This window comes from Clostridium sp. DFI.5.61 (assembly GCF_024462915.1).
In the GTDB taxonomy this organism is placed as follows: domain Bacteria; phylum Bacillota; class Clostridia; order Oscillospirales; family Oscillospiraceae; genus Lawsonibacter; species Lawsonibacter asaccharolyticus.
The window spans coordinates 1-55924 of the sequence record NZ_JANGBZ010000005.1 but is presented as its reverse complement, the minus strand read 5'-3'; the positions used below and the strand labels follow the sequence as shown (position 1 = coordinate 55924).

Here is a 55924-nt window from a genome sequence, read left to right as displayed (position 1 = left end):
CGTCCGGGCCTGGAACCGGGCCAATATCCCCAATTACAAGGAGATCTATCTGAGGGTGAAGCCGGAGACCCTGCTGGCCCGGAACCAGAAGGGGCTCTACACCGGGGGGCACAATGTGGTGGGGGTGGACCTGCCCTTTGACGAGCCCCAGACCCCCGATCTGATCATTCAGAACGACGGAGAACGCACCCCTCTGGAGGCGGTGGAGGAGATCGAGCGGGTCCTGTATCCCAACATCGTCGAAAACCCCATCGATAACCGGGACTACTGGAACCGCTATTATCAGGACGGCCTCTGTCCCATGGACCCCTCCCCCTTTGCCCGGTATGCCGCCACTCTGGTGGAACCGGGACGGACCCTGGTGGACCTGGGCTGCGGCAACGGGCGGGACGCCCTCTACTTTGCCTCCCTGGGCCTCTCTGTCATCGCCATTGACCTGTCAGACACGGCCATTCAGACGCTGCGGGAGCGGGGCGGAGACAACCCGCGCTTCCTCTGCGGGGACTTTATCAACGCCCCCATCCACCGGCCTGCCAGCTATGACTATGCGTACAGCCGCTTTACCATCCACGCCATCAACCAGCAGCAGGAGCGGATGCTGCTGCTGGCCATGCACCGCGCGATCAAGCCCGGCGGAAAGTTTTTCATCGAGGTGCGGGGCGTCCATGATCCGCTGTACGGCAGGGGACAGCCCCAGGAGAAAAACGCGTTCTTCTACAACAATCATTACCGACGCTTCATCGTCATGGAGGAGCTGACCGCCTCTCTGCAGGAGGCGGGGTTCCGCGTGGAGTACGCACAGGAGCGGACCGGCTTCGCCCCCTACGGAAATGATGACCCGCCGGTGATACGGATCGTTGCTATCCGCAAGGAGATGAAAGCATGACCGTCCTGGCAGACCTCCACACCCACTCCACCGCGTCTGATGGGCAGTATGCGCCGGCGGCGCTGGTGGAAAAGGCTGCCGCCGCCGGCATCCAGGTGCTGGCGGTCACCGACCACGACACCATTGACGGCGCCGAGGAGGCGGTCCGGGCGGGCACGGCCCTGGGCCTTACAGTGTTGCGCGGCGTGGAGCTGGGGGCGGCCGAGGACCGGCACATGCACATACTCGGCCTGCACCTCGGCCCGGAGTGCCCCGCCCTGACAGCGCTCTGCCGCAAGCTGCGCGCCAGCCGGGACGAGCGGAAGTTCCGCATCGTGGACTTTCTCCGGGAAAAGGGTATGGATGTGTCCCTGGAGGAAGTGGAGGCGCTGGCAGGCGGCGGGGTCGTCGCCCGGCCTCACTTCGCCCAGGTGATGCTCCGGCGCGGGTATGTCACCTCCCTCCGGGAAGCATTCGACCGCTATCTGGATTCCGATGAATATCAGCGCATCGAACACTGGAAGGCCGGCGCCGCGGAGTGCATCGCCGCCGTCCACAGCGCCGGCGGCAGGGCCGTGCTGGCACACCCTTACCAGCTGGGCTATGCGGACGATCGATTGGAGGAGACCCTCCGCACCCTGCGGGAGAAGGGGCTCGACGGTTTGGAGTGCTTCTATCCCCGTCATACCCCGGGACAGACTGCCGCCTATCTGCGTCTTGCGGAAAAATATGGGCTCCATATCACAGCAGGCAGCGATTTCCACGGGGAAGCCGTCCGTCCGGACACCAGACTGACGCCCATTTCCCTCGAACTGGGGTGGCTGATTTAACAGCGGGGGAGGTAGACTTGACAAACACATCGCTTCCATCAGCGCAGGTAATATGAGACCGGGTTTGGCAAGAGCGCCAAACCCGGTCGTTTTTCAGCCATCCCAGCTTCCAGTATGTTCAAAATTCCTCTTTTTCCTTGAGAAAGACATAGTGATCGTGCCCGGAATGGGCGGCGTCATACCGGTAACCCAGATCCTGAAAGTCTTTCAGCTCCTCGCTCCGGCGGACGCCACGCTCTGCCATCCATCGGACCATCTGCCCCCGGGCCATCTTGCACAGCGTGCCCTTTTCCACCACCCGGCCGTCCTTACGCAGCTCGCCGAAGGTGCAGGTGAGCACCTCCACAGAGGGGGGCAGGTGGGGGAGCACCGCCCGGCTGTACTCCTGGGAGGCCAGGTCCACCACCAAGCCGGCCTCTCCGGCCAGCGCTCGGGCCAGCCTGTCTCCCCAGAAGGCGTACAGATCAGGGCAGCCGTTCACCGACAGACGGGCCTGCATCTCCAGGCGGTAGGGCGTCACGCCGTCGAAGGGGCGGAGCATGCCATAAAAGCCGGAGAGGATGCGCAGATGTTCCTGAAGATAGGTGAACTGGCCGGTCTCAAAGACACCGGGGGCCATGTACTGATACTGGATGCCCTGATAGGAGAGCAGGGCGGGGGTGAGGCCCTTCCCCAGCTCCATGCGGGCCAGCCGCTCCACATTCAGATCAGTGATGGCATCGCTGCACCGCCACAGCTGCTTCAGCTCCTGCCGGGACAGGGAACGCAGAGCGGAGAGCAGGCGCTCCGTCTCTGGGAGAAAGGCGGGCAGAGCCTGGGGAGAGAGCGTGTCGGTGTCGGTCCGCATCTTTTTGGCGGGGGAGATGAGGATCTTCATGTGCTCTCATCCTCCCACTGCCTCAGAACCGCCAGCTGTTCCGGGGTATGGAACCAGTGCTCCATCCCCTCCGCCGCAGTCAGGGAGCAGCGGAAGCGGCGGGCAAAGCGGTCCACTGTGTCCCGGGGCACCAGATGGTCCTTTTGGGCCCAGAGGATGCGGGTGGGGGTCTCCCAGCGGGAGACAGGGTGGGCGCGGACGTACTGGAGATAGGGCCAGGACAGGGTCTCACCGAACTCAGTGGAAATCTCTCCCTCGGCCTCCAGGCGTGACTCGGTCACCCCGGCCCAGGACATCATCTCCTGGATCAGGCGCTCCATGTCCAGCACCGGGGAGACGAAGAGGGCTCGGTCCAGGGGGCGGTCCTGAAAGGCCAGCAGGGAGAACCAGGCCCCCAGGCTGACGGCCCGGAGGGCCAGGCGGTTCCACTTCTGTCCGGACAGGGAGAGCAGGTCTCTCAACTCGGGGACAGCGTGCCAGGGGGTGAAGAGCTCCGGCCCGCCGGACCGTGCCCCGTGGCCGGGCAGGTCGATGGCCAGTACCTGCCAGCCCTTGGGGCAGACCACCTGGGCGAAGGACTCGGCCTCCTCCTTGCGGCCGCCCTTGCCGTGGAGGCAGAGCCAGACCTGAGGGGACGGGGAGCCGTAGAGGACAGCGGGGACGGAGGCGTGGTTCAGAGTCAGAGTCATGGTATCCATAAGGTTCCTCCCGCTCCCTGGGGAGCGATCTGTCGTAGGATGGCTGGGGAGGCGTCAGGGCTGGATGGCCACCTTGATGACGCCCTCCCGCCGGGACTCGAAGAGCTGGTAGGCCGCGTCGATGTCCTTGAGAGGGTAGGTGTGGGTGATGAGGGAAGTGGTGTCCAGCTTCCCGGCGGCGATCAGGTCCAGGGTCTGGGCACAGTTGCAACCATCCACCCCGCCGGTCTTGAAGGTGAGATTCTTGCCGTACATGTCGGGCAGAGGGAGCAGCTGCGGCCGGTCGTAAAGGGCCACCACCGTCACCACCGCATTGGGCCTGGCGCACTCCCAGGCCAGACGGAAGGTGTCCTCGCTGCCCGCTACCTCCAGCACTACATCCGCCCCTCTATGGGCGCTGTGGGCCAGGACCGCCTCCCGGAGCCCCTCCGGCTCCAGTGCCAGCACCTGAGGATAGTGGGCACGGACGAAAGCCAGGCGCTGGGGGTCCCGCTCACAGACGATGACCCGCCTGGGGTTTTCCAGCAGGACGCACTGGAGAGTGCACAGGCCGGTGGGGCCGGCGCCCAGGACGAGCACCGTGTCCTCCGGTGAGATCTGGGAGATCTGAGCGGCCCAGTATCCGGTGGCCAGGATGTCCCCCACGAACAGGGCCTGCCGGTCCGTTACGGCGTGAGGGATCTTGGTCAGCCCCTGGTCGGCATAGGGGACCCGGACATACTCCGCCTGCCCGCCGTCGATGCGGCAGCCAAGGGCCCAGCCGCCGCTGGGATCGGTGCAGTTGTTGACCCAGCCGTGTCGGCAGAAAAAGCAGGAGCCGCAGAAGGTCTCCACATTGACGGCCACCCGGTCTCCGGGGCGGAGGGTACGGACGTCCGGGCCTGTCTCCTCCACCACGCCTACCATCTCGTGTCCCACCGTGACGCTGGGTACCGCCCGGGGAACAGAGCCGTGCTTGATGTGCAGATCGCTGGTGCAGATGCTGGCCAGCGTGACCCGGACGACCGCGTCCCCGGGGTCCAGCAGGACCGGCTTTGGCTTGTCCAGCAGGGCGAATTTCCCCCGCTCCAGATAGGTGTAGGCGAGCATGGATCAGACCTCCTGTGTTTTGAGATGGATGAAGGCGGCGCCGGATCGGAGAGAAGGTGCCGGTGCCCATGTCACACAGCGCGCCGGAACCCAGGGCGCGCCCTAACAGCGCCGCCCGGCCTGCCCATTATACCTCAGGAAGAGAAAAACAGCAACTCGGGAAGTTAGGGGGAGCGGCAGGGGACATGTGATGATAAAACCTGAGAGGAACTAAGGCCGTCAGGCAGTTTGGTCAAATGTCCTGATAGTTTGTTCCCTGAAAAAGCTGCAGTAATCTGCAGACTCCCCAAGGAATTTCATCCTGATAGGACAGAGAGGCTTCTGACTGCTCCTGCGCTAGTTTTATGATGGTGCTGTCTGTTGCTTCGAGTTCATTTCCGTTTGGATCTAAAAGCTCTCCCAATAACAGCACTCCGTGCGGCCCGCAGAGTTCCTCTTTAAATTTCAAGGCGTCAATAGCCTTATTTTCTTGTTCTGGAGTCACTGTATAAAACATCAGCTTCTTTTCGATCTGCTCCAGTTGTTCTTTTGCTGTTTTAAAAATCGGGAACAAATCGAAGCACTCTTCCAGTTTGGTAAAAGCGGCGCGCTGGGGAGCGGTAAAGCGGGAGTTGTCGAGCAACCGTTGACGATGTGCATATATCTGCGCGGGCATGCCTAAACGCACGGATATACCGTCAAAAACATCGTCTACATGTTGGAAATTTCGAAGGGCATATGTAATTTTATACTCATCGTAAGTATCGAAGGCAAGCGTGGTCAGCTTTTGATAAGCGGAAAAATAGTTGGATCCCTCGCCATAAGCTCTGACTATATAGGTTCTCCAATGATCAAGACACTCGTTGAAAGAGTACAAGAAATTTGCCACAGCATCCTTTGCGTTACGTTCTAACTTTGCGGCGTTTTTTTCAGGGGCTTCCAGGATTTCCGCTAATGCAGAAAATCGATCTTCTACCCTCTGAAAACGGTCAATATTCTTCTGATAGGGGCCCAGCTCCTGTGCTAATGAGTGATACCACTTGCGCTCATCGCTTGTGGCCGGACGCAGATGCTGAAGAGTGCTATCATCGACATAGAAAAAATACTCTATATCCATATCTATATTCTCCTCTCTCAAATTTTAAAATCAAGAATCTCATAGAGTTACTTTTGGTATATCATTTATTAAAAATCCTGTCACTCAATTTTGCGTTCGAGTGTAGTTATAGGATTTCCAGTTATGAATATTCCTACTATTCCACATGCACACAGGCATAGCAAAAGACCGCCGATAAACGTCGACGGTCTTTCCAATTTGGTCGGAGTGTAATTATAGGATTTCAGAAAACGCAGATATATCAACGGTTTGCTGGCAGTCGGAAAGAGGTATTTATTCTAAAAATCTAAAATGACAAGAACAACGCCGCCCAAACAGGACAACGGGCGGCATTGTGCATGTTACTTTTGAAATATTAGACCCGTTGAGTACCTTTATGACGAGGGTTTATGAAACAAGGCGCCTTTCAATCTCATGAATGAAATCATTGAAACTCGGCGATTCGTTCGATTTCAAATCCATATGTATTCCTATATTTTGCGCCCATTCAGCTTTCAACTTTCCGATTTCAATAAAGGAGGCATGCTCTCTGGATAACTTCGAAGTTCCACCCGGATAGACAGCATCAGCGAGTACTTCCCAAGTTCCACATATGCTATCCTGAACATAAGTATTTAATACATGCATTTTTGCATGAGGATATGCGGACAAAAGTGCATGCCTATCGCCCAGCAGCCATGCTTCAATTTCTTCAACCGCAAGGCAAAACACATGATCTATCTTTATCATGTTCTGCATTGCGACAGCTTCTAATTCAGATCGAAATTGTTGCACATCGTGATCATCGCTATCTAAGACAACAATGATTACAGAAGGAAAACTTTGAAGGCTTCTGTCAAAGCCGCGCAAGTATGTTGCTAAATCGTTGAGTAACTTTCCTGTTTTTGTTTCTTTTATCGTATTTTTTCTTGTGAATCCACCGATCCCTCGAAAACCTTTGCAATCATACGTTGCATTTGGGTAAGGCTCCACGATTTTTTGCATCAAAATTCGAATAAGCGCAGCACCTGACTGATCTTCAACAAGATACTGAAAATGCATATGCATTCCTCCTCAGCCAAAGTACTTATCATTCCACAAGTCGCCAATATATGCGCCTTCTTGAACCAAGTCACTCACAAAATCATATTCAGATGAGCGCTTTATAGTCGAAAAGCCGTCTGCCCCTTTATCTAAGACCCAGACTTGTTCTGGCGAAAGTGCATTAACAAAAAATGGACTATGCGTCGTAACAAATAGCTGCTTATTGTATCCTGTTCCTACATTTTTTGACATTTCAATAGCCAAATCAGCCAAGTATTGATGGTACAGGCCATTTTCAGGTTCCTCGATAAAAACTAATTGGCGGGGATTCTTTTCATGCAAGAGCATATAATAAGCAAACAATTTCAAGGTACCATCTGACATTCGCTGGGAAAAAAAGGGCTCATTAAATCCATTTTGCCAAAATTCTAGTACCATTTGTCCGTTTTTAAGTTTTACAGGTTCGATTTTCTTTATATTAGGAATTTTTGTTTGAATGCTCGTGAGAATTCTCTTAAAATCACCAGGATTCTCACGATACATAAACTGCGCCACGTTATTCAGGTTGCTCCCTGTACGATTTAAATACGGAGCAGGGGCCGCTGTCTGAATTTGTCTTGCAGTATCGGGAGTAAAATAACACAGATACCAGCTCTTTAAGAATGTCAGGAACTTTTCTATTCTTGAATATTGCTTCATTGCGCCAAGCGTTACAATTCCCAGCTTACGGATATCACTTAATTCGACATCTACTTTACTTCCGGTTACGACTCCTTCGTCGTCTTGCCCCCCTTCAGCGCCTTCAAATGCATACCCTTTTCCATCGATGAGGTACAAGAACGATAAAGGCCGACCACTTTTGTTTCCCGGTCTACGTTGACGCAACCTTTCGTCCTTTACATAAGGCCTATCATATTTGTCTTTTCCGATTGTCAACTCATATGTTATTGGACGAGAATTACTATTCTCTTTATAATAGATTTCAAAGTGTATAGGGCCATTGCTTCCTTGCGAAACAAGCTTGTCATATCCGCCCCGATTACTAGCATCACAAGCACTCTCAACATCGGTTGTAAGTGCATCAGCAATAAAACCGAAGGCATCAGCTAATGTGCTTTTTCCATTTCCACTAGGGCCAATAATCGCAACCATATTGCCGAGCGGTACACCTGTCTGTCCCGAATACAATTGTCCCATTTTAATATCTTTAAGCGACCCGTAGTTTTTTATGGCGATTCCAAGAATTTTTCCCATAGCACTTACCTCGCAAATATATTTTACAGTTGTTATGTCGCGACAGACTACAAAGTATACTACTATTATTAACAGAATAATAGCATATTAAGTGAGAGTTTTCAAATATAACATTCCCAATGTCTAAATAAAAAATGGGTGAGTCCTATAAGGACTCACCCATGGTCGGAGTGCCGGGATTCGAACCCGGGGCCTCTTGGACCCGAACCAAGCGCGATACCAAACTTCGCCACACCCCGATGCAGTTAGCTTATCTATTATATTTTCTTTTCTAAGATCTGTCAAGAGGAATATAGCATCTTTTCTCGGAATAGATTGGGGGTATCCATCAAACAGGACAGGGAGGGGCATCTATGTACAGCCAGTCCACACAGGCGGCGCGTCGGAGGAGACCGGCCGCGCAGGGGAGGCGCACAGGGAAACAGGAGGAGAGCGGCAGGAGGGAGCGTGTCCGGCTGGTCCAGCTGCTGGCGTGTCTGGCACTGTTCCTCACCGTGTTCATCGGAAAGGGAGTCTTTCCCCAGCGGCTGGACCAGCTGGGGGAGGATATCCTGGCGCTGATCGGCTCCAACACTGATTTCCGGGCGGCATTTTCCGACCTGGGTGAGTCGCTGGCGGAGCAGGACTCCGTGCTGGGAGACATCGGGGAGTTCTGCATCCAGGTGTTCGGGTCCGGGCAGGACTCCGGCGGAGAGGCATCTCCCGCCCTGGCTGGCGGGGTGGAGGAGGAGAGCCGCTTCCTTAACAGCCGGCCGGACATGGCGGAGCTCACCGCCCACTATCTGCGGCTGGACCGGGTGCCCGACAGCTGGCTGCCGGGGGAGCAGGCGGAGGGAGAGGCAGCCCAGCAGACACCGCAGGCCCAGACGGCAGCGCCTGCGGTGGGAACGGTGCTGCTGAAAGCCAATTATAACGGCCCGGAGCTGCCGGCCAACTATACTATGGACCAGATCTCCCTGGGGGACCTGGAGACCGTGACCCCGGTGTTCGGCCCCCTCTGGTCCACCTACGGCTACCGGGACCACCCCATTGACGGAGAATACAGATTTCACAACGGAGTGGATATCGGCGCCTATCAGGGGGACCCCATTCTGGCATTCGCCGCAGGCACGGTGGAGTATGTGGGGGAGAACGACGACCACGGACTGTATTTCCAAATCGACCACGGCAACGGCATCAAATCATTTTACGCACATTGCAGCAGGATCTGTGTGACCACGGGACAGACCGTGTCCGCGGGGGAGAAGGTGGCAGAGGTGGGGTCCACAGGGAACTCCACTGGTCCCCACCTGCACCTGGAGCTGAAATACGCGGGGACCCATCTGGACCCGGCATACTATATCGACTACAAGCAGGCCGTCTGAGTGGGGCGGGGGAGGATCACGGTCACGCCCGGATTCCTGTTCCTGATGGCCTGGTGCAACTATGCGGACCAGCAGGGGCTCCTGCTCCCGGCCCTGGCAGGGTGCGCGCTCCACGAGCTTGGCCACCTGGCGGCCATCTGGGGGCTGGGCGGATCGGTGCGGCGCCTGCGGCTGACGGCTGTGGGGGCGGAGATCCAGATGGAGCGGCCCATGTCCTATCCGGGGGAGCTGGCAGCGGCGCTGGCGGGCCCGGCGGCCAACCTGGCGGCGGCCTGGCTGTGCTGCCGGGCAGAGGGCGGGGCCCTCTTCGCCGGGCTGAATCTGGCGCTGGGCTGCTTCAATCTGCTTCCAGTGGGCAGGCTGGACGGGGGACGGGCGCTGCACTGTCTGCTGTCTATGTCCATCGGGCCGGCTGCGGAGGAGGCGGAGGCGGTCCTGGACCGGGTCCTCATCGCCTTTTTGCTGGCGCTGGGCGTGCTCCTGATTGGCTGGGGAGGCAGTTTTACCCTCCTCCTGGTGGCGCTCTGGCTGCTGGCAAAAGAAAAAGAGGGGAAAAAGGGAAGAAATAGGTCTTGTCAAGGGCTTCAGAAACGGGTAAAATGGTTCCTGCACTCGAAATGAGAGTTACCTGGAGGGACATCATGAACCGGACACTGGAGCGTATTCTGCCAAAAGTACAAAAGCCCGCCCGTTACACCGGCGGAGAATATAATGCGGTGGTGAAGGATCGGGCCCAGGTGGACACCCGGTATGCCCTCTGCTTTCCAGACACCTATGAGATCGGTATGTCCAACCTGGGGATGCGTATCCTGTATGGGGCCATGAACCAGGTGGAGGGCCTGTGGTGCGAGCGGGCTTTTGCTCCCTGGGGAGACATGGAGGAGGAGATGCGCCGGGAGGGCATCCAGCTGTACGGCCTGGAGAGCGGCGATCCTCTGTGCGACTTTGACATTATCGGATTCTCGCTGGGCTACGAGATGGCCTACACCAATGTGCTGAACATGCTGGATCTGGCGGGCCTGCCTCTGCGCTCGGAGGAGCGGCGGGACCTGGCCCCGCTGGTGGTGGCGGGGGGGACCTGCGCCTATAACCCGGAACCCCTGGCCCCCTTTGTGGACTTCTTCGTGCTGGGGGAGGGGGAGGAGGTCACCCTGGAGTACATCGCCCTCTACCGCCGGGCCCGGGACGAGGACTGGACCAAGGAGGAGCTGCTCCGGGAGGCGGCCCGCATCCCGGGCATCTATGTGCCCTCCTTCTACGAGCCGGTCTACCGCCCCGACGGAACGCTGGAGGAGATGCGCATCCGGGAGGGCTCCGGCGCGCCGGAGCTGGTGCGCAAGCGGGTGGTGGAGGACATGAACAAGTCCTATTTCCCGGTGAAGACCATCATCCCCTCTACAGAGATCGTCCACGACCGGGTGATGCTGGAACTGTTCCGGGGCTGTATCCGGGGCTGCCGGTTCTGTCAGGCCGGATACGTGTACCGCCCGGTGCGCAGCCGGGACCCCAAACAGCTCGCAGAGTATGGAAAGGCGGCCTGTGAGGACTCCGGCTATCAGGAGATGACCCTGTCTTCTTTGTCCTCCACCGACTATCCCTGCCTGCTGGAGCTGTGCGATGACCTGCTGGACTACTGCGCCCCCCGGGACATCGGGCTCTCACTGCCCTCCCTGCGGGCGGACACCTTCTCCATGAATCTGATGGAGCGGCTCCAGCGGGTGAGGAAGGGAGGCCTCACCTTCGCGCCGGAGGCGGGGACCCAGCGGCTGCGGGACGCCATCAACAAGAACCTGCGGGAGGAGGACCTGCTCCAATCCTGCCGCACCGCTTTCGCCGGCGGGTGGAGCGGCGTGAAGCTCTACTTCATGCTGGGCCTGCCCACCGAGACTGATGAGGATGTGCTGGGGATCGCGGATCTGGCCCGCAAGGTCTATTTCGCCTGGAGGGAGTACACTCCCAACCCCAAGCGGGGGGTGCGGATTACGGTGTCCACCTCCTGGTTCGTGCCCAAGCCCCACACGGCCTTCCAGTGGGAGGCCCAGATCCCCGTGGAGGAGTACCAGCGGCGGGTGGGCCTGCTGCGGGACGCCCTGAAGCGGGACAAGTCCATCACCTACAACTGGCACGACCCCCAGACCAGTTATCTGGAGGCTATCTTCTCCCGGGGGGACCGCCGCCTGGCCGACGTGTTGGAGTGGGCCTGGCAGCATGGGGCCAAGTTCGACTCCTGGAGCGAGTATTTCGACTACCAGCGGTGGATGGATGCCCTGGAGGCCTGCGGGCTGGATGGGGACTTCTACGCCCACCGGGAGCGGCCGCGCAGCGAGGTGTTTCCCTGGTGCCGCATCGACCCCATGGTGACCCCCGCTTTCCTGTGGCATGAGCGGGAGCTGTGCTACCAGTCCCAGACAACCCCGGACTGCCGCACCCGTTGTTCCGGCTGCGGGGCCAACCGTCTGCTGAAAGGAGGGGTGTGCAATGGCTGACCGCCTGCTCTTCTCCAAGACTGGGAGAGCCAAGTACATCTCCCATCTGGACCTGATGCGCACCTTCCAGCGGGCCTTTTTCCGCTCCGGCATCCAGATCAGGCACACGGAGGGCTTCAATCCCCACCCCTTCGTCTCCATCGCGCTGCCTCTGTCAGTGGGCTACTCCAGCCAGTGCGAGATCCAGGAGTTCGGGCTGGTGGGGGGCGCATCCTATGAGGAGGTGCCGGCGCGGCTCACTGCCGCCATGCCGGAGGGCATCGTGATCCATAGCTGCTATCCGGCCCAGCGGCCGGTGAAGGAGCTGTCTCGGGTCAACTACATCATCAATATGGAGTACGAGGAGGGGCGGCCTTTGGAGGCAGAGACCGCCCTGAGCCGCCTGCTGGGGCAGGAGAGCCTGGTGGTGCGGAAGAAGTCGAAGAAGGCCAAGACCGGCTTCACCGAGGTGGACCTGATCCCTCTGATCTACAGCTGGAACCTGGAGGTGCAGCGGGACACCATGACCCTGGATGCGGTGCTGGCGGCCCAGAACCCGGGACTGAATCCAGAACTGATCCGGGCGGCTTTTTGCGAGACTTACCCAGATCTCCAGCCGGATTTCGTCACCTTCCACCGCCGCGCGGTGCTGGACGGGGAGGGAAAGGAATTCCGCTGACCGGCGTGTAAAACCAGGTTTGAGAAAATTTGCAAAAAAGGCTTGTCAACCGAAGGGGAAACAGGTATAATGACAAAGACGCCTTTTGGCAGCACTACCGAATTTTTGGAGGGAATCTACCTTGGATAGTGGGATGTACAGCATTGTTTTGTTAGTCCTGATGTTTGCGCTGCTCTACTTCTTTATGATCCGCCCGGAGAACAAGCGGAAGAAGCAGGCGCAGGCCATGCGGGACTCTCTGACCGTTGGGGACGAGATCACCACCATCGGCGGCATCATCGGCACCATCTGTGCTGTGAAGGAGAACACCATCGTTATCGAGACCGGTGCCGACCGTGTGCGGATCGAATTCACCAAGTGGGCCGTGTCCACCAAGGGGGCCCAGACTTCCGAGACCACGAAGTAAAGGACTCCGTGCCGTGCTTCCGGGCTGCTGTGCCCTGGGGCAGAAATGACAGGCATGACAAGCACCCTTCCCGCATAAGATTCCATACCTGGAACTTGCGGGGAGGGTGTTTTTTGTGAAAACGAAAGGAAAGCGGGAAGAGGCGGAGAGCCCCTGGCTGGGGACCATGTGCGGGATGCTGAAGGGGGGCGCACTGGCGTTTCTGACGGCGGTGGCCATCCTGTTCCTGTGTGCGCTGGCGGTGTCCAACCGCTGGCTGGGGCAGGGGATGATGGACAGCGCAGTGATGGCGGCCTGTGCCCTGGGGGCTCTCGCCGGCGGCCTGCTGGCCGTCCGTCAGGGCCGGGGCAGGAGCCTGCTGATGGGCTTCGGGGCAGGTCTGATCCTGTTCCTGCTGCTGCTCACTGCCGGTTTCCTGTTCTATGAGTCAGCGGATCTGCGCAACGGCGGGCTGGGACTGCTGCTCTCCTGTGGCTGCGGCGGCGCCCTGGCGGGCGTACTGGGGGGAAAACCAAAGAAAAAACGCAGAAGATGATTGAAATCCCGGCCTGTGTATGGTATAATCCTACCATACATATTGGCGGGGCTATGCTCCGCCCTATGACAGCATATTAGGGAGGAAGATTCCGATGAAGCACATCCAGACTCTGAACGGAGCCACTTTGAAGAACAGCGCAGCCCACGGCGGCTGCGGCGAGTGCCAGACCTCTTGCCAGTCCGCCTGCAAGACTTCCTGCACGGTCGCCAATCAGAAGTGCGAGAACGACAACAAGTAAGGACAACATCCTGACCGGAAAGGGGCGGGCGTCAGCCTGCCCTTTTTTCGCGGCTGGAATCGGCCGCCAATCTTTGCAAATTCGGAGGAATATCATTATGGTACACACATTTTCCGCGCTGGGCCGGAACTTGGCGGTGGATGTGAACAGCGGGGCGGTCCATGTGCTGGACAAGCTGTGCTGTGACCTGCTTTCTCTGGTGGAGGGCCCCATGGGAGATGCCTGTCCCCAGGATCTGAAGGACCGCCTCTCTCAGTACGACGCCAGGGAACTGGACGAGGCCTGGACGGAGCTGCTGGAGCTCCAGCGGGCGGGGCTGCTCTTCTCAGATGACGACTACATCGACCCGGCTGCCGCCATGGCCCTGCCCAAGGCGGCGGTGGTGAAGGCACTGTGTCTGCATGTCTCCCACGACTGCAACCTGCGCTGCCGCTACTGCTTTGCCTCTACTGGCGACTTCGGTACCGGACACCGCATGACCATGGACTTTGATACCGCCAAGCGGGCCATCGACTGGGTGGTGGAGAAGTCGGGCAAGCGGCGGAACATTGAGGTGGACTTTTTCGGCGGGGAACCGCTGATGGCGCTGGACACCGTCAAGCGGACGGTAGAGTACGCCCGCTCCCTGGAGGAAAAGCACGACAAGTGTTTCCGCTTTACGATCACAACCAACGGTGTCCTGCTGGACCAGGACACCATCGACTACATCAACCGGGAGATGTCTAACGTGGTGCTCTCCCTGGACGGCCGGCGGGAGGTCAACGACCACATGCGCCCCACTGTCAACGGGAAGGGGAGCTATGACGTGATCGTCCCCAAGTTCCAGCAGCTGGTCTCTCAGCGGGGGACCAAGGACTACTATGTGCGGGGCACCTTCACCCGGGAGAACCTGGACTTTGCCGACGACGTGGAGCACCTGGCTTCCCTGGGCTTCCGCCATGTTTCGGTGGAACCGGCCAGCGGACCGCTGGACGACCCCTTCGCCATCAAGGAGGGAGACCTGCCCGCAGTGGAGGCAGAATACGAGAAGCTGGCCCGGCAGCTGCAGGGGAGGAAGGACGTGAACTTCTTCCACTTCAATGTGGATCTGGCTCAGGGGCCCTGCGTCATCAAGCGGCTGCGGGGCTGCGGGGCGGGCTGTGAGTATGTGGCCATCACTCCTGATGGGGACATCTATCCCTGTCACCAGTTTGTGGGCAGGGAGGAGTACCGGATGGGCAATGTCCGCTCCGGGGACTTCGATATGGACATCTCCGGGAAGTTCGCGGAGCTGAACATCTACACCCGGGAGGACTGCCGGAACTGTTGGGCCCGCTTCTATTGCAGCGGCGGCTGCTCCGCCTCCAACCTGCTTGTCAACGGCGACATAAAAAAGCCCAATGCGGTAGCCTGCGAAATGGAGCGTAAGCGGCTGGAGTGCGCCATCGCCCTGCGTGCCATTGCGGCCGGGATGGGAGAGACGGAGAATACAGAATGTAATAATACGGACTGTAGTCTGCGCGGCTCCTGCGCGGAATAGCAGAAAACACAACATCTGCGGTGCCTGACGGTACAAAATCACTATATTTAGAAAGAAGGCGGGCCAGCAGACACTGGCCCGCCTTCTTTGGTCAACAAAGTTTACATAATCATGTTGACATAAAGTATTGACGGAAATGACGAATTTTCACAAATCCTTCAAAACCCCTTGCGGAAACGGGCGCCGAGCGGTATATTAAGGATAAATTCAGATTCGGTAGGGGGATCCAAGGGTTCCCCGCTTCTATTTTTTTATCCCGCCTCATAGGCTGACACTGAGGTGAGCGCCATGGGGAGACAGGGAAAGATCATGCTGGATGTGCCGTCTGGGACGTTGGCCGCGATGGCGGTGCTGGGTATGGCGTTCCTGCTGGGGGGCGGCGCGGGCTGCCTGCTGGGCGGCATGGTGAATGGTGCGGGCGGCAGCGCCCTGTCCGACTATCTCCAGACCTATCTGACGCTGGCCCAGGACGGGACTGAGGGAGCCCCGGGCTTTTGGGCGGTGCTGTGGGAGCAGATGCGTTTTCCCCTGGCGGCCCTGCTGATGGGATTCACGGCGTTGGGGGTGATCGGACTGCCAGTGCTGTTTGCCGTGCGGGGCTTTTTATTTTCTTTTTCCGTGGCCTGCTTCTGCCGCTTGTTCGGCGGGGCGGGGCTGATCCCGGCGCTGTTCTTGTTCGGGCTGCCGGCGCTGCTGTGGGCGCCAGCCCTCTTCGTGCTGGGGGCCCAGGGGATGCTGGGGGCCTACGGCCTTCTGCGGCGGGTGACGGGGGACAGCCGCTATCCCCTCAGCTATGACACCGCCTATGGGGTCCGCTGCGCGCTGTGCGGCGGGGCAGTCATGCTGTGTGTGATCTTGGAGCTGAGCATCGTTCCGGTGCTGGTGGGGGCTTCGGCCCGCTTTGTGCTGTGACTTGCGGGAGGGCCCGCAATCTGGAATCAGGGAGTTTTGTGTGTGTCGAATCTGTTGGAGGACTATGAGAGCTATCTGACAACTGAAAAGAAGGCCTCGGCCAACACGGTGAGCTCCTATCTGCGGGACGTGCATCAGTTTGCCCAGGAGATGGAGGAACGGGACGTCCCGCTCGACGAGGTGCTGCCCCGGGACGTGGAGGACTATATCCGGGGCCTGACCCGGCGGGGCAAATCCGCTGCCACGGTGACCCGGTCCGTGGCATCCATCAAGTCCTTCTACAACTGCCTGCTGTCAAGGGGACTGGTGGAGAGCAACCCAGCCCGAAACGTGACTGCGGCGAAGGTGGAGCGCAAGCTGCCCCAGATCCTCACCAGCCGGGAGGTGGAGCTCTTTCTGGAGCAGCCAGACTGCAGCGACCTGAAGGGGTACCGGGACCGGGCCATGCTGGAGCTGCTCTACGCCACGGGTATCCGGGTGTCGGAGCTGATCGAGCTGGACGTGGACGACCTGAACCTCTACGCCGGGGTGCTTCACTGTGCCAGCAAAGGGAAGGAGCGGGTCATCCCCCTTTACCCCGCCGCCATCCGGGCGCTGGAGGAGTATCTGCGCAACGTCCGCCCGCAGCTCATCAACGAGCCGGACGAGACGGCGCTGTTCGTCAACATGAGCGGGGACCGGATGAGCCGCCAGGGCTTCTGGAAACTGATCAAATACTACCAGGAGAAGGCCGGCATCCAGAAAGACATCACGCCCCACACCCTGCGCCACTCCTTCGCCGCCCACCTGCTGGAGAACGGGGCGGACCTGCGCTCCATCCAGGAGATGATGGGGCACGCGGACATCTCCTCCACTCAGATCTACTCCCGGATGCTGAACCACAAGCTGAAGGACGTCTAACAGAAGGCCCACCCCAGAGCATGAGCCAGGCCGGATGCAGTTCGTCCTGGTTTTTGCTTGACAGGGCGGCTCCGCTGTGCTACACTGCATGGGAATCTAGAAGAAATGGAGGCGGGAAAATGCACAATGCCGCTTGCTGAACCGCATGATGGAAGAGAGAGGGGCCTGAAAAGCCCCGGTTCTGTCATGCCTGAGCAAGAGGGTGTTGTCTTCCCGCTCCGGCTGTTCGTATGGAGCTGCCCCAGGGGGGCGGCTGTGGATCGTCTGCCAAAGCCGTGAGAAGGTGCGCCTTCTTGCGGCTTTTTTCATATGCCCCGCCGGCGGCGGGGCGGAAAGGGAGGCAGAACAGTGTCTTTGATCCGAATCGAACATTTGTATTTTACCTATGACGGCGGCAGCGAGCCGGTCTTTGAGGACCTGGACCTACAGCTGGACACAGACTGGAAGCTGGGGCTGGTGGGCCGAAATGGCAGGGGGAAGACCACCCTGCTGCGCCTTCTGGAGGGCGGGCTGGAGCACCGGGGGCAGATCCGCACGGGCCTGGCCTGCCGCCGGTTCCCCTGCGCCGTCCGGGAGACGGAGGTCCCGGTGTCCCAGGTGCTGCGGGATATCTCACCGGAGGCGGAGGAGTGGCAGCTGGTCCGGGAGCTGTCCCTGCTGGGGCTGGATGAGGAGGTGCTGGAGCGCACCTTCTCCACCCTGAGCGGAGGGGAGCAGACCCGGGTGCTCCTGTCCGCCCTGTTTCTGGACGAGGGGAGCTGGCCCATGCTGGACGAGCCCACCGACCACCTGGACGAGGAGGGGCGGGAGCTGCTTGCCCAATATCTCAGCCACAGCCGCCGGGGCTTCCTGCTTGTCTCCCACGACCGGGCGTTTCTGGACCGGTGCGTGGACCATGTGCTGGCCCTGAACCGGACGGGGCCGGAGCTGGTGAAGGGAAATTTCTCCGTGTGGTACCAGGAGAAGCAGGACCGGGACCGGCGGGAGCAGGCCCAGAACCAGCAGCTGAAGGGGGAGATCCGTCGACTGGAGCAGGCGGCCCGCCGGACCTCTGCCTGGTCCGACCAGGTGGAAAAGACCAAATACGCCAGCAAAAATTCCGGACTGCGCCCCGACCGGGGCTATGTGGGCCACAAGTCGGCCAAGATGATGAAGAGGGCCAAGAGCCTGGAGAGCCGGCAGGAGTCTGCCATCCGGGAGAAGGCGGCTCTGCTCCACGACGTGGAGCGGGCCGAGCCCCTGAAGCTGGCCCCCCGGGCGTTCCACAGTGCCCGCCTGCTGGAGCTGGACCGCGTCTCCATCGACTACGGAGACGGGCCTGTGTGCGGCGAGGTCAGCTTCTCCCTGAGCCAGGGGGAGCGGCTGTGCCTGGAGGGGAGGAATGGGAGCGGCAAGACCAGCCTGCTCCGGCTGATCCTGGGGGAGGAAGTGCCCCACACGGGGACCGTGCGGCGGGCCTCTGGCCTGGAGATCTCCTATGTCTCCCAAGAGGTGGACCATCTGCAGGGAGCCCTTCGGGACTTCCCGGCGGAGGAGGGGATAGACGCCACCCAGTTTATGACCATCCTGCGCAAACTGGACTTCCCCAGGGCGGCCTTTGAGGGAGAAATGGGTGCGTACAGCGCGGGCCAGAAGAAGAAGGTCCTGCTGGCGGCCAGCCTGTGCCGCAGCGCCCACCTGTATGTCTGGGATGAGCCGCTGAATTTTGTGGACCTGTTCTCCCGTATCCAGATGGAGGAGCTGCTGCTGGAGTACCGGCCCACCCTGCTGTTCGTGGAGCACGACGAGGCGTTCCGGGAGCGGGTGGCCACCCGGCGGGTGTCCCTGCCTGAGCGCGGGCTGGAAAAAACAGACAAAGATATGAGATAAGATTTGCAGTTTTTCCATCCCCTGCACGTATAGAGGCAGGAGAAGACTTGGCAGCCACGGGAGAGGGGGGAGTCAGGGCAAAAGGCAGGAATGAGTGTGGAAAGACTGTTGCCTCAGATGCTGATGTCCACAGCCGCCATCCTGGTTGGGATCCTGCTGGTCCTCATGGGGCTGCTGCGCATAGGGAGGTCAATCAAGTTCCACCATCACCATCGGATTTTCCTCCAGCGTTGTCGTGACCATCGACAGAGGCCAGCTGGAGGAATTCTTCCGCCGATCCGGCTGGGCCCGGTGGCCGATATCTGCATAACAGAGGGGCTCCCCGGCAGTGCCGGGGAGCCCTGACGATGTGGGAAAGTGGGCGGTCCAGAGCGCAGTTAGCGGGAGGCCCGGGGGCAGGCGGTGCCGGTGCCTGACTCCGCAGAGGCTGGAGCGGCCGCCTGGACATAGACGGCGTCGTCCCTGGGGTCCAGCACGGCCAGTGCAGACAGGGCCTCATCGTCGGCCCTGGTGAGGGACAGGACCAGACGGTTGTTCTCCTCGTCCAGGGCGCAGGAGGACAGCACCGCCTTCACTGAGGGCTGGGCACAGATCTGCTCCTGGAGCTTGGTGAGGGAGGCGAGGGAGTAGCGGGCCCTGGCAAAGGACACCCCGCCCCCGGCCCAGTCCCGGACCTGACTGCGCAGGGCCTGTGTGTCGCAGCCCTGGACCAGCAGGACCACCACATCTCCCGCGCTGTCCAGATAGCCGCCGCCGTACCAGTCCGGGTAGGTGCCGTTGCCGTATTCCCGTTGGATCTCCCGAGTCAGGCGCTCCAGGAGCAGGGCGCCCTCTCCTGCGTCGGCATCGGAAGAGGTCTCTCCCTCCGCACTGGGCAGCTGCTGGGCAGGGAAGCCGCCGTCCTGGGCGGAGGCGGGAAGCCGGCTGAGGTCGTACGGCTCCCCCTCCTCTGCGGGGAGGGTGTCCGGTCCAAGTCCGCTCTCGCTGATGATGAGGCCGGGGCGGGGGGCTGCCTCCTGGGTACTGGCGTCCTGTTCCTGCCCCGCCGCTTCCTCCACCGTCACATAGCTGTGGAGGGGCGGAAAGAGGAGGGCGTGTCCCAGCGGCAGGGCGGCCGCCAGAAGGAGGCAGGCGGCCAGCACCCAGTACCGGCACCGGTGGACGGGGCGGCGGACAGGCCGGGAGAGCCCCTCCTCCAGCGCGGCCCGGGCCGCCGGGCTGGGGATGAGCTGTTCCTTCATCTGAGAAAAGATGGGGTCATTCATGAAAATAGTCTCCTTTCAGCAGCTCCCGCAGGTGCTCCCGCCCCCGGGACAGGCGCATCCGCACCGCGCCTGGGCGGAGGGAGAGGAGCCGCGCGATCTCCTGGGTGGACAGTTCTTCAAAGTAGAACAGGTAGAGGGGGACCCTCAGCCCGTCTGGCAGAGAGGAGAGGGCGGACCAGAGCCCGGTCTGTTCCGGGGTCTGGAACTGCACCGGCGCATCCGCACGCTCCGAGAGGGGGACCACACGCCTCCGCCAGGGGGAGGCGGTCACCCGGCGGCTGAAATTGAGAGTAGTGCGCAGGAGCCAGGCCCTGCGGTGCTCCTCCTCCCGGAAATGTTTGCCGCACTGGAAATAGGCCAGAAATACCTCCTGAAACACGTCGTCCGCATCCGCCCGGCTGCCGGTCCGAGCCAGTGCGAAGCCGTACACCATTTTTTCGTACCGCTCCAGGATGGAGGCGAATCCCTCCTCCGGGCTCAGCGGTTGCTCTGCCATATCACGACCTCCCTTCGCATAATACTCCATTTTGCAGGGGGAAATGTCACGGTGGAAGCAGACTTTTTTCTCCAGAGCCCCCATCCCATTTTCCGTTGTACCATACACCCGCCGGGAAAGCAAGGGAGTGCCTCTTCCCATGCCTCCCGACAGCCGCCCAGTGTGCCGCGGTATCGAAAGAGAGAGGGAAAGTGAAAACAGTCTTTCCATTTGGAGAAAAACATGATACACTTACTTCGTATGTATGGAAGCGGGAGGGGCCCATGATCGTTTTAGGCATCGACCCGGGCGTGGCCACCATCGGATTCGGGGTGGTGCGTGCGGAGCGTCAGAAAAACACGCTGGTCCAATACGGCGTCATCACCACCCCGCCGGGCATCCCCCTGTCCAGCCGCCTGCTCCAGATCTCTGACGACATGGAAGAGCTCATTCGCACCTTCCACCCGGACGAGATGGCGGTGGAGGAGCTGTTCTTCACCAAAAACATCACCACCGGCATCGCGGTGGCCCACGGCCGGGGGGTCATCCTCCTCTCGGCGGAGCGGCTGGGGGTCCCCGTCTTTGAGTACACCCCCATGCAGGTGAAGCAGGCTGTGGCGGGCTACGGCGGGGCGGACAAGCGGCAGGTCATGCTGATGACCCAGCGCCTGCTGAACATGAAGCAGGTTCCCCGGCCCGACGACGCCGCCGATGCCCTGGCCCTGGCCATCTGCCACGGCCGTGCCGCCACCAGCCTCCTGAACACCGAACGGGTCTTTGACCCCATGAAATACGACACACGATGAAAGAACAGCGGATCAGGAGATAGGACCAGGGGGACTTGACTCCCGGAAAGGATGGGACCCATGCCTGTCATCGTAAAGCAGCCCGCCCCAGACCTGCCCTACAGCCTCCACGACGCCTATATTCTGGAGGTGCGGCTGGAGGGGGATACCCTGCGGCTGGTCACCCAGTACGGCTATGTGGAGACAACAGAGCCCTTCGACCAGGTGCAGGGGGATGTGGAGATCACTGGGGTAGACTGGGACAGCTCCCACGCCTATGTAATGGAGTACCGCGGCGTCCTCTGCGGAAACCGAGGGCCCTTTACCGGCCGGAAAATGGCGGTGGAGGATTTTTTGAAGACATACCCTCAGGGGACGCTGGACATTATGGACGAGACCTACGGGTACCGCCAGGTGAAGCTGGACGGCTTTCTCAACCTGACCGGCCGCTGCCTGGAGTTTCGGCTGGAGCTCTATTATAGCGGAGAATTCCGATACCTACTCAAGGAGCCGGCGCCTGGAGCGGCTGTCTGAACTGTGTCCGGCGGAGCTGGATACCGCATCCATATCTCATAACTCCTATCTGATCTAATGTGAGGTCCTATCTTATGTTTTATTATCTCAGTGGAACCGTGACCCATATCGAGCCCTATCTGGCTGTCATCGACTGCGGCGGAGTGGGCTATGCCTGCCGCACCACCAGCTATACCCTGTCCGCCCTGAAGAAGGGGGATAAGGGAAAACTCTTTACACATCTCAACGTGCGGGAGGATGCCATGGAGCTCTACGGCTTCGCCACCCAGGAGGAGCTGAACCTGTTCCAGCAGCTCATTTCTGTCTCCGGCGTGGGCCCCAAGGCCGCCCTGTCCATCCTGTCGGCCAGCACCCCGGCCAACCTTGCTCTGTCTATCATTACCGGGGATGAGAAGGCCCTCACCTGCGCCCAGGGCATCGGCAAGAAGATCGCCCAGCGGGTCATCCTGGAGCTGAAAGACAAGCTGGCCAAGGGCCAGACCATCAACGGGGCGGGGGAGACCTATGGAGGCACCGGGGTCACCGTCATCCCGGAGAACAAGCTGTCTGAGGCCTCCGCCGCCTTGGCGGTGCTGGGTTACTCCCAGGGGGAGATCAACCTGGCGCTCAAGGGGATCGACTTGGACGCCCTTACCCTGGAAGAGGTCATTAAGCAGGCGCTGAAGAAGATGATGAAGGGGTAAAGTTCCGACTGGAGGTGCAGGGAAATGGCCAAGTTTGAATGTGTGTTTCCAAGCGGCTATTCCTTTAACGATATCCTGCAGTATTTCCATACCCATCTCACCAAAAACCACGGGGAATGCACGGGGAGCAGCGACTATTCCTCTGAACGTGCCCGGGTTGCCGTCCGGGTGTATGAGCGATACAGTCTGATGGGGGACAACTATCTAAGCCTGACGCTCACCCTGGTCAATGACGGCGGGGATACCTTCGCATCCGCTATCTCCGCCGCCGGGCGTGGGGGCGGTCTGGGGATCTCCATTCACTGGGGTGAGGACAAATTTTTGGAGATTTTTTCCGACGGCGCAAACATGTTCCAGGGGATGAGGGTCCTGGAGAAAGGCTGAAGGGTGCCGGGACGCGGCGGCCAAATATGAAAAACACTTCCGCGGCGATTTTAGACAGGTTTTGACCCTGATCGACCGGGCAGTGATGGACGGCGGCTCCTCTGCCGCGCTGGAGACCGCAGTGGCATGAGCTGCGGCGAGGCCCGCCCCGTGGGCGGCCGGGACAGGAGGGGACGATGAAGAAGCTGGAGCGGAACATACCGGGGGTCTACGACTTTGATGAGGTGCTGGACTATCTGCACCGGGGGATCATGGACATGCGGACCAATGTGGTGTGGAACCTGATCCAAATGCAGGATACGGTGACCCTGGCGGGCCAGTGGGACGGCCGGCGGGATGGCGTCCGCTGCGCCTTCCGGGTGTATGAGAAATATATTTATACTCATTCAAGAGGTTACCGCCTTACCCTGACCATGATGCTGGCGGGCCGGGACGGCAGGCTGTTTTTGTCCGTTGTCCCGGGCGCGTCCCACCAGTATGCTGATATAGCCGGAGTGGATGAGACGATGGACTGGATCAGGACACTGGCGGACCAGCTCACCGGCTGAGTCCGCCGAAGGAGGGGACACGATGGCAACGCTGGAGCGTGAGTTTTCCGCCCGCTGGGGCGTGGACGAGGTCTTCCGTTATTTCCGGGACGGGATCCTGGCGGGGAGCCAGTCTGTTACCGACGGGGGAGGGAGTGTCTATGAGACAGAGGGGGCGCGCTTTATTGTCCGGGTGTTTGAGCGGTTCAGCCTGACAGACCGGGATCTGGTCTCGCTGAGCCTGCTGCTGGCCGACCTGGGGGACGGCAGGATTCGGCTCACAGGGATCACCGCCGGCTGCGGCAGGCTGGAGAAGCTATGGACCTATGGCGAGGAGGCCTTTTTGAAGAAGCTGACGAAGCTGGCAGACGGGTTCGATGCCGCCCACCCACAACAGTAGGGGAGAGGGCGCCCTCTGCTGGCGGCCGCTGGCACCTTGCTAGAGGTCATCAGCGCCGAGCCGCCTAAGATCTTTTTCGACGGCTTCGGCATGGAGCTCCCGGAGGGGGCCTATCGGGAATATCCCAAATGCGACCTGCTGTACGACCTGCCCTGACCGGTGGGGCGCGTGCGGCCGGGATCGGACCAATGAACAGGAAGTGGACCTATGGCCATTGATTTTTCCAACACAGAATTTGAAGCGGAGGGGCTGGAGGAGCCCCTGGTGACCACCTCCCTCACCCGGGAGGACGAGGGAGAGTACTCCCTGCGGCCCAAGACCCTGCGGGAGTACATCGGCCAGGAGAAGGCCAAGGGCAACCTGGAGGTGTTCATTCAGGCGGCCAAGATGCGCCATGAGCCCCTGGACCATGTGCTGCTCCACGGCCCCCCTGGACTGGGCAAGACTACCCTCAGCGGCATCATCGCCAATGAGATGGGGGTGAACGTGCGCATCACCTCCGGCCCAGCCATCGAGAAGGCGGGGGACCTGGCCGCCCTGCTTACCAACCTGAACGAGAACGACATCCTGTTCGTGGACGAGATCCACCGCCTGAACCGGGCGGTGGAGGAGGTGCTCTACCCTGCCATGGAGGACTACGCCATCGACATCATCATCGGCAAGGGGCCCTCAGCCAACTCCATCCGCCTGGACCTGCCCAGGTTCACCCTCATCGGGGCCACTACCCGGGCCGGACAGCTGTCCGCCCCCCTGCGGGACCGATTCGGTGTGACGCTGCGGCTGGAGCTTTACAGTCCGGAGGAGCTGGCCCTGATCGTCACCCGTTCCGCCGGCATCCTGGAGGTGCCCATCGAGCCGGAGGGAGCCATGGAGATCGCACGCCGCTCCCGGGGGACGCCCCGCATCGCCAACCGGATGCTCCGCCGGGTGCGGGACTTCGCCCAGGTGCGGGCTGGGGGCGTCATCACCCGGAACGTGGCAGACCAGGCCCTTACCGCCCTGGAGATCGACCATCTGGGGCTGGACGCCATCGATCACCGGATGCTTCGCAGCATTATGGAAAACTACCGGGGCGGCCCGGTGGGGCTGGAGACCCTGGCCGCCACCATCAACGAGGAGGCGGTCACCCTGGAGGACGTGTATGAGCCCTACCTGATGCAGCTGGGCTTCCTCACCAGGACCCCCCGGGGCCGCTGCGTCACTCCCAAGGCCTATCAGCACCTGGGGCTGCCGATGCCCGGGGGCGCGGGCGGCGGCGGACTGGACCAGCTGAGCTTCTAAATCGGAAAGGGGAGAGGACCATGGGCTTTTGGCTTTTCTGCACCGCCTCGTCCCTGCTGATCCCGCTGGTGATGCTGCTTTTTGGCCGGCGTTTTTTGACAAGGCCGCCCAAGAGCATCAACTCCCTCTACGGTTACCGCACCGCACGATCTATGAAAAATCAGCAGACCTGGGACTTTGCCCACCGGGTGTGCGGGAAGCTCTGGTCTCGGGCGGGGGCTGTCATGCTTCCTCTGAGCCTGCTGGCTATGCTGCCTGCCCTGGGGCGGGGCACAGAGGAGACCGGGATGTGGTGTATTCCGGTGACAGGGGTGCAGCTGGCAGTGCTTGTGGGCAGCATGTTCCCTGTGGAGCGGGCATTGAAGGAAAACTTTGATCAATTCGGAAGAAAGAGGTAATCATATATGGGTAAACTATTCGGAACTGACGGCATCCGGGGCGTGGTCAACGCCGGTCTGGACGCGGACCTGGCCTATAAGGTGGGCCTGGCGGCGGCGGAGGTGCTGGCCAAGGGCAAGCAGCCGGGGGAGAAGCCCCTGGTCACCATCGGCAAGGATACCCGCATCTCCGGCGACCTGCTGAAGGGCTCCCTCATCGCGGGGCTGTGCACCGCGGGGGCCGACGTGCTGGACCTGGGCACCCTGCCCACCCCCGGCGTGGCCTGGGTGACGGTAGACGAGGGGGCGGATGCGGGCATCGTCATCTCCGCCAGTCACAACCCCTTCGAGCACAATGGCATCAAGATCTTCAACGGCCAGGGCTTCAAGCTGTCCGACGAGCTGGAGGAGAAGATCGAGGAGATCGTCCTCTTCGGCCACAACGACGTGCCCCGAAAGACCCACGGGGAGATCGGCAAAGTGAGTTATGTGGCCCCCAAAGCGTCAGAGGACTACATCGACCACCTGGAGTCCACCATCGACTCCACCCTGGGCGGCCTGCGCATCCTGGTGGACTGTGCCAATGGTGCCGCATCCGCCACCGCCGCCCGCCTGTTCGACCGCTTCTCCAAGCTGCGCACCGACGTCATCAACGCCGACCCGGACGGGGTCAACATCAACGAAAAGTGCGGTTCCACCCACATGGACGCCTTGGCCGCCATGGTAAGGGCTGGGGGCTATGACATCGGTATCGCCTTTGACGGCGACGCAGACCGCTGCCTGGCAGTGGATGAGCGGGGGGAGCTGATCGACGGCGACCAGATCATGGCGGCATGCGGTCTGGACATGAAGCGGAAGGGGAAGCTGCCAGGAAACGCGGTGGTGGCCACCGTCATGTCCAATCTGGGGCTGCATCTGTTCGCCAAAGAGCACGGGATGGACCTGGAGTGCACCTCCGTGGGCGACCGCAACGTGCTGGAGCGTATGCTGGAGAAGGGCTATGCCATTGGAGGAGAGCAGTCGGGACACATGATCTTCCTAGAGCACGCCACCACCGGAGACGGGCAGCTCACCGCCCTCCAGGTGCTCGCTCTGCTGAAGGAGAGCGGGAAACGGGCCTCTGAGGTGTTCGGGATCTGCCAGCGGTATCCCCAGGTGCTCATCAACATCCCGGTCGCCGACAACGACAGGAAAAAGGCCGTTATGGCCAGCCAGGCCCTGGCCGATGCCGTGGCTGCGGAGGAGGAGAAGCTGGCCGGCGAGGGCCGGGTGCTGGTGCGCCCCTCGGGCACTGAGGCCCTGATGCGGGTCATGGTGGAGGCCAGGGATCAGGATACGGCCCAGGCGGCGGCGCAGCGGCTGGCGGACCAGATCGCCGCCCTGTGACAGAAAACTGGAAGGTGTGGAAGTTCGTGACAAGGGGCAGTTTTCCTGCTCTGTGAGACTTTCACAAATCGATTCAAAATTTTTCTTGACAAATCCGTCGGTTTTGTTTATTATGTATAGGAGCCATAGTATATGGATTTGGTGCAGTCCCAAACACAGTCTTACTCGGATGAATCGCTCTGCCGTCTGGCCGCCTCCGGCGACCCGCTGGCAGAGACCGAGCTGGTCGGCCGCTATACACGTCTGGTGCGAGTGTGTGCCCGCCCGCTTTTTCTGGCAGGCGGCGACAGCGAGGATCTGATCCAGGAGGGGATGCTGGGACTGCTGGCCGCCATCCGCGGCTTCCAGAGCGGCAAGGAGACCTCCTTCCGCACCTATGCGGAGATTTGTGTCCGCAGCAGGCTCTATGCCGCCGTCCGGGCGGCGCAGCGGGATAAACACTTTCCCCTGAACCATAGCGTCTCATTCGAAACCCCTCTTTTTGACGGAACCAGCGCACACCTGTTCTCCAGCGAAGAGAGCCCGGAAGATGTTGTCATCGGCAGGGAAGAACTGAGAGAGCGCCTAGACGCTCTGAAGGGACAATTATCCGGTTTCGAGGCAGAAATCCTATCCTACTATCTGGGCGGTCTCTCCTGCGCCGAGATCGCCAGCCAGGTCGGGCGCTCCACTAAGTCAGTGGACAACGCCGTTCAGCGGATCAGGCGAAAGGTGGCGCGGCAACTTTCTTCCGGCGATCTCAGCAAGAGCTGATCGCAAATATTACACCACCCATGAAAAATGGGGAACGAGTCAAAGAGAGGGAAAACCATGTACGAAGACAAGATCCTGGTATGCAAAGAGTGCGGCAATGAGTTCACCTTTACCGCCGGTGAGCAGGAGTTCTACGCGGAGCGCGGCTTCCAGAACGAGCCCCAGCGCTGCAAGGCCTGCCGTGACGCCCGCAAGAACGCGGCCCGTGGCCCCCGTGAGTACTTCACTGCCACCTGCGCTGCCTGCGGCGGCGAGGCTCGGGTCCCCTTTGAGCCCAAGTCTGACCGTCCTGTTTACTGCAGCGAGTGCTTCGCCAAGATGCGCGAGCAGCAGGGCTGATTTCATCCAGGAAAAAAGGGTGCCCACTGGGCACCCTTTTTCTCTTTTCCACCCTTTCTCAGATGTTGAGGAGCGGGAAGGAGGTCCCGGGGCTGAGAAGATAGGGGGGGCCGTCCTCTTTCTCAGGGAAAGAGAGCACATCTGGAGAAAGCAGAAAACATAAAATTCTCCATTGCAAAAATCCTGTCGATAGGATATACTATTCTTATTCCAAAGAAAACGGAGGAATTCTGCTATGACCATCACCAAGGACACCATCATCGGTGATATCCTCAACATTGCGCCTCAGACCGCCCCCCTCTTCATGGGGATCGGCATGCACTGCCTGGGCTGCCCTGCCTCCCGCGGGGAGACCGTGGAGCAGGCCTGCATGGTCCACGGGGTGGACGTGGATGATCTGCTCCAGCAGGTCAACGCCATGATCGCCGCCGAAAACTGAGCTGCTGAAAAAGCGGGGCGGAGCAATCCGCCCCGCTTTTTTATTCATTAAACAACAGGGGAGGAAACAGCGTTGAAATATACGGTTTTGATGGGGAGCCCCCGGAAGAACGGCAATACCGCCGCTCTGCTGCGGGCATTTATGGAGGAGAACCGGGACATGGGGATCGAGCAGGATATGATCTGGCTCTATGACCGGACCATTTTGCCCTGCCTGTCCTGCAAGCAGTGCCAGAGCACGCCCTGGGGGACCTTTGGCTGCCCCCAGGAGGACGACATGCAGGCCATCTTTGATTCCGTCCAGACCAGTGAAGTACTTATCCTTGCAAGCCCTATCTATTCCTGGTACTGCACTCCGCCTATGAAGGCGGTGATGGACCGGCTGATCTATGCACCCAACAAGTATTATGGGCCGGAGGGCCGTCAGCCCGCCCTTTGGAAGCTGAAGCAGGTGGCTGCTATCGCCAGCTGCGGCTATCACCCCGACCGGGGCGCGGACCTGTGGGACGAGGGGCTGAAGCGCTGGTGCAAGCACGGGGAGATGGACTATCTCGGCATGCTGTGCCGCCGGGACTTCGGGCCCCAGGAGCCCTTTATGAATGAAGAGCGGGATGAGGCAGCCCGGGACTTTGCCCACGCCCTTTACCTGACGGTCAGCCTGTCCCTGTGACTATGGAGAAGCGGGCGGAGCTGAGCCCCCGGCTCCAGGGGGTGGCGGAGATGATCCCGGAGGGGGCCCGGCTGGCTGATGTGGGGACGGATCACGCCTATCTTCCGGCATGGCTGCTCCAGAACGGACGCATCCCCAGCGCCATCGCCTCAGATGTGCGGGAGGGGCCCCTCTCCAGGGCCCGGGCTACCGCCCGGGCCTGCGGCTGCTTTGAGCGGATGTCCTTCCGCCTGTGCGACGGCCTCTCTGGGATCGCTCCGGAGGAGGTGGACGCTCTGGTCATCGCCGGGATGGGTGGGGAGACTATCGCTAATATCTTGGAAGCGGCGCCATGGGTAAAGGAAAAAGACTTTCCAATTATTCTCCAGCCCATGAGCACTCAGGCGGAGCTGCGGGGCTGGCTGTGGCGCAATGGATTTCTATGCCTACGGGAGAAAACAGTTTTCGAAGGGGAAACCCTTTACAGCATAATTTTGGCGAGACAGGGAGGCGCGGTCCCCATGACGCCCGCCGAGGAGTGGGCGGGGCGCCAGTACCCGGGGATGGAGGACCCGCTCCGGGGCCTGCTGCTGGACCACTTGCTGGGGCGGGTGAGGCGCGCCCTGGATGGGATGGCCCGCTCCCGGGCGCCGGCGGAGGCGCGCCGCAGGGAGCTGGAGCAGGTCCTGGAGGGCCTGATGGAGATGCGGAAGGAGTGGGATGCATGGCAGCAGCGATAATAGACGTCTACCGGGCTCTGGACCAGTGGGCCCCCTTCGACACCCAGATGGACTTTGACAATGCGGGCTTCCTGGTGGGCCGGGGAGAGCGGGAGGTCCGGAGGGTCCTGGTGTCTCTGGACATCACGGAGGCGGTGGCGGCGGAGGCCGGCCGCTGGGGGGCGGAGCTGATCGTCTCCCACCACCCGGTGATTTTTCATCCGGTGAAGGCCCTCACCGACCAGACCAGCACCGGGCGGACCCTGCTCCTGCTGGCGGAACAGGGTATCGGGGCGGTGTGTGCCCACACCAATCTGGACGCTGCCCAGGGGGGCGTCAATGACTGTCTGGCCCGGGCCCTGGAGCTGGACGGTGTGGAACTGCTCTGCCGGGACGGGACTGACGGACAGGGGCGGCCCTACGGCATCGGCCGGGTTGGGACGGCCCCTCAGGCCGGCTGTTCCGCCGCTGAATTTGCCGCCTTTATCAAGGAAAAGCTCTCCGCCTGCAGCGTCCGTTTCGTGGAGACGGGCCGGCCGGTGCGCCGGGTGGCGGTGGGGGGCGGCGCCTGCGCCTCCATGCTCTCCGACGCCCTGGCGGCGGGGTGTGACACTTTCGTCACTGCCGACGTGAAGTACGACCAATACCTGGAAGCAAAGGCCCTGGGCATCAATCTGATGGACGCGGGCCATTTTGCCACAGAGGATGTAGTGTGCCCAGCGCTGGTGCAGTTCCTCTCCCGGCACTTCCCGAAGGTGGAGGTCCGGCGGACGGAGACCCACCGGGAGGCTTATGATTCGGTGTGAGAAAGGCGAAAAACAGGGAAATTCTACTTGCATTTTGAAAAATGCTGTGGTATAATCCTTTGGTCTGATAACGGGCGGTCCTCTGCGGCGCCCCAGCGACAGCGGGGCAGACGGCCGGCAAGAACGCCTATATAAACAGGAGGAATCATTATGGATCTCATGCAGGCTTTTACTCAGAAGCACCTGAAGGCTGAGCCCCCCGTCGTAGAGGTGGGCGACACCGTGCGGGTGCACATCAAGGTCAAGGAAGGCAACCGCGAGCGTATCCAGGTCTTTGAGGGCACCGTCATCGCCAAGAAGCACGGCGGTCTGGAGGAGACCTTCACCGTCCGCCGCGTGTCCTACGGCGTCGGTGTGGAGAAGGTGTTCCCCGTCCACGCTCCCTCCATTGAGAAGATCGAGACCGTCCGCCACGGTAAGGTCCGCCGCGCCAAGCTGTACTACCTGCGCGACCGCGTGGGCAAGTCCGCCAAGATCAAGGAAGCCCTGTAATCCAACATAAAAAGGGAGCGGTACTGGTACCGCTCCCTTTTTATACCATGGCGGCGGGGAGAGCGGAGCACGCCCTCCGCCGTAGGGAAGGAGAAGACGAGAGTTGAATATTCAGTGGTATCCGGGACATATGACCAAGACCAGACGGCAGATCGAGGCGGACCTGAAGCATGTGGACATCGTGGCGGAGATCATCGACGCCCGCATCCCCATCTCCAGCCGGAACCCGGACATCGATGCCATCTGCGCCGATAAGCCCCGGCTGATCGTGCTGAACCGGGCAGATCAGGCCGACCCAGCCCAGAACCGGGCCTGGGGCGAGTATTTCCGGAAAAAGGGATATGCGGTGCTGGAGACTGATGCCAAGACCGGCCGGGGTGTAAACCAGTTCTCCTCTGTGACCCAGGAAGTGCTGAAGGAGCAGATCTCAAAATGGCGGGAGAAGGGCCAGGTAGGCCGTCCGGTGCGGGCCATGGTGGTGGGAGTCCCCAACGTGGGAAAGTCCACCTTTATCAATAAGGTGGCCCGGAAGAAGTCGGCTAAGGCGGGGGACCGCCCCGGCGTTACCCGGGGCAAGCAGTGGGTCAACGTGGACAGTGCCCTGGATCTGCTGGACACACCGGGCATCCTGTGGCCGAAATTTGAGGACCCGCACACTGGCATGGTACTTGCCTTTACAGGCGCTGTCAAAGACGAAATCATGGATGTGGAGACCCTGGGCTGTCATCTAATGGCCTATCTTGGTGAGCACTATCCCCAGGTCCTGACCCAGAGTTACAAGCTGCCGGAAGTTCCTGCCCGCCAGGAGGAGGAAAACGACATCGCCTACGGCTACCGGCTGCTGGAGGCCGGCGCGGCAAAGCGGGGGATGCGCATCTCCGGCGGCGAGTTGGACACGGAGCGGATGGCTCGGGTCCTGCTGGATGAATACAGGGCCGGGAAGCTGGGACGCTTTACACTAGAGACACCAGAAGGAACGTCTATATGAGCAGCCTGGAGAAAAGGAAGGAAGGCATGGGACCGGGAGAGTATGAACAGAAAGCAGTGGAGGCCGGCTTTGTCCGGGTCTGCGGCTGTGACGAGGCGGGGGCCGGACCTCTGGCCGGACCGGTGTACGCCGCGGCGGTGATCCTGGCCCAGGGCGCGGACATCCCCGGCCTGAATGACTCCAAGAAGCTGACAGAAAAAAAACGGGAGGCGCTCTTTCCACTCATCCAACAGAGTGCGCTGGCCTGGTCGGTAGCCCGGGTGGAGGCTGAGGAGATCGACCGGACCGATATCCTCAGCGCGCGGATCAGGGCCATGCAGCTGGCCATAGAAGGGCTCTCCCTCCGCCCGGATTTTGCCCTGATCGACGGAAACCGGGACCACGGGCGCTCTGCCGCCATTACCGTTCCCCACTGGTGCGTGGTGAAAGGGGACAGCATCTCGCCCTCCATCGCCGCCGCCTCCATTCTGGCCAAGGTGAGCCGGGACCGCTTCATGCTGGAGATGGCGGAGCGCTATCCACAATACGGGTTCGAGCGGCACAAGGGGTACGGGACCCGACTGCACTATGAGATGCTGCGCCGGTACGGCCCCAGCCCCATCCACCGCCGCACCTTTTTAAAAGACCTGTGAGCGGGGGAGAGAGCAGGCTGCTGGGCCGGTGGGGAGAGGCTCTGGCGGCGGAGGAGCTGCGCCGGCGCGGGTGCCGCCTGGTGGAGGCCGGCTGGCGCTGCCGGTTTGGCGAGGTGGACCTGATCGCGGAGGAGGGGCCTTTCCTCTGCTTTGTGGAGGTCAAGCTGCGGAAGGACGGACGGGTGGCCCAGGCGCGGGAGTTCGTGGACCGGAGGAAGCAGGAGAAGCTGCGGACCACGGCCCAGCTCTATCTGGCGGAGCATCCCACGCAGCTCCAGCCCAGGTTCGACGTGGTGGAGATCTACGCTCCCCAGGGGCTGGCGACCCGGGCCCCGGAGATCTATGTCATCCCTGACGCTTTTTGACGTCCCCCTGCCCCGATCCGGAAAATGGGCGGGGCCCGGGGGGAGAAAATCGGGGAGAAGGGGAGACTGCCCCTCTTTTTTGCGACAAACGCTTGACCGGAGAGAAAAGAACTGGCATAATAAAGCATTGGATTGAATAGCGGGGCGAGGCGGCCCTGTGGTCTTGATGATCGAGATTTGACTGGATAAAGGACTGAGAGAAATGCAGTACATCAGCACACGAGATAAGAACACCACATATCTGGCATCTCAGGCCATCGCCCAAGGGCTGGCCCCGGACGGCGGCCTGATGACCCCGGCGTATCTGCCCAAGCTCCCGGGCAAGTCCCTGTCTGACCTGAAGGAGATGTCCTATCAGCAGCGGGCGGTCTATATCATGAAGCTGTTTCTGGACGAGTTCTCCGTCAAGGAGCTGACGGAGTTCGCTGCGGCGGCCTACGGGCCGGAAAAATTCGACACTCCCGCCGTGGCCCCGGTCCGCGCCCTGGATGACGGAACCTTCTGCTTGGAGCTGTGGCACGGCCCCACCTGTGCTTTCAAGGACATGGCCCTTCAGATGCTGCCCCATCTGCTCACAGCCTCTCTGGTGAAGACGGAGGAGGAGAAGACGGTGTGCATCCTGGTGGCTACCTCCGGGGACACTGGGAAGGGGGCGCTGGAGGGCTTCCGGGATGTGGACCGCACCCGCATCCTGGTCTTCTACCCCAAGGACGGTGTCTCCGCCATCCAGGAGCTTCAGATGGTCACCCAGGAGGGGAAGAATGTGGGCGTCTGCTCGGTCTTCGGCAACTTTGACGATGCCCAGACCGGAGTCAAGAAGCTCTTTTCCGACGAGGCGCTCCGCCAGGAGCTGGCCCGCCGGGGGTACTTCCTCTCCTCCGCCAACTCCATCAACTGGGGCCGGGTGCTGCCCCAGATCGTTTATTATATCTCCGCCTACTGCGACCTGCTGCGGGACGAGAAGATCCAGCCAGACCAGGCGGTGAACGTCTGCGTCCCCACAGGAAACTTCGGCAACATCCTGGCCGCCTACTACGCCAGGGAGATGGGGGTCCCAATCGACAGGCTGATCTGCGCCTCCAACAGCAACAATGTGCTCACTGACTTCATCCGCACCGGCCGCTATGACCGCAACCGCGCCTTCCACAACACCATCTCTCCCTCCATGGACATCCTGATCTCCAGCAACCTGGAGCGGCTCCTGCTGGCGCTGACCCAGGATGACGAGCAGGTGAAGGACTACATGGCCCAGCTGTCCGCCACCGGGACCTATCAGGTCAGCGACCGGGTGAGGGAGAAGCTGCAGAAGCGGTTCGCTGGCTATTTCTGCGACGACGCGGAGACCAAGGCCGTGATCGGCCGCATCTATCAGAAGTACGACTACCTCATCGACCCCCACACCGCCGTGGCCTTCGACGCCCTGGAGCAGTACCGGAGCGAGACGGGGGACCAGACCCCCTGCATCGTGGTCTCCACCGCCAGTCCCTTCAAGTTCTGCGACAGCGTCCTCAGCGCCCTGGGCGAGGAGGAGAAGCAGAACGGGCTGGAGCTGCTGGACGAGCTGAGCGAAAAGACCGGGATACCCGCCCCCAAGCCGCTGTCATCCCTCCGGGACAAGGAGATCCGCTTCACACAGACCGTGGAAAAGGACCACATGGTGGACGCGGTGCTGGGGATGCTGGAGTAAGCGATGGCCCTGTACGCCATTGGAGATACCCACCTGTCCCTCAGCTCCGACAAGCCCATGGATGTCTTCGGCGGGGGATGGACGGGATATGTGGAGAAGCTGCGGGAGGGACTGTCCGTGCTGGAGCCCGGGGACACCGTGGTGCTCTGCGGGGATCTGTCCTGGGGCATGAGCCTGGAGGAGGCGAGGCGGGACTTTGCTTTCCTCAGTTCCTTCCCAGGGCGGAAGCTGCTTTTGAAGGGGAACCATGACTACTGGTGGACCACCGCAGCCAAAATGGACCGCTTTTTCCAGGAAAATGGGTTTTCTTCCTTTCAACTGCTCCACAACAACAGCCATCTCTATGGAGACATCGCCCTGTGCGGCACCCGGGGCTGGTTCTACGAGGAGGAACGAGGCGGGCACAGTGCCAAGATCTTCAACCGGGAGCTGATCCGGCTGGAGGCATCACTGAAGGCGGCGGGGGAGCGGGAGAAATACTGCTTCCTGCACTATCCGCCCCTGTATCAGGGGTACCGGTGCCAGGAGATCCTGGATCTGCTCCATCGGTACGGCGTGACCCGCTGCTTTTACGGGCACCTCCACGGGGGGAGCCACCGCCTGGCAGCGGTGGGAGAGCAGGACGGCATCCAGTTCCGGCTGGTCTCCGCGGATTATCTGCGGTTTCAACCAGAAAAAATCTGCGATTGAGCGGAAAAATCAAAAATATCTCTGGTCAAACAGAGCCACATCTGTTAGAATATCCAGGCGAAAGTAAAAAGGCGGGCTGTTCCCAACAGGGGACCAGGAGCCTACAGGAGGAAAAGGAAACATGAAGGTCACCAACGTGGAAAAGAAAGAAAAGAGCACCGTGGAGCTGACCATCCAGGTGGAAGCTCAGGAGTTTGAAGACGCCGTTCAGAAGGCTTATCTGAAGAACCGCGCCCATATCAGTGTGCCCGGCTTCCGGAAGGGCAAGGCCCCCCGCAAGATCATTGAGGGGATGTACGGCTCCGGCGTGTTTTATGAGGATGCCATCAATATCGTCTACCCCGGCGCCTATGAGGAAGCTGTGAAGGAGCAGGGCCTGGACGATGTAGGTTACCCCCAGACAGAGGTAGTGGAGGTCGGCAAGGAGGGCTTTACTTTCAAGGCCCTGGTCTCCGTCCGTCCCGAGGTGAAGCTGGGCCAGTACAAGGGCCTCACCGCCCCCAAGGCTGAGCCGGCCGTCACTGACGAGGACATTGAGAACGAGCTCAAGCCCTACATCACCCGCGCCACCCGCCTGGTCAGCGTGGACCGGGAAGCCCAGAACGGGGACACCGCCGTCATCGACTTTGAGGGCTTTGACAACGGCGTGGCCTTCGAAGGCGGTAAGGGAGAAAATTACAGCCTGGAGCTGGGCTCTGGTTCCTTTGTCCCCGGCTTCGAGGAGCAGATCGTGGGATTGAAAGCCGGCGACGAGAAGGAGCTGAACATCACCTTCCCCGAGGACTATGTGCCTGACCTGGCCGGAAAGGCCGTGATCTTCAAGGTGAAGGTCAAGGAGGTCAAGGAGCACCAGGCCCCCGTGGTGGACGACGAGTTTGCCAAGGACGTGTCCGAGTTCGAGACGCTGGAGGAGTTCAAGAAGAGCCTGGGCGACAAGCTGCTGGACAGCAAAACCAAGTCCGCCCAGCAGGAGTATGAGAACGCTGTTATCGAGCAGCTGGTGGGCAACATGGAGGCTGACATCCCCGATGCCATGGTGGAGGTTCAGCTGGACAAGCTGATGGAGGACTTCTCCATGCGCCTGTCCAACCAGGGCATGAAGATGGAGGACTACCTGGCGATGATGGGCGCCACCCCCGAGTCCATGCGCGCCTCTGCCCGCCCCACCGCTCAGCGTCAGGTGGAGGTGGACCTGGCTCTCACCGCTGTGGCCGACGCCGAGAGCATCACCATCTCCGACGAGGAGCTGGAGGAAGAGCTGAAGAAGATCGCCGGGGAGTACAAGCTGGAGCTGGATGAGGTGAAGAGAGCCATCCCCGTGGAGGATATGAAGCGGGATCTGCGCCTGAGAAAGGCCTCTGAGCTGGTGATGGCCGAGGCCAAGGTGGGGGAGGCCCCCAAGAAGGAAGAGGCCGAGGAGAAGCCCAAGAAGACTACCCGCAAGAAGAAGGCTGAGAGCGCCGAGGGCGAGGAGGCCGCCGCCGAGGAGAAGCCCAAGAAGACCACCCGCAAGAAGAAGGCCGAGGAGGCTGAGGAGCCCAAGGCGGAGTAATTTCCAAGGTTTTTGTGTCCGGAGGTATGCGCTCCGGGCGGGCGGGCATACTATTGGTATCACTGCCCAAGTCAAAGGAGATCATTCTATGAGTTTAGTTCCTTATGTAGTCGAGCAGACCAACCGGGGGGAGCGTTCCTACGACATCTTCTCCCGACTGCTCAATGACCGGATCATCATGCTCTCCGAGGAGGTCAACGACACCACCGCCTCTCTGGTGGTGGCCCAGCTGCTGTATCTGGAGGCCCAGGACCCGGACAAGGAGATCCAGTTCTACATCAACAGCCCCGGCGGATCGGTGACAGCCGGCATGGCCATCTATGACACCATGCAGTATATCAAGTGCGACGTGTCCACCATCTGCATCGGACTGGCCGCCTCCATGGGGGCGTTCCTGCTGTCCTCCGGGACCAAGGGCAAGCGGCTGGCCCTGCCCAACGCCGAGATCATGATCCACCAGCCTTCTGCCGGGACCCAGGGGCAGATCACCGACATGGCGATCCACCTGAAGCGGCTGGAAGTGGTCAAGAAGCGGATGAACCGCATCCTGTCGGAGAACACCGGCAAGGCCATCGAGGTGGTCACCGCCGACTGTGAGCGGGACAACTTCATGACCGCCCAGGAGGCCGTGGAGTACGGCCTGATCGACAAGGTCATCGAACACCGTTAAAGGAAACAGGGGAGTGGGAACAGGCTTCTGTTCCCACTCCGATTCCTATCTGAACGCACAACAATGAGGTGCATTATGGCAAGAAACGACGAAAAAAAGTCCATCCGCTGCTCCTTCTGCGGCAAGCATCAGGACCAGGTCCGGCGGCTGATCGCCGGCCCGGGCGCCTATATCTGCAACGAGTGTGTCCAGCTGTGCATGGGCATCCTCAGCGACGATGTGGACCTGCCAGAGGAGGGCTACGCTGGAGAGATCCCTGACGAGATCCCTACGCCCCGGGAGATCCATCAGGTTCTGGACCAGTATATCATCGGCCAGGATCAGGCCAAGGTGGCCCTGTCAGTGGCGGTGTACAACCACTACAAGCGCATCTATTTTGGAGGCGCGGAGGATGTGGAGCTCCAGAAGAGCAACATCCTGCTCATGGGCCCCACCGGCTGCGGCAAGACCCTGTTTGCCCAGACCCTGGCCCGAATCCTGAAGGTGCCCTTCGCCATTGCCGACGCCACCACTCTGACCGAGGCGGGCTATGTGGGCGACGACGTGGAGAACATCCTGCTTCGTCTGGTGCAGGCCGCCGACTACGACGTGGAGCTGGCGGAGCGGGGCATCATCTATATCGACGAGATGGATAAGATCGCCCGGAAGAGCGAGAACACCTCCATTACCCGGGACGTTTCCGGTGAGGGCGTGCAGCAGGCCCTGCTGAAGATCCTGGAGGGCACGGTGGCCAATGTTCCGCCCCAGGGCGGACGGAAGCACCCCCACCAGGAGTTCATCCAGGTGGACACCAAGAACATCCTGTTCATCTGCGGCGGCGCCTTCGACGGCATCGACAAGATCATCGAGAACCGCCTGGATAAGCGCAGCATGGGCTTCGGCGCCCAGCTTCAGAGCAAGAAGGAGCGCAATGTGGGCGAATTCCTGAAGGAGATCCAGCCCCAGGACCTGCTGAAATTCGGCATCATCCCAGAGCTGGTGGGCCGCCTGCCCGTCATCACTACCCTCCAGTCACTGGACCGGGAGCAGATGATTCAGATCCTCACTGAGCCCAAAAACGCCTTGGTGAAGCAGTATCAGAAGCTGCTGGACTATGACGAGGTGGTGCTGGAGTTCAGCCGGGAGGCCCTGGAGGCGGTGGCCGACCGGGCGGTGGCCCGGGGCATCGGAGCCCGGGGCCTGCGGGCTGTGCTGGAGGAGGTCATGACCAAGATCATGTACAGCGTCCCCTCTGACCCCACCATCGTCAAGGTGACAATCACGGCTTCCTGCGTGACGGACGGGGCCGACCCGGAGATCGTCCGGGACCCGGAGCGCCGCCAGCGCCCCCGTCTGGGCAAGGCGTCCCTGCGGGCCGAGCGCGGCGGTGCGGTGGGCACCAACGCCGGCTGAATCCCATTTGAATGACCATTGCTGCAATGTCCCGCGGAAGCCTATCCTGTGCGGGCCTCCCGGGACTTGCTTTTTATTCCCAGAGAGGAAGTGACGAACATGGACCATGATCCTGTTGCCAGCATCCAGACTCTCCCGGCCATCGCGCTGCGGGGGCTGACTGTGTTTCCCAATGTACTGATCCACTTCGACGTGGGCCGCGCGGCCTCCATCAAGGCGATGGAGGCCGCCATGGCTGCCGGAGAGCCGGTGTTCCTGGTGGGCCAGAAGGACATGACGGTGGAGCGCCCCGAACGGGATGACCTGTACACAGTGGGCACCCTGTCCAACGTGCGGCAGATCCTCCGCATGCCCGGGGACAACGTGCGTGTGATGGTGGAGGGCATCTCCCGGGCCCGCCTGAGGGACGTGACCCAGAGGGAGCCCTATTTGATGGCGGAGATAGAAGCCATCCCGGAGGAGAAGGCGGGCAGGGCCTCGGCCAAGACCGAGGCCCTGATGCGCAGCACCTATGAGATGTTCCAAAATTACACGGAGCTGGCCCCCAAGATCTCCCCGGACCTGCTCATCAATGTGCTGGCCAGCGACGACCCAGGCTATATCGCGGACTATATCGCCCAGAACATCGCCATGCGCAACAGTGACAAGCAGGCCATCCTGGAGGAGCTCCGGCCGGTGCGCCGCCTGGAGCGTATGTACCGCCTGCTGTGCCGGGAGGTGGAGGTGCTCTCCCTTGACATGGAGATCCAGAGCCGGGCCCGGGAGCAGATGTCGGAGAACCAGCGGGACTACTATCTCCGGGAGCAGATGAAGGCCATCCAGGCCGAGCTGGGTGAGAGCGAGAACGGAGACAGCGAGACGGCGGACTATCGGAAAAAGATTGCTGAGGCCCAGCTGCCGGAGCCGGTGCGGGAGAAGCTGGAGAAGGAACTCAACCGCCTGTCCAAGCAGCCCTTCGGCTCCTCAGAGGCCACCGTGATCCGCAACTATCTGGATGTATGCCTGGAGTTGCCCTGGGGCAAAAAGACCCGGGAGCGGGTCAGCGTGGAGGCTGCCCGCAAGGTGCTGGACAAGGACCACTATGGGCTGGAGAAGGTGAAGGAGCGCATCCTGGAGTTCCTGGCCGTCAAGCAGCTGGCCCCTGAGCTGAAGGGGCAGGTGATCTGCCTGGTGGGCCCGCCCGGTGTGGGAAAGACCTCCATTGCCATGTCCATGGCCCGGGCCATGAATCGTAAGCTGGCCCGCATCTCTCTGGGCGGCATCAGCGACGAGGCGGAGATCCGGGGCCACCGCAAGACCTATGTGGGGGCCATGCCGGGCCGTATCATCAACGCCATCAGCCAGTCTGGGAGCAGCAACCCCCTGCTCCTGCTGGACGAGATCGACAAGCTGGGCTATGACCACCGGGGTGACCCGGCCTCGGCCCTGCTGGAGGTGCTGGACGGAGAGCAGAACGCCTCCTTCCGGGACCACTTCCTGGAGGTGCCCTTCGACCTGTCCGATGTGCTGTTCGTGACCACCGCCAATACCACGGAGACCATCCCACGGCCCCTGCTGGACCGGATGGAGGTCATCGAGCTGAACAGCTATACCGACGAGGAGAAACTTCAGATCGCTAAGCGCCACCTACTGCCCAAGGAGCTCAAGCGCCACGGGCTGGCCCGGACCCAGCTGAAGGTGTCTGATGGCGCCATCCGGGAGATGGTGGCCTCTTACACCCGGGAGTCGGGAGTGCGGGTGCTGGAGCGCAAGATGGCCACCCTGTGCCGAAAGGCCGCCATGAAGCTGGTGGAGGGAGCATGCAAGTCTGTTTCCATTACAGAGCGGGACCTGGAGGAATATTTGGGAGCGCCCCGCTTCCACCCGGAGCGGGAGGCACTCGCCCAGCGGGTGGGCGTAGTTAATGGCCTGGCCTGGACCTCTGTGGGCGGTGAGCTGCTGGAGGTGGAGGTCAACGTGGTCCCCGGCAGCGGCAAGGTGGAGCTCACCGGCAACTTGGGCGACGTGATGAAGGAGTCGGCCCACGCAGCCCTCAGCTTTATCCGCAGCCGGGCCTCTCAGCTGGGCATTGACGGAGATTTCTACAAGAACAGGGACATCCATGTCCACTTCCCCGAAGGGGCGGTCCCAAAGGACGGCCCTTCCGCGGGCATCGCCATCACCACGGCTATGGTGTCCGCTTTGACAGATACACCGGTAAAGCCGGGACTGGCCATGACCGGCGAAGTAACGCTGAGAGGCCGGGTGCTGGCCATCGGCGGACTGCGGGAAAAAACTATGGCGGCCCTGCGCAACGGCATCAAGACCGTGATCGTTCCGGCGGAGAACGAGAAGGACCTGGAGGAGATCGACCAGACGGTCCGCGCCGCCCTCCATTTTATCCTTGTGGAGCAGGTGGACCAGGTGCTGGCCGCAGCGCTGTCTCTGTCCGGCACCGCCTGTGAGCGGGACACCGAGCAGGGGGGACCCTTCCCTGCAGGAAAGGGCAGGACGTCCATCGGCCTGAAGCAGTAAGAGGGGGAGAGACCATGGCCATCAACTTCCAACAGGCGGAGTTCATCCGCTCCGCCACCGCCCCCAAGGATTTTCCCAGAGACGGGCTCCCCCAGGTGGCTTTTGCCGGACGCTCCAATGTGGGGAAGTCCTCGGTTATTAACCGGCTGCTGGGGCGCAAAAACTTTGCCCGGGTGGGGGCGGCCCCGGGCAAGACCGTCCATATCAACTACTTTCTGATCGATAAGACCTTTTATCTGGTGGATCTGCCCGGCTATGGCTACGCCAAGGTCTCCAAGGCAGAGCGGGACCGGTGGGGCCGCCTGATGGAGGACTACTTCGCGGACCGGGAGCTGATGACCTTCGGCGCCATGATCGTGGACGCCCGTCACAAGCCCACCGCCGATGACTGCACCATGGCCCAGTGGTACCGGGACGCCGGCTGCCCTTTTGTGGTTGTGGCCAACAAGCTGGATAAGCTGAAAAAAAGAGAGATCGAGTCCAATCTTCTGACAATTCGAGAGGCGCTGGAGTTGGATGAGTCTGTAAAGTTAATTCCCTTTTCCGCTGAGAAGGGCGAAGGAAAACAGGAGCTTCTGGATTTGATCCTATCGAAATTGTGAGGAAGCACGGCCCCTCTGCGCCCATGCGGGCACGGAGGGGCCGTGTGCGTGTTCCCGCTGCGGCGGGGAGAAAAGGGAGGGAAACGGAGATGTTGGAGCGGAGCTATCAGACGAGACAGGGGACCATCCGATACTGGGTGAGCGCGCCCGGCCCTCGCGGGACCGCGCTGGTCTTTCTGCCGGGCCTGACGGCGGATCACCGGCTGTTCCAGATGCAGTTCTCCTTTTTTGCATCCCGCCGGCCCCTGCTGGTGTGGGACACACCGGGCCACGGGGCCTCCCGCCCATTTGCCCTGGATTTCTCCCTGATGGAACAGGCAGAGTGGCTCCACGGGATCTTGGTTCGGGAGAGGATGGGAGGGCCTGTATTGATCGGTCAGTCCATGGGAGGGTATCTGGCGCAGTGCTTTATGGAGCGATTCCCCGGACAGGCCCGGGGATTTATCTCCATTGATTCCGCCCCGCTTCAACGGAGGTATGTCACGGCGGCAGAGCTCTGGGCACTGCGGCGCTGCGAGCTGCTCTACCGCTGTTACCCCTGGAGCATACTGCGGAAAGCCGGAGCCAGAGGGTGCGCGGAGACAGCCCAGGGGCAGACGCTGATGAAGGAGATGATGGACTGTTACAGCAAAAGGGAATTCAGCGCCCTGGCGGGGCACGGGTTTCGGGCTCTGGCGGAGGCGATGGCGGCTGATCTGCCGTACAAAGTGGACTGTCCCGCCCTTCTGCTGTGCGGGGAACGGGACCGGGCGGGCCTGACGAGACGGTATAACCGCCGCTGGTCGGAAGAGACCGGCATCCCCCTGGTGTGGCTCCAGAGCGCGGGGCACAACTCCAACACGGACGTGCCGGATCAGGTCAACTCCATCATCCAGGGCTTCCTCAGGGAACATGGACTTTGAAACGTGTCGGCGGGGACCTGGCCCGGTGGGGAGGCAGAGGCCGCCCTTCTACGGCAGATCCCAGTCATCCTCAAAAGGAAAAATCTTACCCTCCGGCTTTCTGTAAATTTCCGAAGTTCTCTCTACGCAGCATTTTTTGAAAAAGAGCTGCCTGATTCGCCGTCTTGTATTTTCTTTGAGAATCTGGTATGATAAACAAGTATTTATTTGTCCATGGGTGCCCCATGGACAGGGAAGGGAGGCCGCCATGGGGTCGCTGAATGGTTTTCTGGAGCATATGGACTGGTTTCAACTGTTTCTGCTGCTGATCGGTGCGGTGGCCTGCCTGTTCTGCATCACCTTCCACGAGCTGGCCCACGGGTTCGCGGCCTACCAGCTGGGGGACCCCACCGCCAAGGTGAACGGCCGTCTGACGCTGAACCCGATCTCTCATATCGACTGGATCGGCCTGATGCTGCTGCTCACTGTGCGGGTGGGCTGGGCCAAGCCGGTGCCAGTGGATATGCGGAACTTCCGCCACCCAAAGCGGGACATGGCTATCACCGCCCTGGCCGGCCCTGCGGCCAACTTCCTTCTGGCCACGGCTGCCCTGGGGGTGGCCTCCCTGATCTATCACTTCGCGCCTCAGGGGACGGTGGCGGCCTATGCCATCTATTTCTTCCTGTATATGGCGGTGCTCAGTGTAGGGCTGGGGATCTTTAACCTGGTCCCTATCCCACCGCTGGACGGTTCCAAGATCCTGTTCGCCCTGCTGCCCGACCGGATCTACTACCAATACCTGCGCTATGAGCGGTTTTTTATCCTGGCTGTGGTGCTGCTGGCCTGGATGGGGGTGTTCAGCGTGCCCCTGAGCTTCTGCATGGAGGGCATCGTCCGCGGCCTGTGCGCGGTGACCGCCTTCCCGTTCCAGCTGGCGCAGTACTATTTCTTCTGAGAGGCATTGGGGGGAACGCTTTGGACAGTCCGATCTACCACCTGGAAGGGGTGGTCAAGGCCAAAACAGAGGACATGGAGGACTTTGTCGGCCCCCTGGACCTGATCCTTCACCTGCTGAGCAAAAACAAGATGGAGATCAAGGACATTCAGATCTCTCTGATTCTGGACCAGTATCTGGCCTGGATGGCCGCCCGCAAGGAGATGGACCTGGAGGTAGCCAGCGAGTTTGTCACCATGGCCTCCCAGCTGGTCTATATCAAGACGAGGATGCTCCTCTCCATCCACGACGAGGAGGCCCTGAGCGAGATGGAGCAGCTCATTGCCAGCCTGGAGGAGCACCAGCGCAATGAGAACTATCTGAAGATCAAGGAGATCACCCCCCTGCTGGACCGGCGGTACAGCTATGGGAGAGACTTCATCACCAAAGTGCCGGAGACCATTCAGCCGGACAGGACCTACCGCTATGTCCACGACAGGGAGGACCTGAAAAAGGCTATTCTGTCTGTCCTGTCCAGGGCGGACCACCAGTTGCCGCCCCCAGTGGCGGCTTTTCAAGGCATCGTGGGGCGGGAGCCATACCCCGTGTCGGAAAAGGCAGGGGAGATCATCCGCCGGCTGCTCCGGACCGGGGTCACCCGGTTCCGCGCCCTGTTCCAGGGCAACCGCAGCCGCTCCGAGGTGGTGGCCACCTTCCTGGCGGTACTGGAGCTGTGCAAGGCCCACCGCCTGCGGCTGGCCGGGACGGAGGAGGACTGTACCATCACCTCCACCCAGGGGGAGCAGGGGGACCATTTAGAGGTCACAGCGGATTCCTTTGAATTTTAACAGGATGGGAGAAGAGGCATGGAACTGAAGGAGCTGGAGGCCGCGCTGGAGGGGGTCCTGTTCGCCGCCGGGGAGCCGGTGGGGGTGGAGCGCCTGTGTCTGGGGCTGGAGGTGGATCGGGCCACCATGGACGCAGTGGCCCAGCGGCTGATGGACCGGTACAGCTATGAGCGGCGGGGTATCCGCTTGGTGCGGCTGGATACCAGCTACCAGCTGTGCTCTGCTCCGGAATTCGCTCCCTATATCCGCAAGACTTTGGAGAATCGGAAGCCGGCGCGGCTGTCCCAGCCTGCGCTGGAGGTGCTGGCGGTGATCGCCTACTACCAGCCGGTGACCCGGGCCTATGTGGACCAGATCCGGGGGGTGGACAGCGCCTATACGGTGGGACTGCTGCTGGAGCGGGAGCTCATTGAGGAGTGCGGTCGGCTGGCCGTTCCCGGGCGGCCCATCCTGTACCGCACAACGAAAAATTTCCTGCGCTCCTTTGGGCTGTCCAGCCTGGAAGAGCTGCCTGAGCTGCCGGATGCCTCCCAGGAGAGCGGACAGCTGACCCTGGAGCTGGAGGCGGCGGTAGCCCGTTTGAGGGCGGAGGAGAGTGGGCAGACTGTCCAAGAGGATGGGGCAGCTCACCCGGCCCAGGAGGAGACGGAATGAGGGGGTGGATCGTTCTGGCGGCGGTCCTGCTGCTGTTGTTCCTGCTGGGGCAGCTGCGGCTGGGCGCGGTGGGGGAGTATGGTCCCGGAGGCGCCGGAGCCTGGTTCCGGGCGGGGCCTGTCCGCATCCGCCTCTACCCAAGGAGGCGCTCAGGGCCTTCGAAAAAGGAGAAGGCGCCCAAGCCCGGGAAGGAGCACCCTGCGGGGGAGGCACGCGGCGGCGGACTTTTGGAGCTGATGAAGGAGCTGCTGCCCCTGGCCTTGGAGGCGGCGGGCTGTTTCCGCCGCAGGCTGCGGGTGGATCAGCTGGAGCTGAAGCTCACCATCGGCGCGGCGGACCCAGGAGACGCAGCTATCCGATATGGACAGGCCAACGCCCTGCTGGGAAGCATCTGGCAGCCCCTGACAGAGGCGTTCCATGTGGAGGAGGGCCGGGCTCGGGTAGAGGTGGACTTCACCGCGGCGGCCCCGGTGCTGACGGGGCAGGTGTCCCTGTCCCTGAAGCTGTATCAGCTCCTATGGCTGGGGCTGCACTTCGGCCTGCGGGCCCTGAGTACCTATGTGAACCATCGAAATCGGCATAAACAGCAGAGAGAGGCGGTTTGAATATGGAAAAACAGCATCCCATCAATGAAATGATGAGCACTACAATGGAGAAGATCCGCAGCATGATGGACGCCAACACCATCATTGGCGACCCCATCCAGACCGGGGAGGTCACCCTGATCCCGGTCTCCAGGCTGTCCTTTGGATTTGCCAGCGGCGGGAGCGACTTTGTGACCAAAAATCAGAAACCCGGGGCTGAGAACACCTTTGGCGGGGGCAGCGGCGCCAGCGCGAAGATGGAGCCGGTGGCCTTCCTCATCATCAAGGGGGACAGCGTCAAGCTGCTCCCGGTCGATCCACCTCCCGCCACCACGGTGGACCGGGTCATCGAGGTGGTGCCTGAGGTGGTGGAAAAGGTCACCGATTTCCTGGAAAAGCAGAAAAAAGCAGACGAGCCCCCGGAGGGAACGGACCACTTTGTGGTGTGACCGCACTGATCTGACAGAATTTGCCGGATCCGGCAGGGAGAGAAAACCGGCGGCCCGGAAAATACTAAGGTCACTTTGTTTGATGGAAGGTGACCATATTGAAACGACTGCTGGCGGCGGCGCTGGCCGCTGGATCTCTGCTCTGCCAGGTGCCCACTGCCCAGGCGGTGGGCACCTCCGCGTCCTCTGCCATCCTGATGGAGGCAGAGAGCGGCCGGGTGCTCTATGAACAAAACGCCCACGAGGAACGGCTCATCGCCAGTATCACCAAGCTGATGACCGCCCTGGTGGCGCTGGAGTCCGGCCACGACCTGGAGGAGACCGTCACAGTGGGGGAGGCCTGCACCCGGGCAGAGGGTTCCTCCCTCTATCTGCGCCCAGGGGAGGAGATCTCGCTGAAGGGGCTGCTCTACGGGGTGATGCTGCGCTCCGGGAACGACGCAGCGCTGGCAGTGGCGGAGCACTGCGGGGGCAGCGTGGAGGAGTTCGTTGGGCGGATGAATGAAAAGGCGGCCCAGTTGGGGATGGTGAACAGCCATTTCGCCAACCCCAACGGGTTGAACGCGGAGGGGCATTACTCCTCTGCCTACGACATGGCCCTGCTGGCCCGGGCCTGCCTGGAGAACGAGGCACTGGCGGAGATCGCCGCCACCAAGAGCGCCACTGTGGACGGCCGGGTGCTGACTAACCACAACAAGCTGCTGTGGCAGTACGAGGGCTGCATCGGCCTGAAAACGGGCTATACAGAAAAGGCGGGGCGGACCCTGGTGTCCGCGGCCCGGCGGGGCGGGATGACGCTGATCGCGGTGACCCTCAACGACCCGGATGACTGGCGGGACCATACCGCCCTGCTGGACTACGGATTTTCCACCTATGCCGCGGTGACGCTGACAGAGGAGGGAAAGGCCGTGGCACGGCGGCCCGTGTCCGGCAGCCTGGTCCCCTTTGTGGAGATCCAGGCGGCAGAGACGGTGCGGATCCCGGTGTGTGAAGAGGACAAAATCGACTGGGAACTCCAGTGGGACCAGGAGGCGCTGGAGGCTCCTCTCCGGGCCGGCGGCAGTGCGGGCCGGATGATCTGCCGGGTGAACGGCGAGGAGGCGGCCTGCGTGCCTCTGGTGTTCGCCCAGGATGTGGAACGTACGCTCCAGCCTCCTGGTGGAATCTGGACTCGGCTTATGGAGCTTTGGAACAGATAAAGAAAGAGAGGGGGGAGTCAGCATGGAGGAGCGCCTGCAAAAGCTGCTGTCAGCCTGCGGGCTGGCCTCCCGCCGAACGGTGGAGCAGTGGATCGAGGCGGGGCGGGTCACCGTCAATGGGACGAAGGCACGGCTGGGGGACAAGGCGGACCTGGACCGGGACCGCATCGAGGTGGATGGCCGGCCGGTCCGGCCCGGCGGAGACCGGCTGTATCTGATGCTGAACAAGCCTCGAGGGTATGTGACCACCCTGTCTGACGAGAAGGGGAGAAAGACGGTGGCGGAGCTGGTCTCCGGATGCGGACGGAGAGTGTGGCCGGTGGGGCGGCTGGACTTGGACTCCGAGGGGCTGCTCCTGCTGACCGACGACGGGGAACTGACCCAGAAGCTGCTCCACCCCAGTCATCAGGTGGAAAAAGAATATCTGGTGTGGGTCACTGGGGACGTGAGCCGGGGGCTGCCGGTGCTGTCCGGCCCCATGGATCTGGACGGCGTGCCGCTGTCCCCGGCCAAGGTGCGGCGGGGGAGGACCAGCGGAGGAGTGACCCAGCTATCCATCACCATCTGTCAGGGGAAAAACCGGCAGGTCCGGCGCATGTGCGGTCAGGCGGGTCTGAAGGTGCTGCGCCTGAAACGGGTCCGGGAGGGAGGGCTCTGCCTGGACCGGACCCTGGGGCCCGGAAAGTGGCGGAGACTGGAGCAGAGCGAGGTGGCCGCCCTGCTGCAAAAGCCCTGATTTTTTGCCCCGTACCGGATAGAACATAAATTTTTTGCAAGATAAAGTTTTTATCCTGCAAAAATGGCTTGCTTTTTTCCGGGAAACAAGGTATCATAAGGAGCTGAAACAGCTGGTTTCCTCAAAGAGAAAAGCAGGAGTTGACCGAGATGAATCGAGACATTTTGACTGTGATCCAGGAAAATATGAGCACCTTCTCCAAAGGGCAGAAGCGGATCGCCAACTATATCCTGGAATCTTATGACAAGGCGGCCTTTATGACCGCCAGCCGCCTGGGCAAGACCGTCAGCGTCAGCGAGTCCACCGTGGTCCGTTTTGCGGCGGAGCTGGGCTATGATGGCTATCCCAGCATGCAGCGTTCCCTGCAAAAAATGATCCGGAACCGCCTGACCTCCGTCCAGCGCATCGAGGTTTCCAATGACCGGATCGGAGATCAGGATCTGCTCTCCAGCGTCCTCCAGTCGGACATCGAAAAGATCCGCCTCACCCTGGAGGAGGTGGATCGCCAGAGCTTTGACCGCGCGGTGGACGCCATCGTCTCCGCACGGAAGATCTACATCATGGGTGTGCGGTCCTCCGCCTCCTTGGCCACCTTCCTCAGCTTCTATTTCAATCTGATTTTCGACAATGTGATCTCTGTGGCGGCCAACACCGCCAGCGAGGTCTTTGAGACCATGCTCCGGGTGGGGGCGGAGGACGTGGTCATCGGCGTGAGCTTTCCGCGGTACTCCAGCCGCACCGTCCAGGCCATGAACTTCGCCCGGGACCGGGGCGCCACCACCATTGCCATCACGGACAGCGAGGCCTCGCCCCTGGCCCCCATCTCCAACTACACACTGAAGGCCCGCAGCGATATGGCCTCCTTCGTGGACTCCCTGGTGGCCCCACTCAGCCTGGTCAACGCCCTGCTGGTGGCGGTGAGCCGGAAGAAAAATGACGACCTGGCCCATACCTTCCAGACCCTGGAGGACATCTGGGATGAGTACGGGGTCTATGAGAAGGTGCAGGACTGACCGATGGCCGATGAACTGATCGTGGTCGGCGGCGGGGCCGCCGGCATGATGGCCGCCATTTCCGCTGCGGAGACGGGAGCGGCCGTCCGGCTGCTGGAGCGCAACCCCAAGGTAGGGCGCAAGCTGTACATCACCGGCAAGGGCCGGTGCAACGTGACCAACCACTGTCCGCCGGAGGAGGTGCTGGCCAGCACGCCCCGGAACGGCCGGTTCCTCTACGGGGCCGTGACCCGTACGCCGCCGGCGTGGGTGGAGGACTTTTTCACCGGCCTGGGGGTCCCGCTGAAGGTAGAGCGGGGCAACCGGGTCTTTCCGGTGTCGGACCGGGCGGCGGATGTCATCGACGCCCTGTTTTTTCATATGAAAAAGCTGAATATCCCGGTGACGCAGGCCCGGGCCTCCCAGATCTGTCTGGAGGAGGGACGGGTGTCCGGGGTGGAGACCGATTGCGGCTTCTTTCCCTGCCGGGCTGCGGTCCTGGCCACTGGCGGCTGCTCCTATCCGGCCACCGGCTCTACCGGCGACGGATATGAGATGGCCCGGGCCTTGGGCCATACTGTGGTCTCGCCCGTTCCATCCCTGGTCCCCTTGGAGGCAGAGGAGGACTTCTGCGGAAAAATGCAGGGCCTGGCGCTGAAAAATGTGTCCCTCCGGGTCAAGAACCAGAAGGGGAAGGTGGTCTATCAGGAGCAAGGGGAGCTGCTGTTCACCCATTTTGGCCTCTCCGGTCCCCTGGTGCTCAGCGCCAGCGCCCATATGCGGGACTTTGCCAGGGAGCAGTACACCTGTGTCATCGACCTGAAGCCGGCTCTGGAGGAACAGAAGTTGGACGCCCGGCTGGTCCGGGAGCTCTCGGAGCAGGCCAACCGGGACTTTCAGAACGTCCTGGGCAGTTTAGTGCCCAGGCTGATGGTGCCCACCGTCATCGCCCTCACCGGCATCCCCGGGGACCGAAAGGCCCACGACATGACCAAGGGGGAGCGCCGCCGCCTGCTGGAGGTCCTGAAGGGCCTTGTGATCCATATCCGGGGTCCCCGGCCCGTTGCGGAGGCCATCATCACCTCCGGCGGGGTGAAGGTGGGGGAGATCGACCCCAAGACCATGGGGTCGAAAAAGGTGCCCGGCCTGTTCTTCGCCGGGGAGCTGATCGACGTGGATGCCTATACAGGGGGCTTCAACCTCCAGATCGCCTGGGCCACCGGCCGGGCGGCAGGGGAAAGCGCCGCCCGGACCTGCCTGGGGCAGGACCTGGGGGGAGCAGGGGCCTGAGTACCGTCGGACCGGAGCGGAGAATCAATCAAATTTTGGAGCGAAATAAGAAATGCAGGAAAAAAGCGTTGCCATCGACGGCCCCGCCGGGGCCGGAAAGAGCACCCTGGCCCGGGCCCTGGCCCGGGAGCTGGGGTATTTGTATGTAGACACGGGGGCCATCTACCGCACGGTGGCCCTGCGGGCCTGGGAGGCAGGGGCGGACCCATCCGACCCGGAGCAGATCGCCCCTCTGCTGAAGGGGCTGGACCTGCGCATGGATTATGGGGCAGATGGTGTACAGCGGATGTACTTGTCTGGACGTGACGTGACAGAGGCTATCCGGGTCCACCAGATCTCCGGACTGGCCTCCCAGGTGGCTGCCCTGCCCCCGGTGCGGGACTTCCTGCTGGACTTTCAGCGCCGTCAGGCCATGGAGCACGACGTGGTCATGGACGGCCGGGACATCGGGACGGTGGTGCTCCCTCACGCCGGGGCAAAGGTCTTCCTTACCGCCGCGCCGGAGGCCCGGGCCCGCCGCCGCCTGCTGGAACTGAAGCAGCGGGGACAGGAGACGGAGCTGGAGACCGTTCTCCGGGACATCGTCCAGCGGGATGAACAGGACCGGAACCGGGCGGTGGCCCCTCTCCGTCAGGCGGAGGACGCTGTGCTGTTGGATACCACGGAGCTGGGACTGGAGGAGAGCCTGAAGGCCCTGATCTCCCTGGTGAAAGGGAGGCTGGCTCAATGAGTACAGAACAGTTCTACCGATTCCTCTATCTCGTCGTCTGGCCCTTTTTCAATCTGTTCCATCCGGTACGCACCGTGGGGCGGGAGCACATCCCAGAGGGGGCGGCGGTGATCTGCCCCAACCATACCGCCCTCAGCGACCCGTTTTTTGTGGCTTTCGCCTTTCAGAAAAAGAACCCTCTGCGGGTGATGGCCAAGATCCAGCTGATGCGGGTGCCCGTGATCGGCTGGCTGCTGGGCAAGGCGGGCATCTTCGGAGTGGACCGGGGCCATGCGGACATGCACGCGGCCAAGACGGCTCTGCGCTGCCTGAAAGAGGGGCACAAGCTGCTCATCTTCCCCGAGGGGACCCGCGTGGAGGAGGGGGAGAACGTGGACGCCAAGGCGGGAGCGGCCATGTTTGCCACCCGGACGGGGGTGCCCATCGTCCCCATGTACATCCCGGCGCAGAAGCACTGGTTCCGCCCTACCACTGTGGTGATCGGCGAGCCTTACTATCCCCAGATCCAGGGGCGGCGGGCCACGGCGGAGGAAAATCAGGAGATCGCCCGTGAGATCATGCGGCGCATCCACGCACTGGGGGGACTTCCCCAGTGAAGATAAGGATCGCAAATTCGGCCGGCTTCTGCTACGGCGTGCGCCGGGCGGTGGAGCTGGCGGAGGGGGCCGCCCGGTCCGGCGAGCCCTGTGTGATGCTGGGTCCCATCATCCACAACCAGGACATGATGGACCATCTGGCCCGCCATGGCCTGCGGGCGGTGGTCAGGCCGGAGGAGGTCCCGGAGGGGAGCGAGGTCATCATCCGCTCCCATGGGGAGAGCCGCGCTGTCCACGAGGGCCTGCATGCCCGGGGCGTCCGCATCCTGGACGCCACCTGTCCCAATGTTACCCGTATCCATCAGATCGTGGCCCGGGCTGAGGAGCAGGGGAGGCAGCCCATCATCATCGGAACCCGGGACCACCCGGAGGTGCTGGCCATTGCGGGCTGGTGTTGCCGCCCGGTGGTCCTGTCTGGAGCGGAGGAGCTGGAAAACTGGCTGGCGGAGGACCCGTCCCGACGCCAAATGCCACTCACTTTTGTGTCCCAGACCACGGCCATCCGCAGGGTTTGGGATTCCTGCGTGAAAAAAGCAAAAAAAGAGTGTACAAACGCAGAATTTTTTGATACAATATGTGGAGCGACATCAAAACGCCAGGAAGAGGCCGTCCAGCTGGCCGCCCAGTGCGGCGCGATGGTGGTCATCGGCGACCGCCAGAGCTCCAATACCAGGAAGCTGGCGGAGCTCTGCCGGGAAGTCTGTCCATCTGTCCAGCTGATCGAGCGGGCAGATGACCTGGAGTTGTCTCCTCTGCGGGGGACAGAGACTGTCGGTATCACTGCGGGCGCATCCACGCCTGCGTGGATAATAAAGGAGGTCTGTGACAAAATGAGCGACGAAATCATGGAGATCGAGGAATCCTTCGCTGACATGCTGGAGAGATCGATCAAAACTTTGAATACGGGGGATAAGGTAACTGGCGTTATCACTGGGATCACGCCGACTGAGATCTATGTGGATCTGGGCACCAAGCACGCCGGCTACATTCCCGTATCCGAGCTGACTGATGACCCCACCGCAAAGGTGGAAGATCTGGTCAAGGTAGGGGACGAGATCGAGACCTTTGTGGTCCGCGTCAACGACCAGGAGGGTGTTGTCACCCTGTCCAAGAAGCGCCTTGACGTGGTCAAGGGCTGGGAGGACGTGGAGGCCGCCCAGGAAGAGCAGACTGTCATGGAGGGCGTCGTCACCGAGGACAACAAGGGCGGCGTTGTGGTGTCCGTAAAGGGCGTGCGGGTCTTCGTTCCCGCCTCCCAGACCGGCCTGCCCCGGGAGACTCCCATGTCCGAGCTGCTGAAGAAGAAGGTTCGCCTGGTCATCACCGAGGTGAACCGTGCCCGTCACCGCGTGGTGGGCTCCATCGCCAAGGTGCAGCGCGCCGAGCGCGCCGCCGCCGCAGAGAAGGTCTGGGCCGAGATCGAGGACGGCAAGCACTACACTGGCGTGGTGAAGTCCCTGACTTCCTACGGCGCTTTCGTGGACATCGGCGGCGTGGACGGCATGGTCCACATCTCCGAGCTGTCTTGGAGCCGCATCAAGCACCCCTCCGAGGTGGTCTCGGTGGGCGACACCGTGGATGTGTATGTGATCTCCGCCGACAAGGAGAAGAAGAAGATCTCCCTGGGCATGAAGGACCACAGCCAGGACCCCTGGACCGTGTTCACTTCTCAGTACCAGGTGGGCGACGTAGCCAATGTCCGCGTCGTTAAGCTGATGACCTTCGGCGCCTTTGCCGAGATCGTCCCCGGTGTGGACGGCCTGATCCACATTTCTCAGATCGCTGACCACCGCATCGAGAAGCCCGGCGACGTGCTGGCTGAGGGAGAAAAGGTGGACGTGAAGATCACCGACATCGACATGGAGAACAAGAAGGTCTCCCTGTCCATTCGTGCACTGCTGGAAGAGCCCGAGGCTGAGGAGGACGCTCCTGCCGAGGAGTGATCCCGCCCTAATCCTATTTTACCATGAAAAACAGCTCCCTCTGCCACGGCAGAGGGAGCTGTTTTTCTGATCCGGTCCTGTAGGGCACTGCTCCAGGTCCCTGACTGGTGGGAGGCCATATGGACCAGAAAGCCGCTCATCCGGGGGATAAAAAGTAGCCGAATGGAGGCGTTATGGTGGATTTTTCATAAAATTTACTTGCAAGAGAGGGAATAGATTGGTATAATAAGACTGGAAAATCAGAAATTCTGGTCTATTTTGGAGGTGAGACTGTTGTTTCAGGTAGGGGATAAGATCGTCCATCCCATGCACGGAGCAGGTATCGTAGAGAGTATCGTCCAAAAGAAGGTAAACGGTGTAATGCGGGATTACTATGTGTTGAAGCTCCCGGTGCGTGCGATGGTGGTCATGATCCCCACAGACAACAGTGAAGAGATTGGAGTGCGCCCCATCGTGGACCGGGAGCAGGCCGACCAGGTGCTGGCGGCCATCCCCGGCATAGAGGTGGACATGACCCAGAACTGGAACCGACGGTACCGGGAAAATCTGGAGCGCCTGAAGAGCGGGAACCTGCTGGAGGTGGCCCGGGTGGTGAAGGGGCTGATGCTCCGGGAGCTGGAACGGGGGCTTTCCACTGGGGAGCGGAAGATGCTCCACTCGGCTAAGGAGATCCTGATCTCAGAGATCGTACTGTCCCAGAGCTGTACCTATGAGGATGTGGAAGCGCGCATAAATACGGCGCTGAACTAATATGCTGGGAGAGAAGCGCGGGCAAAAAGGGACCGGATGGTCCCTTTTTTCAGGCAGGAAGGTGAACCGATTGGCAGGAATTTGGAAACGATTGGCCCAGAGAAAGGGCAGAGGGGTGCCCATCTGCTCGGTGGTGATCCCAGCGGCAGGGTCCTCCTCCCGGATGGAGGGGATCGACAAGATCCTGGAGCCCCTGGGGGAACTCCCGGTGCTGGTGCGCACCCTTCAGGTGTTCCAGAGCTGCGATCTGGTCCATGAGGTGATCGTGGTCACCCGGGAGGATCTGATCGTCCCCGTGAGCCAGCTGTGCAGGGATTTTATGCTGGATAAGGTGACCAAGGTGATGGTAGGAGGCGCCGAGCGGGTTCTCTCCGTCCGGATCGGGGTGCAGGAGGCCCGCCGGGACGCGGCGCTGATCGCCATCCATGACGGGGCGCGGCCGCTGCTGAGCCGGGAGGTGCTGGAGGAAGTGCTGAAAAAGGCTGCGGTTACCGGGGCGGCGGCGCCGGCCATTCCCATGGTGGATACCATCAAGCGGGCAGAGCGGGGCGTTGTGGTGGAGACGATGGACCGCTCCAGCCTGTGGGCGGTCCAGACGCCCCAGGTCTTTGAGGCGTCCCTGATCCGGGCGGCCCTTGAAAAGGCGGTGGCGGATGGGGAGACTCTCACAGATGACTGCGCCGCTGTGGAGCGGATCGGGATGAAGGTCTCCCTCACTCGGGGAGACAGGGAGAACATCAAGCTGACCACCCCCTTCGACCTGATGGTGGGGGAGGCGATCATCCGGCAGAGGGAGGGATATTGAGTGACACGGATCGGACAGGGATACGATGTGCACCGCCTGGCAGAGGGCCGGAAGCTGATCCTGGGGGGAGTGGAGATCCCCTATGAGCGGGGGCTCCTGGGCCATTCGGACGCGGACGTCCTCACCCACGCAGTGATGGACGCCCTGTTGGGCGCGGCGGCACTGGGAGACATCGGTTGCCACTTTCCGGACAGCGACCCGGCCTACGCCGGAGCGGACAGTCTAGCCCTGCTGGACCAGGTGATGCAGCTGCTCCATGCGGAGGGATGGCAGGTAGAAAATGTGGATGCCACAATCCTGGCCCAGCGGCCTAAATTAGCGCCCTATCTGGGTGGTATGGCGGATCATCTGGCCGCTCATATGGGAGTGGAGCTGGGACAGGTGAATGTCAAAGCGACCACAGAGGAGGGGCTTGGCTTCACTGGAAGTGGAGAGGGGATGGCTGCCCATGCGGTCTGCCTGCTGACAAAAGAATAACGGAAAATGGAGCGGGGGGGGGGGGGGGGGGGGCGGGGGGGCGGGCGGG

At 61.4% G+C, this 55924-nt stretch carries 63 protein-coding genes and 1 tRNA gene (1 of these 64 cut by a window edge); 55 read left to right on the top strand and 9 right to left on the bottom strand.

What is annotated here, in order from left to right; genetic code table 11:
* A protein-coding gene (locus NE584_RS04265; protein WP_108981174.1) for an adenylyl-sulfate kinase crosses the window boundary here: on the top strand, nt 1-886 show its 3' portion. 269 nt of this gene lie to the left of the window's left edge; the window shows 886 of its 1155 coding nt (coding positions 270-1155); its start codon lies beyond the left edge, outside the window; it ends in the stop codon at nt 884-886.
* Nucleotides 883-1695 carry a PHP domain-containing protein gene (locus NE584_RS04260; protein ID WP_256181926.1) on the top strand — a complete coding sequence of 271 codons (813 nt, stop codon included), beginning with the start codon at nt 883-885 and terminating at the stop codon, nt 1693-1695. The genes NE584_RS04265 and NE584_RS04260 overlap by 4 nt, the downstream gene beginning before the upstream one ends.
* 118 nt (nt 1696-1813) lie before the next feature.
* Here NE584_RS04260 and yaaA read toward each other — a convergent pair whose 3' ends face one another.
* The 7 genes from yaaA to NE584_RS04225 all read right to left on the bottom strand — a co-directional run bounded on the left by yaaA (nt 1814) and on the right by NE584_RS04225 (nt 7971).
* Nucleotides 1814-2572, bottom strand: a complete 759-nt coding sequence (yaaA, locus tag NE584_RS04255; protein ID WP_108981176.1) for a peroxide stress protein YaaA — start codon at nt 2570-2572, stop codon at nt 1814-1816.
* The gene (locus tag NE584_RS04250) at nt 2569-3270 is read right to left on the bottom strand and encodes a carboxylesterase (RefSeq protein WP_367981993.1); all 702 of its coding nucleotides are present in this window, start codon (nt 3268-3270) and stop codon (nt 2569-2571) included. Before NE584_RS04250 ends, yaaA begins: the two co-directional genes overlap by 4 nt.
* A 54-nt stretch (nt 3271-3324) precedes the next feature.
* Complete coding sequence (locus NE584_RS04245; RefSeq protein WP_256181922.1) at nt 3325-4359, bottom strand: alcohol dehydrogenase; 1035 nt, start codon at nt 4357-4359, stop codon at nt 3325-3327.
* 232 nt (nt 4360-4591) lie between these two features.
* Complete coding sequence (locus NE584_RS04240; RefSeq protein ID WP_256181920.1) at nt 4592-5455, bottom strand: hypothetical protein; 864 nt, start codon at nt 5453-5455, stop codon at nt 4592-4594.
* A gap of 387 nt (nt 5456-5842) precedes the next feature.
* Complete coding sequence (locus NE584_RS04235; RefSeq protein ID WP_256181918.1) at nt 5843-6496, bottom strand: DUF4276 family protein; 654 nt, start codon at nt 6494-6496, stop codon at nt 5843-5845.
* 12 nt (nt 6497-6508) lie between these two features.
* On the bottom strand, nt 6509-7732 hold the full coding sequence (locus tag NE584_RS04230; protein WP_108981180.1) for an AAA family ATPase: 1224 nt from the start codon (nt 7730-7732) through the stop codon (nt 6509-6511).
* A gap of 162 nt (nt 7733-7894) precedes the next feature.
* Nucleotides 7895-7971, bottom strand: a tRNA-Pro gene (locus NE584_RS04225).
* A 114-nt stretch (nt 7972-8085) separates the two neighbouring features.
* On the opposite strand from NE584_RS04225, the gene NE584_RS04220 reads away from it, so the two are divergent.
* The 11 genes from NE584_RS04220 (at nt 8086) to abc-f (ending at nt 18622) form a co-directional block, all read left to right on the top strand.
* Nucleotides 8086-9096 carry a M23 family metallopeptidase gene (locus NE584_RS04220; RefSeq protein ID WP_256181915.1) on the top strand — a complete coding sequence of 337 codons (1011 nt, stop codon included), beginning with the start codon at nt 8086-8088 and terminating at the stop codon, nt 9094-9096.
* Nucleotides 9097-9717 (top strand): site-2 protease family protein, encoded by a 621-nt coding sequence (locus tag NE584_RS04215; RefSeq protein WP_256181913.1) that lies wholly within the window; start codon nt 9097-9099, stop codon nt 9715-9717.
* 20 nt (nt 9718-9737) lie between these two features.
* Nucleotides 9738-11582: a TIGR03960 family B12-binding radical SAM protein gene (locus NE584_RS04210; RefSeq protein ID WP_050624889.1), complete on the top strand. Its 1845-nt coding sequence runs from the start codon at nt 9738-9740 to the stop codon at nt 11580-11582.
* Entirely contained in the window at nt 11575-12240 is a 666-nt protein-coding gene (locus tag NE584_RS04205; protein ID WP_256181911.1) for a TIGR03936 family radical SAM-associated protein, read from the top strand. Before NE584_RS04210 ends, NE584_RS04205 begins: the two co-directional genes overlap by 8 nt.
* Nucleotides 12241-12373: 133 nt before the next feature.
* Nucleotides 12374-12646 (top strand): preprotein translocase subunit YajC, encoded by a 273-nt coding sequence (yajC, locus tag NE584_RS04200; protein WP_050624887.1) that lies wholly within the window; start codon nt 12374-12376, stop codon nt 12644-12646.
* A gap of 115 nt (nt 12647-12761) precedes the next feature.
* The gene (locus tag NE584_RS04195; protein ID WP_050624886.1) at nt 12762-13181 is read left to right on the top strand and encodes a TIGR04086 family membrane protein; all 420 of its coding nucleotides are present in this window, start codon (nt 12762-12764) and stop codon (nt 13179-13181) included.
* Between the two features lie 94 nt (nt 13182-13275).
* Complete coding sequence (scfA, locus tag NE584_RS04190) at nt 13276-13422, top strand: six-cysteine ranthipeptide SCIFF (RefSeq protein ID WP_077138769.1); 147 nt, start codon at nt 13276-13278, stop codon at nt 13420-13422.
* Nucleotides 13423-13519: 97 nt separating this feature from the next.
* On the top strand, nt 13520-14941 hold the full coding sequence (gene scfB / locus NE584_RS04185; RefSeq protein ID WP_256181907.1) for a thioether cross-link-forming SCIFF peptide maturase: 1422 nt from the start codon (nt 13520-13522) through the stop codon (nt 14939-14941).
* 288 nt (nt 14942-15229) lie between these two features.
* Nucleotides 15230-15853 (top strand): hypothetical protein, encoded by a 624-nt coding sequence (locus NE584_RS04180; protein ID WP_256181905.1) that lies wholly within the window; start codon nt 15230-15232, stop codon nt 15851-15853.
* A 42-nt stretch (nt 15854-15895) separates the two neighbouring features.
* Nucleotides 15896-16753, top strand: coding sequence for a site-specific tyrosine recombinase XerD (gene xerD, locus NE584_RS04175; protein ID WP_256181903.1), 858 nt, complete (start codon nt 15896-15898; stop codon nt 16751-16753).
* Nucleotides 16754-17101: 348 nt separating this feature from the next.
* Entirely contained in the window at nt 17102-18622 is a 1521-nt protein-coding gene (abc-f, locus tag NE584_RS04170) for a ribosomal protection-like ABC-F family protein (protein ID WP_256181901.1), read from the top strand.
* A gap of 377 nt (nt 18623-18999) precedes the next feature.
* On the opposite strand, the gene NE584_RS04165 is transcribed toward abc-f, so the two are convergent.
* Both NE584_RS04165 and NE584_RS04160 read right to left on the bottom strand, forming a co-directional pair.
* The gene (locus NE584_RS04165) at nt 19000-19887 is read right to left on the bottom strand and encodes a hypothetical protein (protein ID WP_256181899.1); all 888 of its coding nucleotides are present in this window, start codon (nt 19885-19887) and stop codon (nt 19000-19002) included.
* A complete protein-coding gene (locus tag NE584_RS04160; protein WP_157954752.1) occupies nt 19880-20383 on the bottom strand; it encodes an RNA polymerase sigma factor in 504 nt (167 codons plus the stop codon). Before NE584_RS04160 ends, NE584_RS04165 begins: the two co-directional genes overlap by 8 nt.
* A gap of 263 nt (nt 20384-20646) precedes the next feature.
* On the opposite strand from NE584_RS04160, the gene ruvC reads away from it, so the two are divergent.
* From ruvC to ispF, 42 genes are all read left to right on the top strand, one after another.
* Nucleotides 20647-21168, top strand: a complete 522-nt coding sequence (gene ruvC / locus NE584_RS04155; protein ID WP_050624878.1) for a crossover junction endodeoxyribonuclease RuvC — start codon at nt 20647-20649, stop codon at nt 21166-21168.
* Between the two features lie 60 nt (nt 21169-21228).
* On the top strand, nt 21229-21681 hold the full coding sequence (locus NE584_RS04150; protein ID WP_133248312.1) for a hypothetical protein: 453 nt from the start codon (nt 21229-21231) through the stop codon (nt 21679-21681).
* A gap of 74 nt (nt 21682-21755) precedes the next feature.
* Complete coding sequence (gene ruvA, locus NE584_RS04145) at nt 21756-22364, top strand: Holliday junction branch migration protein RuvA (protein ID WP_050624876.1); 609 nt, start codon at nt 21756-21758, stop codon at nt 22362-22364.
* Between the two features lie 24 nt (nt 22365-22388).
* Nucleotides 22389-22748 (top strand): DUF6054 family protein, encoded by a 360-nt coding sequence (locus NE584_RS04140; protein ID WP_050624875.1) that lies wholly within the window; start codon nt 22389-22391, stop codon nt 22746-22748.
* 176 nt (nt 22749-22924) lie between these two features.
* Nucleotides 22925-23296, top strand: coding sequence for a DUF6054 family protein (locus NE584_RS04135; RefSeq protein WP_256181893.1), 372 nt, complete (start codon nt 22925-22927; stop codon nt 23294-23296).
* Between the two features lie 22 nt (nt 23297-23318).
* Nucleotides 23319-23675 (top strand): DUF6054 family protein, encoded by a 357-nt coding sequence (locus tag NE584_RS04130; RefSeq protein ID WP_050624873.1) that lies wholly within the window; start codon nt 23319-23321, stop codon nt 23673-23675.
* A gap of 207 nt (nt 23676-23882) precedes the next feature.
* The gene (ruvB, locus tag NE584_RS04125) at nt 23883-24956 is read left to right on the top strand and encodes a Holliday junction branch migration DNA helicase RuvB (RefSeq protein WP_108981191.1); all 1074 of its coding nucleotides are present in this window, start codon (nt 23883-23885) and stop codon (nt 24954-24956) included.
* Nucleotides 24957-24976: 20 nt separating this feature from the next.
* Complete coding sequence (locus NE584_RS04120) at nt 24977-25354, top strand: SdpI family protein (protein ID WP_256181890.1); 378 nt, start codon at nt 24977-24979, stop codon at nt 25352-25354.
* A gap of 6 nt (nt 25355-25360) precedes the next feature.
* On the top strand, nt 25361-26719 hold the full coding sequence (glmM, locus tag NE584_RS04115; protein ID WP_108981192.1) for a phosphoglucosamine mutase: 1359 nt from the start codon (nt 25361-25363) through the stop codon (nt 26717-26719).
* 132 nt (nt 26720-26851) lie between these two features.
* Complete coding sequence (locus NE584_RS04110) at nt 26852-27472, top strand: sigma-70 family RNA polymerase sigma factor (protein WP_108981193.1); 621 nt, start codon at nt 26852-26854, stop codon at nt 27470-27472.
* Nucleotides 27473-27529: 57 nt separating this feature from the next.
* Nucleotides 27530-27811 carry a zinc-ribbon domain containing protein gene (locus NE584_RS04105; RefSeq protein ID WP_008980609.1) on the top strand — a complete coding sequence of 94 codons (282 nt, stop codon included), beginning with the start codon at nt 27530-27532 and terminating at the stop codon, nt 27809-27811.
* A gap of 235 nt (nt 27812-28046) precedes the next feature.
* Nucleotides 28047-28250 (top strand): DUF1858 domain-containing protein, encoded by a 204-nt coding sequence (locus NE584_RS04100; protein ID WP_050624869.1) that lies wholly within the window; start codon nt 28047-28049, stop codon nt 28248-28250.
* Nucleotides 28251-28322: 72 nt separating this feature from the next.
* The gene (locus NE584_RS04095) at nt 28323-28919 is read left to right on the top strand and encodes a flavodoxin family protein (RefSeq protein ID WP_050624868.1); all 597 of its coding nucleotides are present in this window, start codon (nt 28323-28325) and stop codon (nt 28917-28919) included.
* 2 nt (nt 28920-28921) lie between these two features.
* Nucleotides 28922-29638, top strand: coding sequence for a class I SAM-dependent methyltransferase (locus NE584_RS04090; protein ID WP_256181970.1), 717 nt, complete (start codon nt 28922-28924; stop codon nt 29636-29638).
* The gene (locus NE584_RS04085) at nt 29623-30423 is read left to right on the top strand and encodes a Nif3-like dinuclear metal center hexameric protein (protein WP_256181883.1); all 801 of its coding nucleotides are present in this window, start codon (nt 29623-29625) and stop codon (nt 30421-30423) included. Before NE584_RS04090 ends, NE584_RS04085 begins: the two co-directional genes overlap by 16 nt.
* 150 nt (nt 30424-30573) lie before the next feature.
* Nucleotides 30574-30915, top strand: a complete 342-nt coding sequence (rplS, locus tag NE584_RS04080; protein ID WP_050624865.1) for a 50S ribosomal protein L19 — start codon at nt 30574-30576, stop codon at nt 30913-30915.
* A gap of 103 nt (nt 30916-31018) precedes the next feature.
* The gene (gene ylqF / locus NE584_RS04075) at nt 31019-31903 is read left to right on the top strand and encodes a ribosome biogenesis GTPase YlqF (protein ID WP_050624864.1); all 885 of its coding nucleotides are present in this window, start codon (nt 31019-31021) and stop codon (nt 31901-31903) included.
* A gap of 26 nt (nt 31904-31929) precedes the next feature.
* Entirely contained in the window at nt 31930-32535 is a 606-nt protein-coding gene (locus NE584_RS04070; protein WP_050625490.1) for a ribonuclease HII, read from the top strand.
* Complete coding sequence (locus NE584_RS04065; protein ID WP_050624863.1) at nt 32532-32900, top strand: YraN family protein; 369 nt, start codon at nt 32532-32534, stop codon at nt 32898-32900. The genes NE584_RS04070 and NE584_RS04065 overlap by 4 nt, the downstream gene beginning before the upstream one ends.
* 202 nt (nt 32901-33102) lie before the next feature.
* Nucleotides 33103-34587 (top strand): threonine synthase, encoded by a 1485-nt coding sequence (thrC, locus tag NE584_RS04060; protein WP_256181882.1) that lies wholly within the window; start codon nt 33103-33105, stop codon nt 34585-34587.
* Between the two features lie 3 nt (nt 34588-34590).
* Entirely contained in the window at nt 34591-35277 is a 687-nt protein-coding gene (locus tag NE584_RS04055; protein ID WP_108981197.1) for a metallophosphoesterase, read from the top strand.
* Between the two features lie 121 nt (nt 35278-35398).
* Nucleotides 35399-36829, top strand: coding sequence for a trigger factor (tig, locus tag NE584_RS04050; protein ID WP_050624860.1), 1431 nt, complete (start codon nt 35399-35401; stop codon nt 36827-36829).
* A gap of 88 nt (nt 36830-36917) precedes the next feature.
* Nucleotides 36918-37499: an ATP-dependent Clp endopeptidase proteolytic subunit ClpP gene (gene clpP, locus NE584_RS04045; RefSeq protein ID WP_050624859.1), complete on the top strand. Its 582-nt coding sequence runs from the start codon at nt 36918-36920 to the stop codon at nt 37497-37499.
* Between the two features lie 75 nt (nt 37500-37574).
* Complete coding sequence (gene clpX, locus NE584_RS04040; RefSeq protein WP_050624858.1) at nt 37575-38891, top strand: ATP-dependent Clp protease ATP-binding subunit ClpX; 1317 nt, start codon at nt 37575-37577, stop codon at nt 38889-38891.
* A 99-nt stretch (nt 38892-38990) separates the two neighbouring features.
* A complete protein-coding gene (gene lon, locus NE584_RS04035) occupies nt 38991-41405 on the top strand; it encodes an endopeptidase La (protein WP_256181878.1) in 2415 nt (804 codons plus the stop codon).
* Between the two features lie 14 nt (nt 41406-41419).
* Entirely contained in the window at nt 41420-42007 is a 588-nt protein-coding gene (yihA, locus tag NE584_RS04030) for a ribosome biogenesis GTP-binding protein YihA/YsxC (protein ID WP_256181877.1), read from the top strand.
* A gap of 89 nt (nt 42008-42096) precedes the next feature.
* On the top strand, nt 42097-42909 hold the full coding sequence (locus tag NE584_RS04025; RefSeq protein ID WP_256181876.1) for an alpha/beta fold hydrolase: 813 nt from the start codon (nt 42097-42099) through the stop codon (nt 42907-42909).
* Nucleotides 42910-43156: 247 nt separating this feature from the next.
* Entirely contained in the window at nt 43157-43843 is a 687-nt protein-coding gene (locus tag NE584_RS04020) for a site-2 protease family protein (RefSeq protein WP_082203605.1), read from the top strand.
* 20 nt (nt 43844-43863) lie between these two features.
* Nucleotides 43864-44670 (top strand): ScpA family protein, encoded by an 807-nt coding sequence (locus NE584_RS04015; RefSeq protein ID WP_050624855.1) that lies wholly within the window; start codon nt 43864-43866, stop codon nt 44668-44670.
* 18 nt (nt 44671-44688) lie between these two features.
* Nucleotides 44689-45324: an SMC-Scp complex subunit ScpB gene (scpB, locus tag NE584_RS04010; protein WP_108981200.1), complete on the top strand. Its 636-nt coding sequence runs from the start codon at nt 44689-44691 to the stop codon at nt 45322-45324.
* A complete protein-coding gene (locus NE584_RS04005; protein WP_108981201.1) occupies nt 45321-45929 on the top strand; it encodes a DUF2953 domain-containing protein in 609 nt (202 codons plus the stop codon). The genes scpB and NE584_RS04005 overlap by 4 nt, the downstream gene beginning before the upstream one ends.
* Nucleotides 45930-45931: 2 nt before the next feature.
* Nucleotides 45932-46357 carry a GerW family sporulation protein gene (ytfJ, locus tag NE584_RS04000; RefSeq protein WP_050624852.1) on the top strand — a complete coding sequence of 142 codons (426 nt, stop codon included), beginning with the start codon at nt 45932-45934 and terminating at the stop codon, nt 46355-46357.
* A 98-nt stretch (nt 46358-46455) separates the two neighbouring features.
* A complete protein-coding gene (locus NE584_RS03995) occupies nt 46456-47556 on the top strand; it encodes a D-alanyl-D-alanine carboxypeptidase family protein (RefSeq protein WP_256181870.1) in 1101 nt (366 codons plus the stop codon).
* 22 nt (nt 47557-47578) lie between these two features.
* Nucleotides 47579-48292 carry a pseudouridine synthase gene (locus tag NE584_RS03990; RefSeq protein ID WP_050624851.1) on the top strand — a complete coding sequence of 238 codons (714 nt, stop codon included), beginning with the start codon at nt 47579-47581 and terminating at the stop codon, nt 48290-48292.
* Between the two features lie 149 nt (nt 48293-48441).
* Complete coding sequence (locus tag NE584_RS03985) at nt 48442-49305, top strand: MurR/RpiR family transcriptional regulator (protein ID WP_050624850.1); 864 nt, start codon at nt 48442-48444, stop codon at nt 49303-49305.
* 3 nt (nt 49306-49308) lie between these two features.
* Nucleotides 49309-50574 (top strand): aminoacetone oxidase family FAD-binding enzyme, encoded by a 1266-nt coding sequence (locus tag NE584_RS03980; protein ID WP_256181868.1) that lies wholly within the window; start codon nt 49309-49311, stop codon nt 50572-50574.
* A 52-nt stretch (nt 50575-50626) separates the two neighbouring features.
* Nucleotides 50627-51304 carry a (d)CMP kinase gene (gene cmk, locus NE584_RS03975; RefSeq protein ID WP_108981203.1) on the top strand — a complete coding sequence of 226 codons (678 nt, stop codon included), beginning with the start codon at nt 50627-50629 and terminating at the stop codon, nt 51302-51304.
* The gene (locus tag NE584_RS03970) at nt 51301-51900 is read left to right on the top strand and encodes a 1-acyl-sn-glycerol-3-phosphate acyltransferase (RefSeq protein ID WP_050624847.1); all 600 of its coding nucleotides are present in this window, start codon (nt 51301-51303) and stop codon (nt 51898-51900) included. Before cmk ends, NE584_RS03970 begins: the two co-directional genes overlap by 4 nt.
* Nucleotides 51897-53843: a bifunctional 4-hydroxy-3-methylbut-2-enyl diphosphate reductase/30S ribosomal protein S1 gene (locus NE584_RS03965; RefSeq protein WP_050624846.1), complete on the top strand. Its 1947-nt coding sequence runs from the start codon at nt 51897-51899 to the stop codon at nt 53841-53843. Before NE584_RS03970 ends, NE584_RS03965 begins: the two co-directional genes overlap by 4 nt.
* 273 nt (nt 53844-54116) lie before the next feature.
* Entirely contained in the window at nt 54117-54593 is a 477-nt protein-coding gene (locus NE584_RS03960; RefSeq protein ID WP_050624845.1) for a CarD family transcriptional regulator, read from the top strand.
* Nucleotides 54594-54663: 70 nt separating this feature from the next.
* Nucleotides 54664-55398, top strand: a complete 735-nt coding sequence (ispD, locus tag NE584_RS03955) for a 2-C-methyl-D-erythritol 4-phosphate cytidylyltransferase (RefSeq protein ID WP_256181865.1) — start codon at nt 54664-54666, stop codon at nt 55396-55398.
* A complete protein-coding gene (gene ispF, locus NE584_RS03950; RefSeq protein ID WP_050624844.1) occupies nt 55399-55875 on the top strand; it encodes a 2-C-methyl-D-erythritol 2,4-cyclodiphosphate synthase in 477 nt (158 codons plus the stop codon).
* The last annotated feature ends 49 nt before the right edge of the window (nt 55876-55924 follow it).

What these genes read in the sequence shown, in the direction of transcription:
- NE584_RS04230 (WP_108981180.1), bottom strand. Translation starts at nt 7,732, where the DNA reads ATGGGAAAAATTCTTGGAATCGCCATAAAAAACTACGGGTCGCTTAAA.
- NE584_RS03985 (WP_050624850.1), top strand. Translation starts at nt 48,442, where the DNA reads ATGAATCGAGACATTTTGACTGTGATCCAGGAAAATATGAGCACCTTC.
- yaaA (WP_108981176.1), bottom strand. Translation starts at nt 2,572, where the DNA reads ATGAAGATCCTCATCTCCCCCGCCAAAAAGATGCGGACCGACACCGAC.
- NE584_RS04105 (WP_008980609.1), top strand. Translation starts at nt 27,530, where the DNA reads ATGTACGAAGACAAGATCCTGGTATGCAAAGAGTGCGGCAATGAGTTC.
- ruvB (WP_108981191.1), top strand. Translation starts at nt 23,883, where the DNA reads ATGGCCATTGATTTTTCCAACACAGAATTTGAAGCGGAGGGGCTGGAG.
- yihA (WP_256181877.1), top strand. Translation starts at nt 41,420, where the DNA reads ATGGCCATCAACTTCCAACAGGCGGAGTTCATCCGCTCCGCCACCGCC.
- ytfJ (WP_050624852.1), top strand. Translation starts at nt 45,932, where the DNA reads ATGGAAAAACAGCATCCCATCAATGAAATGATGAGCACTACAATGGAG.
- yajC (WP_050624887.1), top strand. Translation starts at nt 12,374, where the DNA reads ATGTACAGCATTGTTTTGTTAGTCCTGATGTTTGCGCTGCTCTACTTC.
- NE584_RS04210 (WP_050624889.1), top strand. Translation starts at nt 9,738, where the DNA reads ATGAACCGGACACTGGAGCGTATTCTGCCAAAAGTACAAAAGCCCGCC.
- NE584_RS04130 (WP_050624873.1), top strand. Translation starts at nt 23,319, where the DNA reads ATGGCAACGCTGGAGCGTGAGTTTTCCGCCCGCTGGGGCGTGGACGAG.
- NE584_RS04055 (WP_108981197.1), top strand. Translation starts at nt 34,591, where the DNA reads ATGGCCCTGTACGCCATTGGAGATACCCACCTGTCCCTCAGCTCCGAC.
- scfA (WP_077138769.1), top strand. Translation starts at nt 13,276, where the DNA reads ATGAAGCACATCCAGACTCTGAACGGAGCCACTTTGAAGAACAGCGCA.
- NE584_RS04020 (WP_082203605.1), top strand. Translation starts at nt 43,157, where the DNA reads ATGGGGTCGCTGAATGGTTTTCTGGAGCATATGGACTGGTTTCAACTG.
- thrC (WP_256181882.1), top strand. Translation starts at nt 33,103, where the DNA reads ATGCAGTACATCAGCACACGAGATAAGAACACCACATATCTGGCATCT.
- ruvA (WP_050624876.1), top strand. Translation starts at nt 21,756, where the DNA reads ATGTTTTATTATCTCAGTGGAACCGTGACCCATATCGAGCCCTATCTG.
- NE584_RS04160 (WP_157954752.1), bottom strand. Translation starts at nt 20,383, where the DNA reads ATGGCAGAGCAACCGCTGAGCCCGGAGGAGGGATTCGCCTCCATCCTG.
- NE584_RS04240 (WP_256181920.1), bottom strand. Translation starts at nt 5,455, where the DNA reads ATGGATATAGAGTATTTTTTCTATGTCGATGATAGCACTCTTCAGCAT.
- NE584_RS04220 (WP_256181915.1), top strand. Translation starts at nt 8,086, where the DNA reads ATGTACAGCCAGTCCACACAGGCGGCGCGTCGGAGGAGACCGGCCGCG.
- NE584_RS04245 (WP_256181922.1), bottom strand. Translation starts at nt 4,359, where the DNA reads ATGCTCGCCTACACCTATCTGGAGCGGGGGAAATTCGCCCTGCTGGAC.
- NE584_RS04100 (WP_050624869.1), top strand. Translation starts at nt 28,047, where the DNA reads ATGACCATCACCAAGGACACCATCATCGGTGATATCCTCAACATTGCG.
- NE584_RS04090 (WP_256181970.1), top strand. Translation starts at nt 28,922, where the DNA reads ATGGAGAAGCGGGCGGAGCTGAGCCCCCGGCTCCAGGGGGTGGCGGAG.
- ruvC (WP_050624878.1), top strand. Translation starts at nt 20,647, where the DNA reads ATGATCGTTTTAGGCATCGACCCGGGCGTGGCCACCATCGGATTCGGG.
- NE584_RS04180 (WP_256181905.1), top strand. Translation starts at nt 15,230, where the DNA reads ATGGGGAGACAGGGAAAGATCATGCTGGATGTGCCGTCTGGGACGTTG.
- NE584_RS04120 (WP_256181890.1), top strand. Translation starts at nt 24,977, where the DNA reads ATGGGCTTTTGGCTTTTCTGCACCGCCTCGTCCCTGCTGATCCCGCTG.
- scfB (WP_256181907.1), top strand. Translation starts at nt 13,520, where the DNA reads ATGGTACACACATTTTCCGCGCTGGGCCGGAACTTGGCGGTGGATGTG.
- NE584_RS04250 (WP_367981993.1), bottom strand. Translation starts at nt 3,270, where the DNA reads ATGGATACCATGACTCTGACTCTGAACCACGCCTCCGTCCCCGCTGTC.
- rplS (WP_050624865.1), top strand. Translation starts at nt 30,574, where the DNA reads ATGGATCTCATGCAGGCTTTTACTCAGAAGCACCTGAAGGCTGAGCCC.
- NE584_RS04085 (WP_256181883.1), top strand. Translation starts at nt 29,623, where the DNA reads ATGGCAGCAGCGATAATAGACGTCTACCGGGCTCTGGACCAGTGGGCC.
- NE584_RS04260 (WP_256181926.1), top strand. Translation starts at nt 883, where the DNA reads ATGACCGTCCTGGCAGACCTCCACACCCACTCCACCGCGTCTGATGGG.
- NE584_RS03980 (WP_256181868.1), top strand. Translation starts at nt 49,309, where the DNA reads ATGGCCGATGAACTGATCGTGGTCGGCGGCGGGGCCGCCGGCATGATG.
- glmM (WP_108981192.1), top strand. Translation starts at nt 25,361, where the DNA reads ATGGGTAAACTATTCGGAACTGACGGCATCCGGGGCGTGGTCAACGCC.
- NE584_RS04205 (WP_256181911.1), top strand. Translation starts at nt 11,575, where the DNA reads ATGGCTGACCGCCTGCTCTTCTCCAAGACTGGGAGAGCCAAGTACATC.
- tig (WP_050624860.1), top strand. Translation starts at nt 35,399, where the DNA reads ATGAAGGTCACCAACGTGGAAAAGAAAGAAAAGAGCACCGTGGAGCTG.
- NE584_RS04110 (WP_108981193.1), top strand. Translation starts at nt 26,852, where the DNA reads ATGGATTTGGTGCAGTCCCAAACACAGTCTTACTCGGATGAATCGCTC.
- NE584_RS04150 (WP_133248312.1), top strand. Translation starts at nt 21,229, where the DNA reads ATGCCTGTCATCGTAAAGCAGCCCGCCCCAGACCTGCCCTACAGCCTC.
- lon (WP_256181878.1), top strand. Translation starts at nt 38,991, where the DNA reads ATGGACCATGATCCTGTTGCCAGCATCCAGACTCTCCCGGCCATCGCG.
- NE584_RS04005 (WP_108981201.1), top strand. Translation starts at nt 45,321, where the DNA reads ATGAGGGGGTGGATCGTTCTGGCGGCGGTCCTGCTGCTGTTGTTCCTG.
- NE584_RS04165 (WP_256181899.1), bottom strand. Translation starts at nt 19,887, where the DNA reads ATGAATGACCCCATCTTTTCTCAGATGAAGGAACAGCTCATCCCCAGC.
- NE584_RS04140 (WP_050624875.1), top strand. Translation starts at nt 22,389, where the DNA reads ATGGCCAAGTTTGAATGTGTGTTTCCAAGCGGCTATTCCTTTAACGAT.
- NE584_RS04135 (WP_256181893.1), top strand. Translation starts at nt 22,925, where the DNA reads ATGAAGAAGCTGGAGCGGAACATACCGGGGGTCTACGACTTTGATGAG.
- cmk (WP_108981203.1), top strand. Translation starts at nt 50,627, where the DNA reads ATGCAGGAAAAAAGCGTTGCCATCGACGGCCCCGCCGGGGCCGGAAAG.
- clpX (WP_050624858.1), top strand. Translation starts at nt 37,575, where the DNA reads ATGGCAAGAAACGACGAAAAAAAGTCCATCCGCTGCTCCTTCTGCGGC.
- NE584_RS04025 (WP_256181876.1), top strand. Translation starts at nt 42,097, where the DNA reads ATGTTGGAGCGGAGCTATCAGACGAGACAGGGGACCATCCGATACTGG.
- NE584_RS04235 (WP_256181918.1), bottom strand. Translation starts at nt 6,496, where the DNA reads ATGCATTTTCAGTATCTTGTTGAAGATCAGTCAGGTGCTGCGCTTATT.
- scpB (WP_108981200.1), top strand. Translation starts at nt 44,689, where the DNA reads ATGGAACTGAAGGAGCTGGAGGCCGCGCTGGAGGGGGTCCTGTTCGCC.
- NE584_RS04070 (WP_050625490.1), top strand. Translation starts at nt 31,930, where the DNA reads ATGGGACCGGGAGAGTATGAACAGAAAGCAGTGGAGGCCGGCTTTGTC.
- NE584_RS03990 (WP_050624851.1), top strand. Translation starts at nt 47,579, where the DNA reads ATGGAGGAGCGCCTGCAAAAGCTGCTGTCAGCCTGCGGGCTGGCCTCC.
- clpP (WP_050624859.1), top strand. Translation starts at nt 36,918, where the DNA reads ATGAGTTTAGTTCCTTATGTAGTCGAGCAGACCAACCGGGGGGAGCGT.
- NE584_RS03970 (WP_050624847.1), top strand. Translation starts at nt 51,301, where the DNA reads ATGAGTACAGAACAGTTCTACCGATTCCTCTATCTCGTCGTCTGGCCC.